This is a genomic window from Olivibacter sp. XZL3, from assembly GCF_004368405.1.
GTDB lineage: Bacteria > Bacteroidota > Bacteroidia > Sphingobacteriales > Sphingobacteriaceae > Olivibacter.
The window spans coordinates 1-57,671 of record NZ_SBJH01000062.1 but is presented as its reverse complement, the minus strand read 5'-3'; the positions used below and the strand labels follow the sequence as shown (position 1 = coordinate 57,671).

Annotated in this window: 38 protein-coding genes (1 of these 38 running past the window's edge); 21 read left to right on the top strand and 17 right to left on the bottom strand. The window is 45.0% G+C overall.

The genetic code is table 11. The annotated features are described in order from the left end of the window. Positions 1 to 2,802 carry the 3' portion of a two-component regulator propeller domain-containing protein gene (locus EPX21_RS13390; RefSeq protein WP_134090203.1) on the top strand. 1,269 nt of this gene lie to the left of the window's left edge, so 2,802 of the gene's 4,071 nt are visible here — the last part of the coding sequence; its start codon lies beyond the left edge, outside the window; it ends in the stop codon at positions 2,800 to 2,802. Here the strand turns inward: EPX21_RS13390 and EPX21_RS13385 are convergent. Then, positions 2,790 to 3,071: a PD-(D/E)XK nuclease family transposase gene (locus EPX21_RS13385; protein ID WP_134090202.1), complete on the bottom strand. Its 282-nt coding sequence runs from the start codon at positions 3,069 to 3,071 to the stop codon at positions 2,790 to 2,792. The genes EPX21_RS13390 and EPX21_RS13385 overlap by 13 nt on opposite strands. Before the next feature lie 307 nt (positions 3,072 to 3,378). Here EPX21_RS13385 and EPX21_RS13380 point away from each other — a divergent pair, with 307 nt between their 5' ends. The 8 genes from EPX21_RS13380 (at position 3,379) to EPX21_RS13345 (ending at position 18,268) form a co-directional block, all read left to right on the top strand. Next, positions 3,379 to 6,555 carry a TonB-dependent receptor gene (locus EPX21_RS13380; protein WP_206106071.1) on the top strand — a complete coding sequence of 1,059 codons (3,177 nt, stop codon included), beginning with the start codon at positions 3,379 to 3,381 and terminating at the stop codon, positions 6,553 to 6,555. Between the two features lie 12 nt (positions 6,556 to 6,567). Then, positions 6,568 to 8,562 carry a RagB/SusD family nutrient uptake outer membrane protein gene (locus tag EPX21_RS13375; RefSeq protein WP_134090200.1) on the top strand — a complete coding sequence of 665 codons (1,995 nt, stop codon included), beginning with the start codon at positions 6,568 to 6,570 and terminating at the stop codon, positions 8,560 to 8,562. A gap of 77 nt (positions 8,563 to 8,639) precedes the next feature. After that, positions 8,640 to 9,506, top strand: coding sequence for a family 16 glycosylhydrolase (locus EPX21_RS13370; RefSeq protein WP_134090199.1), 867 nt, complete (start codon positions 8,640 to 8,642; stop codon positions 9,504 to 9,506). A gap of 151 nt (positions 9,507 to 9,657) precedes the next feature. After that, positions 9,658 to 10,257, top strand: coding sequence for an RNA polymerase sigma factor (locus EPX21_RS13365; RefSeq protein WP_134090198.1), 600 nt, complete (start codon positions 9,658 to 9,660; stop codon positions 10,255 to 10,257). 71 nt (positions 10,258 to 10,328) lie between these two features. Then, on the top strand, positions 10,329 to 11,315 hold the full coding sequence (locus EPX21_RS13360) for a FecR family protein (RefSeq protein WP_134090197.1): 987 nt from the start codon (positions 10,329 to 10,331) through the stop codon (positions 11,313 to 11,315). Positions 11,316 to 11,386: 71 nt separating this feature from the next. Next, positions 11,387 to 14,875, top strand: coding sequence for a SusC/RagA family TonB-linked outer membrane protein (locus EPX21_RS13355; protein WP_134090196.1), 3,489 nt, complete (start codon positions 11,387 to 11,389; stop codon positions 14,873 to 14,875). 16 nt (positions 14,876 to 14,891) lie between these two features. Then, positions 14,892 to 16,430 (top strand): SusD/RagB family nutrient-binding outer membrane lipoprotein, encoded by a 1,539-nt coding sequence (locus EPX21_RS13350; RefSeq protein WP_134090195.1) that lies wholly within the window; start codon positions 14,892 to 14,894, stop codon positions 16,428 to 16,430. Between the two features lie 5 nt (positions 16,431 to 16,435). After that, positions 16,436 to 18,268, top strand: a complete 1,833-nt coding sequence (locus EPX21_RS13345) for an alkaline phosphatase (protein WP_134090194.1) — start codon at positions 16,436 to 16,438, stop codon at positions 18,266 to 18,268. A 62-nt stretch (positions 18,269 to 18,330) separates the two neighbouring features. Here EPX21_RS13345 and EPX21_RS13340 read toward each other — a convergent pair whose 3' ends face one another. Together EPX21_RS13340 and EPX21_RS13335 are read right to left on the bottom strand one after the other, a co-directional pair. Continuing rightward, entirely contained in the window at positions 18,331 to 19,059 is a 729-nt protein-coding gene (locus tag EPX21_RS13340) for a hypothetical protein (RefSeq protein ID WP_134090193.1), read from the bottom strand. 188 nt (positions 19,060 to 19,247) lie between these two features. Beyond that, positions 19,248 to 19,514 (bottom strand): PLDc N-terminal domain-containing protein, encoded by a 267-nt coding sequence (locus tag EPX21_RS13335; RefSeq protein ID WP_134090192.1) that lies wholly within the window; start codon positions 19,512 to 19,514, stop codon positions 19,248 to 19,250. A gap of 530 nt (positions 19,515 to 20,044) precedes the next feature. Between EPX21_RS13335 and EPX21_RS13330 the strand changes: the two genes are divergently transcribed. Next, the gene (locus EPX21_RS13330; RefSeq protein ID WP_134090191.1) at positions 20,045 to 21,169 is read left to right on the top strand and encodes a DUF748 domain-containing protein; all 1,125 of its coding nucleotides are present in this window, start codon (positions 20,045 to 20,047) and stop codon (positions 21,167 to 21,169) included. 325 nt (positions 21,170 to 21,494) lie between these two features. Continuing rightward, complete coding sequence (locus EPX21_RS13325) at positions 21,495 to 21,872, top strand: helix-turn-helix domain-containing protein (protein ID WP_134090190.1); 378 nt, start codon at positions 21,495 to 21,497, stop codon at positions 21,870 to 21,872. Positions 21,873 to 21,983: 111 nt separating this feature from the next. Here the strand turns inward: EPX21_RS13325 and EPX21_RS13320 are convergent, their stop codons facing one another. Further along, complete coding sequence (locus EPX21_RS13320) at positions 21,984 to 22,412, bottom strand: hypothetical protein (protein ID WP_134090189.1); 429 nt, start codon at positions 22,410 to 22,412, stop codon at positions 21,984 to 21,986. Continuing rightward, positions 22,409 to 22,978 (bottom strand): RNA polymerase sigma factor, encoded by a 570-nt coding sequence (locus EPX21_RS13315; protein ID WP_166670763.1) that lies wholly within the window; start codon positions 22,976 to 22,978, stop codon positions 22,409 to 22,411. Before EPX21_RS13315 ends, EPX21_RS13320 begins: the two co-directional genes overlap by 4 nt. A gap of 120 nt (positions 22,979 to 23,098) precedes the next feature. On the opposite strand from EPX21_RS13315, the gene EPX21_RS13310 reads away from it, so the two are divergent. After that, positions 23,099 to 23,446 carry a DUF6249 domain-containing protein gene (locus tag EPX21_RS13310; RefSeq protein ID WP_134090187.1) on the top strand — a complete coding sequence of 116 codons (348 nt, stop codon included), beginning with the start codon at positions 23,099 to 23,101 and terminating at the stop codon, positions 23,444 to 23,446. Positions 23,447 to 23,485: 39 nt separating this feature from the next. Here EPX21_RS13310 and EPX21_RS13305 read toward each other — a convergent pair whose 3' ends face one another. Next, a complete protein-coding gene (locus EPX21_RS13305) occupies positions 23,486 to 25,093 on the bottom strand; it encodes a TonB-dependent receptor (RefSeq protein WP_134090186.1) in 1,608 nt (535 codons plus the stop codon). 516 nt (positions 25,094 to 25,609) lie between these two features. On the opposite strand from EPX21_RS13305, the gene EPX21_RS13300 reads away from it, so the two are divergent. Then, positions 25,610 to 26,611: an energy transducer TonB gene (locus tag EPX21_RS13300; RefSeq protein WP_134090185.1), complete on the top strand. Its 1,002-nt coding sequence runs from the start codon at positions 25,610 to 25,612 to the stop codon at positions 26,609 to 26,611. A gap of 96 nt (positions 26,612 to 26,707) precedes the next feature. Beyond that, the gene (locus EPX21_RS13295; protein WP_134090184.1) at positions 26,708 to 27,226 is read left to right on the top strand and encodes a GNAT family N-acetyltransferase; all 519 of its coding nucleotides are present in this window, start codon (positions 26,708 to 26,710) and stop codon (positions 27,224 to 27,226) included. Between the two features lie 171 nt (positions 27,227 to 27,397). On the opposite strand, the gene EPX21_RS13290 is transcribed toward EPX21_RS13295, so the two are convergent. From EPX21_RS13290 to EPX21_RS13240, 11 genes are all read right to left on the bottom strand, one after another. Further along, on the bottom strand, positions 27,398 to 28,465 hold the full coding sequence (locus EPX21_RS13290) for a phosphatidylinositol-specific phospholipase C1-like protein (RefSeq protein ID WP_134090183.1): 1,068 nt from the start codon (positions 28,463 to 28,465) through the stop codon (positions 27,398 to 27,400). Between the two features lie 18 nt (positions 28,466 to 28,483). Further along, positions 28,484 to 29,689 (bottom strand): CehA/McbA family metallohydrolase, encoded by a 1,206-nt coding sequence (locus EPX21_RS13285; RefSeq protein ID WP_134090182.1) that lies wholly within the window; start codon positions 29,687 to 29,689, stop codon positions 28,484 to 28,486. A gap of 44 nt (positions 29,690 to 29,733) precedes the next feature. Next, entirely contained in the window at positions 29,734 to 31,281 is a 1,548-nt protein-coding gene (locus EPX21_RS13280; RefSeq protein ID WP_134090181.1) for a RagB/SusD family nutrient uptake outer membrane protein, read from the bottom strand. A gap of 38 nt (positions 31,282 to 31,319) precedes the next feature. Continuing rightward, entirely contained in the window at positions 31,320 to 34,571 is a 3,252-nt protein-coding gene (locus tag EPX21_RS13275) for a SusC/RagA family TonB-linked outer membrane protein (RefSeq protein ID WP_166670762.1), read from the bottom strand. Positions 34,572 to 34,758: 187 nt separating this feature from the next. Then, positions 34,759 to 35,718 carry a FecR family protein gene (locus EPX21_RS13270; RefSeq protein ID WP_134090179.1) on the bottom strand — a complete coding sequence of 320 codons (960 nt, stop codon included), beginning with the start codon at positions 35,716 to 35,718 and terminating at the stop codon, positions 34,759 to 34,761. A gap of 171 nt (positions 35,719 to 35,889) precedes the next feature. Continuing rightward, positions 35,890 to 36,504 (bottom strand): RNA polymerase sigma factor, encoded by a 615-nt coding sequence (locus EPX21_RS13265; RefSeq protein WP_166670761.1) that lies wholly within the window; start codon positions 36,502 to 36,504, stop codon positions 35,890 to 35,892. A gap of 266 nt (positions 36,505 to 36,770) precedes the next feature. Continuing rightward, positions 36,771 to 38,549: a metallophosphoesterase gene (locus EPX21_RS13260; RefSeq protein ID WP_134090177.1), complete on the bottom strand. Its 1,779-nt coding sequence runs from the start codon at positions 38,547 to 38,549 to the stop codon at positions 36,771 to 36,773. A gap of 11 nt (positions 38,550 to 38,560) precedes the next feature. After that, positions 38,561 to 40,111, bottom strand: a complete 1,551-nt coding sequence (locus EPX21_RS13255) for a RagB/SusD family nutrient uptake outer membrane protein (protein ID WP_134090176.1) — start codon at positions 40,109 to 40,111, stop codon at positions 38,561 to 38,563. Between the two features lie 22 nt (positions 40,112 to 40,133). After that, a complete protein-coding gene (locus tag EPX21_RS13250) occupies positions 40,134 to 43,478 on the bottom strand; it encodes a TonB-dependent receptor (RefSeq protein ID WP_134090175.1) in 3,345 nt (1,114 codons plus the stop codon). A gap of 91 nt (positions 43,479 to 43,569) precedes the next feature. Next, on the bottom strand, positions 43,570 to 44,541 hold the full coding sequence (locus EPX21_RS13245; protein ID WP_134090174.1) for a FecR family protein: 972 nt from the start codon (positions 44,539 to 44,541) through the stop codon (positions 43,570 to 43,572). A gap of 104 nt (positions 44,542 to 44,645) precedes the next feature. Further along, the gene (locus EPX21_RS13240) at positions 44,646 to 45,212 is read right to left on the bottom strand and encodes an RNA polymerase sigma factor (RefSeq protein WP_134090173.1); all 567 of its coding nucleotides are present in this window, start codon (positions 45,210 to 45,212) and stop codon (positions 44,646 to 44,648) included. Between the two features lie 286 nt (positions 45,213 to 45,498). Between EPX21_RS13240 and EPX21_RS13235 the strand changes: the two genes are divergently transcribed. From EPX21_RS13235 to EPX21_RS22720, 7 genes are all read left to right on the top strand, one after another. Further along, positions 45,499 to 46,089: an RNA polymerase sigma-70 factor gene (locus tag EPX21_RS13235; RefSeq protein ID WP_134090172.1), complete on the top strand. Its 591-nt coding sequence runs from the start codon at positions 45,499 to 45,501 to the stop codon at positions 46,087 to 46,089. 124 nt (positions 46,090 to 46,213) lie between these two features. Beyond that, positions 46,214 to 47,203, top strand: a complete 990-nt coding sequence (locus EPX21_RS13230) for a FecR family protein (protein ID WP_134090171.1) — start codon at positions 46,214 to 46,216, stop codon at positions 47,201 to 47,203. 93 nt (positions 47,204 to 47,296) lie between these two features. After that, positions 47,297 to 50,812 carry a SusC/RagA family TonB-linked outer membrane protein gene (locus EPX21_RS13225; RefSeq protein WP_134090170.1) on the top strand — a complete coding sequence of 1,172 codons (3,516 nt, stop codon included), beginning with the start codon at positions 47,297 to 47,299 and terminating at the stop codon, positions 50,810 to 50,812. A gap of 100 nt (positions 50,813 to 50,912) precedes the next feature. Then, a complete protein-coding gene (locus EPX21_RS13220; RefSeq protein ID WP_134090169.1) occupies positions 50,913 to 52,679 on the top strand; it encodes a RagB/SusD family nutrient uptake outer membrane protein in 1,767 nt (588 codons plus the stop codon). A 101-nt stretch (positions 52,680 to 52,780) separates the two neighbouring features. Then, complete coding sequence (locus tag EPX21_RS13215; RefSeq protein WP_134090168.1) at positions 52,781 to 53,629, top strand: endonuclease/exonuclease/phosphatase family protein; 849 nt, start codon at positions 52,781 to 52,783, stop codon at positions 53,627 to 53,629. A 158-nt stretch (positions 53,630 to 53,787) separates the two neighbouring features. Further along, positions 53,788 to 54,879: an acyltransferase gene (locus EPX21_RS13210; RefSeq protein ID WP_134090167.1), complete on the top strand. Its 1,092-nt coding sequence runs from the start codon at positions 53,788 to 53,790 to the stop codon at positions 54,877 to 54,879. A 547-nt stretch (positions 54,880 to 55,426) separates the two neighbouring features. Further along, entirely contained in the window at positions 55,427 to 56,170 is a 744-nt protein-coding gene (locus tag EPX21_RS22720; protein ID WP_166670760.1) for a hypothetical protein, read from the top strand. Positions 56,171 to 57,671 lie beyond the last annotated feature (1,501 nt).

Sequence of the window (57,671 nt, the reverse complement as noted above, 5' to 3'; positions counted from 1 at the left end):
TGGGCGGCTACTTATGGAGGGGGGATTAACAAGCTTGATCGTTCTTCAAACCAGTTTAAACGATATACCTGCTTTAACAGCGAATATAATTATGAAGAAGTAAACACATGGTCTCTTTATAAAGACCGCGAGGGAAGTATTTGGGCCAGCGCCCTTTCGGACGGCGGCCTCTATCGTTTTAACCGCAAAGAGGATATATTCGAACTGGTAGATCACCAGCTTACCAATATACTGACGCTCGCTGAAGATGAAGAAGGGCAGTTATGGGGGGGTAATTTCAATAGTTTAATAAAGATCGATCGGGTGGGTAAGCAGCACGAATGGTTTGGCATGGGCAGCGCGGTACGTGATATTAAGCCAGGTGGCGATGGGAAGCTATGGGTGGCAACTGAGGGCCAGGGCCTCAAACTTTTTGATAAAGCAAAGGGAGACTTTAAAACCTATGCGGATCTGGATGGTTTGCCGGAAAACTCAGTGCTGAATATAGTGATAGACAAACGACACCACCTGTGGTTAAGTACCTTCAACGGCTTGTCGGAATTTTCGCCGGAAAGTAAAAGTTTTCGGAATTTTTTCGCTGCCGATGGTTTGCAAAGCAACCAGTTCAACTATAATGCGGCCTTGAAGTTGTCAACGGGTGAGCTGCTTTTTGGGGGTATTGAAGGATTCAATATCTTTCGTCCGGAAAACATTAAATCGGTCTCCTGCAATACGCCGTTACATATTACAGCTATCCGAATAAATAACAAGCCGATACAGACTCTTGACTTAAATGTCAATGCGAAGGAGTTAAGTGAGATTCTCGAACTGGAGCTGCCGCACGATCGTGCTGTTTTATCGGTGGATTTTGCCGCCCTCGATTACAGCTTTCAGGATAAGATAAACTATGCCTTTTATCTCGAAGGCTGGGAAGAGAATTGGAATTATGTAGGGCACAGCCGTAGCGCTAATTATGGAAAATTACCGCCCGGTAAATATGTTCTGCATATTAAGGCTTCCGATGCTGATGGTGAGTGGACTAAGGCGGAAAGGCTACTGTATGTGCGCGTATTGCCCCCGTGGTGGGCCACTAGATGGGCTTACGGGCTGTATGTCCTTACAGTGGGCGCGTTGCTTTTTTCCTATCGCTGTTACCGAAGAAACAGTTTACAATTGCGGTACGAGGTGGCTCGGGCCAAATTGGAAAAAGAAAAGGAACACGAGCTGAACGAAAAGAAAATGGCCTTTTTTACCCATGTTTCGCATGAGATCCGCACGCCTCTAACGCTCATTATTAATCCGCTCAGAGCCCTACTGAGAAATAATCCAGCGGATCAGTCGACGTTGCAGGGAATATACCGAAATAGCAAGCGTTTGTTGAGCATGGTGGATCAATTGCTGCTGTTTAAAAAAGCGGAGAGTGAATTGGATCGCTTAAAGCCTGTTTCGCTAAACCTCGGCGAGCTTTGTCAGGAAATCTATCAATGTTATGAGCAGCAGGCCTTGCTAGAGCAGATCGATTTTTATTTGGAATTGCCCGAATCGGCCGAACCTATATATGCCGATCGCGAAAAAATAGAAATCATCCTATTTAATCTGCTGACCAATGCTTTCAAGTTTACTCCCAAAGGAGGCTTCGTAAGATTACAGCTACGTTATTCCGCGCAGGAAGTCCAGGTAAGAGTAGAAGACAGTGGCTGTGGGATTGCAAAAGAGCAGCAGAAAGATCTCTTCCAAAAATTTGCAAGGCACGCACAGACGCAGCAGAGTGGATTTGGAATCGGTTTATATTTGTCTAAGAAGTTTGCCGAAGACCATCAAGGCAGTTTGCAGTATTTGGATATGCAGCACAAAGGGGCTACGTTTGTACTATCGTTGCCTAGAGGACGGAGTCATATCGCAGACCATCTTATTTACGAAGATATCGGGCATAAATCGACTTTTCTTGAGGAACTCCTCGAAGAGCCCATAATGTCTCTGTATTCAGACGAATCGATTTATGACGAGCGCAACACAGTGGAACCGGCCGCTCTCGTCAATACGAAACCCCTAATGATGATCATTGATGACAATAAGGAAGTTATCAATTACCTTTATCTTTTCTTTGAAATGGACTTTTCAATCATTGCTTTTTGCGATGCAGAAGAAGCACTTCTTAGCTTAGCGAATAAAATTCCGGATATGGTGTTATGCGATGTGATGATGCCCCGAACGGGTGGACTCGACTTTGTTGAGAAAATGAAGGCCAGTAAACGATGGCGGCAAATTCCAATAATTTTGCTGACCGCCAGCACCTCAGAGGAAAACAAGCTTAAAGGCATAGAACTGGGTGCTGACGACTATATTAGCAAGCCCTTTAATGAGGATCACCTGCAGGCGCGGGTACAGGCTCTTCTAAGACAGCGGCAGACGATGGAGGAGAACTTCTTTGAAGAGATTACTCTGTCGAAGCAGGAAAGTATATCAGAAGAAGAGGTGGCCTTTCTGCAACGCTGCGAAAACATTATTCTGGATCACCTACATCAGGAGTTTACTATTAAGGAGTTTGCAACGGAAATCGGCATGAGCCATTCGGCACTTTATAAAAAAATAAAGAGGCTGTCGGGACGTACAGCTAATGAATTTATGCGTTTCGTTAAACTGCGGAAGGCGGCACAAACGCTTTTAAAGGAGGATGTCAATATCAGCGAAGTGACCATTATTGCGGGCTTTAACGATCTGAAGTATTTTCGTGAGCAGTTCCAAAAGGAATTTGGCATGAAACCCTCTGAGTACGTTCGTAAATATAGAAACGCATTTCAAAAGAAGTATCAGTTAAGCTGATTAAATAGGAAGTTAAGGTCTATTTGCTGCGGGTCAATTGCTTGCCAAATCATATAAGAATAGTAAATCAGGCAGTATAAGATTTCACCTTCATCTCCGTCATGCTCTGTAGGACCAAATTCAAGGGAGATAATTCGTTTTTCTCCCTCAAAAAGATCGTTCAGAAAGGCCATCAAAATTTCTTTGTTCGGTTCACCAAAATAATAACGGAATCCCCAGTCATTCAATGGGTCTATATATTTTTCCGGCTTAGGTTGAAAGTTGCTCACCGTATATCGCGTTTAGATTAGGGTAAAGGTATGTATCTGGCATTCGTCGTAAGAACCAGAGAGCAAAATGAACAAAGTGAACGAAAAAGGGAAAATATAGAAATACGATTATCCCCCCTAAAATTACCTAATTATCCCCCCTGCTGTTTTTAAAAAAACCTTCAAAATTGCGGTGTAATAGCCTGAAAGGTATAAACCTATCACCGTTCGGCCATAAAAGAAACCAACCAAGAATATTATGAGATGTTTTTATGAAACGAAGCGAAAGCCAAAGGCGTTCTGCCTTCGAAACAGGAAACTGTTGTTAATGGCTTTATTACTTTTAAATGTAACGCTCGCAGCAGCACAAAGTATACGCGTTAGTGGTATCGTAAAAGACGCGCAAGGGCCACTACCCGGCGTTTCGATCCGTGCAAAAGGAACGAATCAATCGCTTGCCCAAACTACTGATCAGGGCGTGTTTAAATTGGATGCTGAACCTGGAACTGTTTTGGTGTTTTCCTACATTGGATACACCACAAAAGAGGTAGACCTTTCCGCAGAACAAGCCGATGAGCAAGGGAATTATTTGTTGAATGTAATCCTCGGCCAAGGAGAAGGAAATAACCTGGAAGAGGTTGTTGTAGTAGGCTTTGGTACGCAGAAGAAATTGAATTTAACGGGAGCGGTAGGGACGGTCGACTCGAAAGCCTTGGCCAACAGACCGGTAAGGAACGTGTCACAAGCGCTTCAGGGACTTGTGGCCGGATTAAATATTTCACAAAGCAATGGGTCGCTGGAAAGTAATCCCAGCATCAATATACGCGGTGCGGGTACCTTGGGCTCCTCCAACTCAAACGCAAGTCCGCTGGTACTCATCGATGGAATGGAAGGGTCTATAAACCTGTTGAACCCGCAAGATATTGAAAATGTCTCGATCCTTAAAGACGCATCTGCTTCTTCAATTTATGGTTCAAGAGCGGCCTTTGGCGTCATCCTCATCACCACAAAGAAAGGGAAAGCAGGTAAGACGCAGATCAACTACAATAATAATTTCCGGTATAGCAGTCCGGTATTATTACCTAAAATGATGGACTCCTATACCTTTGCACTCTATTTTAATGATGCGGGGATCAATGGTAACAGCACGCCACATTTTAGTGAAGAGCATCTGCAGCGTATTCGTGATTACCAAGCAGGTGTTATTACAGCATCTACCATTCCGAACCCAAACAATCCACAGTATTGGGGTGAGGGATATGCTTACGGGAATGACAATATCGATTGGTACCAAGCCATGTACAGAGACTATAGCTTTTCCCATGAACATAACCTCAGTTTAAATGGGGGTAACGAAAAGACGACCTATTATCTGTCGGGAAACTTCATGGACCAGAACGGCTTGATGCGGTTCAATCAGGATTTCTATAATCGTTATACGCTTACGGCGAAGATAAATTCAAAAATTTCCGATCAGGTTTCGGTCAACTATAGCGGGCGCTTTTTACGCGATGAATATCAGCGCCCAGCAAGTTTAACCGATGGGTTCTATAATGACCTGGGCCGACAGGGTTGGCCGACATTACCCTTGTACGATCCGAATGGATATCTTTTTAGCTCTCCTTCTCCGGCCTTGCTAATGCAAGACGGGGGTATTGACGAAACTGTGAAAGACTATTTGTACCAGCAACTTCAGATTGTGCTGGAACCCATCAAAGGCTGGCGCACATTTGGTGAATTTAATTATAGAATTCGGAACGACTTTCGGCACTGGGATTCGCAACAGGCCTATAACCATGATGTTAATGGGGCTCCCTACCTCTATAAATATACATCGAATGTTTATGAATATGGCTTTAAAGAAAACTACCTGAATACCAACATTTACTCTGAATATGCTAGAAGCTTTGCTGAAAAGCATCATATGAAAATGATGCTTGGATTTCAGGCTGAGCAAACGAAATACAGAGATTTAAGTGTGCAACGGAACGGAATCATTGTTCCTTCGCTGCCGACGATTAATACGACTTCAGGTATTGATACAGAAGGAAATGTCGTAGCTCCGGCTGTTTCGGGGCAATATCAAAACTGGGCTACTGCAGGCTTTTTTGGACGTTTAAATTACGATTTTGATGGCAAGTATCTAGTGGAGGCGAATCTGAGGTACGATGGCTCATCGCGCTTCCGTTCCGATACGCGATGGGGTTGGTTTCCGTCGGTTTCTGCCGGATGGAATGTTGCACGAGAAGGCTTCTGGGAAGATAATCTTGGCGTGATCAACAATTTTAAGCTTAGAGGCTCTTATGGCGAACTCGGTAATCAGGATACAAAAGTTTGGTATCCCACTTACGTTACCATGCCCGTCGGCTCGGCCAATGGGAGCTGGCTAATCAATAATGCCCAACCTAATACGGCAGGTGCACCGGGATTGGTCAGCTCAACACTTACCTGGGAATCGGTGAATAGTGTGAATGTTGGAGTCGACTGGGGTGCCTTCAATAATCGATTGACGGGATCTTTTGATTGGTATACAAGAAAAACAATAGGTGTTGTGCAGCCCGGGGTCGAACTGCCAGCTGTTTTGGGGACAGGCGTGCCCCCAACCAATAATACAGATATGAAGACGGTTGGATTTGAATTCGAGATTACCTGGGCAGATCGTTTAAAGAATGGCTTGGGTTATAGCGCTCGTTTCTTACTTTCCGACAACCAAAGTACGATTTTAAAGTATGCGAATGCTACAGGGTCGTTCGACTACAATCGACAGGGGCAGAAACTTAATGAAATTTGGGGTTATGAGACCATTGGCATAGCCAAAACACAAGCAGAAATGGATGCACATTTGGCAAGCTTGCCTAACGGAGGACAAGATGCGCTGGGGGCCCAATGGGGTGCAGGAGATATCATGTATAGAGATCTGAACGGGGATGGGGTAATCAATTGGGGTAGCTGGACGGAAGGTGATCCGGGGGATCGTAAATTGATTGGAAATAGTACGCCACGTTATAGTGTGGGATTCGATTTAAATCTGGATTATAAAGGCTTCGATCTTCGCGCCTTTTTCCAAGGAGTTTTGAAAAGAGATTATTTTCAGGATAGCTATTTTTTCTGGGGTGCAACGAACGATATCTGGTGGTCAACCGGCTTTGTAGACCATGTCGACTATTTCCGGGACGATGAAAGCCATCCGCTCGGAGCGAACCTCGATGCTTATTATCCGCGGCCGACCTTTGGTTCATCGCGAAACCGTGAGACCCAAACGGCGTACTTACAAGACGCTTCCTATATTCGTTTGAAGAATCTCCAGCTTGGCTATACCTTTCCACAAAGCTGGGTAAGTCGCTTTGCTTGTCAGTCGCTTCGCGTATATGCCTCCGGAGAAAATCTGTTTACCAAATCGAAGGTCGCCGGTATGTTTGATCCGGAAACGATCGATGGAGGGGATAACGGGAGTCTTTACCCCTTACAAAGGGTAATCTCTTTTGGTTTAAGTGTTACTTTTTAATCAATAAAGAAGATGATTAACGTAAATAAAAAGAATTTAGCGCTCAGCCTATGTCTGTTGCTTACAATCGGCAGTCTTTTTTCCTGTAAAAAATTTCTGGATCAGGAACCACTGTCTGATATTACACCGGAGAACTATCTATGGGAAGAATCACAATTGGGCGCCTATGCAATTGACCGTTATGGCATTCTGCCATCGCATGGCAATTATTCTTTCGGGACTTTCGGTACGGATGGAAACACCGATAATATGATTACCCCAAGTCTGGACAATAAATATATTCCGGGGCAATGGCGAGTGGATGCTACCGGTGGTGCTTGGGATTTTTCAAATATTTATCAGATGAACTACTTTCTGGAAACGGTAATTCCAAGGTGGCAAGCCGGAACCATAACCGGAACTGCCGAGAACATCAATCATTTTATCGGCGAAATATACTTTTTAAGGGCATTTGAATATTTTAACAAATTGCAGGAACTGGGTGATTTTCCAATCGTAAAGACTACATTTCCGGATAATAGTGAAGTCCTTGTCGAGGCCAGTAAACGAATGCCACGCACAGAAGTCGCACGCTTCATATTGTCGGATCTGGATTCCGCGATCACGTTATTAAAGGTTACCGCGCCCGACGGGAGGAAAAACAGAATTTCTAAACCGGTGGCTCAATTAATGAAGTCGCGCGTAGCATTGTTTGAAGGGACATGGCTCAAATATTTTAAGGGTACAGCATTTGTTCCCGGAGGGCCGGAATGGCCCGGTGCTTCACAAGCGGATAATGCTAATTACCAGTTTCCGGCGGGAAGCATCGATGAAGAGATCGACTACCTTCTAGGGCAGGCAATGGATGCTGCGCGGGAAGTTGCGAGCAGTGTTCAACTCGTGGAGAATACGAGAATTATCGAGTCATTGAATAATGAGAATCCGTATTTCAGTATGTTCAGTGCACAGGATATGTCGGGTTACAGCGAGGTGTTGCTTTGGCGCGAGTATAATCGTTCCCTGGTAACGCATAATGTTCCGGTAATGGCGCAGGCTGGCAACTACGCCGTGGGTTTAACCCGCGGAATGGTGGAGAGCTTCTTGATGGCCAATGGCTTACCTATTTATGCCGCAGGGAGTGGTTATGCCGGGGACGACTACCTTGCCGATGTTCGCGCCAATAGGGATGGAAGACTACACCTTTTTCTGAAAGAGCCCGGTCAACGAAATGTTTTGGCCAATTTGTCTATGGGTACGCATGCTACCGAAATTGAACCTATCCCGCGCATATGGGAGTCTGGCTGGGAACAAAAATATACCACTGGTTATACTATCAGGAAAGGTCTAAATTACGATGCGATTTACTGCAATAACGGACAAGGGTATACAGGAAGCATTACATTCAGGGCAGTGGAAGCTTACTTGAATTACATAGAAGCGTGTTATGAGCGTACAGGAAGTTTAGATGGGAATGCCCGGACTTATTGGCAGCAAATCCGCGAAAGGGCGGGCGTCGATGCGGATATCGATAAAACAATTGCAGCGACCAGCGTTGCCATGGAGACGAGAGACTGGGGAGCGTATTCTGCGGGTCAACTAGTTGACGCTACCTTATACAATATTCGGAGGGAACGCAAGAATGAGCTCATGGCCGAAGGATTACGCTTTATGGATCTGAAACGCTGGCGCGCGATGGATCAGCTAATCAACAATCCTTACCATGCGGAAGGCTTTAAATTATGGGGGCCGATGCAGTCGTGGTATAATGCTAACCAGCTTGTCTATGGCGCCGCTAACAACAATGCGATTGTATCTGATCCGCAAAGGAGTGAGTATCTTTTGCCCTTGGAAATCAGAAGTAATACCTTGTCTTATGAAGGGTTGAGATGGGCAATGGCGCACTATCTGAGCCCAATAGCCGTACAGCATCTTCTTATTACCACTGCGGATGGAAGTCCTGCATCGTCCATTATATATCAAAATCCTGGATGGCCTACCACAGGAGGGAGTCCCGCAATTGGTTATTAAAAATACGTTTTTGATGGCTGATCATTTTTTTATTTCATTATATTACCTTTAAAAACTAACTCATAAACTTAATACTGATGAATACCTTTATTGTACCGTTGATTTTGCTTTTTACATCTCACTTTTTAACCGCTTTTTCCCAAGACAAAGACCGTTTTGCAGCAACGAAATATGAAAATGAAGGTTATCATTTAGTGTGGGCAGATGAGTTTAATGATATTGGATCACCTAAAGCAGCCAATTGGAAATTTGAAGAAGGCTTTGTTCGCAATAAGGAAGAGCAATGGTATCAGAAAGAGAATGCCTGGTGTGAAGGCGGCTTGCTTATTATCGAAGCTCGCAAAGAGGACAAGCCTAATCCAAATTACGTGGAGGGAAGCGAAAAGTGGAATGAAAATAGACCGACCATTACCCATACGTCTTCTTCCATCAATACCCGCGACTTGCATAGCTGGCAATATGGTAGATTTGAAATGCGGGGACGCATCAATATCAGCGCCGGACTTTGGCCGGCATTCTGGACTTTGGGGATTGCTAAACAATGGCCTTCAAACGGTGAAATAGATATTATGGAATATTACAAAGGCAATATTCTCGCCAATATAGCTTGTGGGACAGAGAAACCCTACCAGGCCAAATGGTACAGCAAAACCAAGCCGGTAAAAGAGCTGGGCGGTGAGCAGTGGGCGGCCGATTTTCATACCTGGCGAATGGATTGGGATGAGGAAGCCATTGCTTTATATGTAGACGACATGTTGTTAAATAAGGTTGCGCTGGAAGAATTGGTTAACCGAGACGGCACGGGTTTTAATCCTTTTAAACAGCCGCACTATATCCTTTTAAACCTCGCGATGGGCGGAATTAATGGGGGTGAATTAGGTGATACCGAATTTCCCAATCGTTTTGAAGTGGATTATGTAAGGGTCTATCAGAAAAGGCAATAGTCTGCCTTGATTCACATTCACTCGTTCTCAGGTACTTTTACGTCTGTTGGGTAATCGACCTGACAGGCGATTTTTTATTTATGGGCTTATAAAAAAGATTTAACGTTGCCATAATATAGCCTATCTATCTTTGCTGTAAGACTAATACAAAATGCAAGCTATCTCCAAAATAGGTGAGAAGACCTTAATAGAAAGCATGCGGAATGACAATGCCGCGGCTTTTGAACAGCTCTTTGAATTCCATTGGGAGGAGCTTTATAAACGCGCTTATTACCGCCTTCGAAACCGCGAGTTAGCGGAAGATATGGTTCAAGATGTGTTTGCCGACCTATGGACGCAGCGGCGTGGACTGCACGTTCAGCATGACCTTGCCAATTACCTGGGCGCTATGCTCAAATATAAAATCATTTACTGGGCAAGTCAACAGGCGAGGGAAGAGGAACTACAAATACATCTATTTCACCAGATGGAGAAAGTGGAAGATACTATTTTGGGTGTAATGGAAGTGACAGCCCTGCAACAAACGATTGCAGAAGTAGTCAGCGCCTTCCCCGAAAACATGCGCAAGATTTTTTTGTTGCGCATGCAAGATTACAGTGTTGCTGAAATAGCGGAGGCCTTACAATTGGCCGATCAAACCGTGCGTAACAATCATACAGAAGCTTTACGGCGTTTAAAAGGCAAGCTTACCGAGACCTATCCCGATCTGCCTCTCTATGCTTTACTCGCTGTCCTGTTTACAAAAAGTTAACAATTTAACCATCTTTTCTTGAAGTATAGACTGGCCGTTTTGCACACTATAAGGGTACAAAAGCAAAAGGTGTGAAATTTAGCGTCTATAAAAGTTTACTAAAAAGGTATCACGCAGGTGAAGGTTCTGATGTCGAAAAGCGGCTGGTGGAGGTTTGGTACGACTCGTTCGAAAATACGGTACCTGAGGAAGAAGCCCTACCTACCGAGGAGGGAAAAAGGCGCGTTAAGGCTCGATTGAGCGAGCATTTAACAGGTTCTTGTTCGGAAAGGCCCACCCTGAAAAAGGATTGGTCGCGACGCTTCCGCCCTTGGTTGGAGGTGGCCGCCGCTATTGTTTTACTGCTCGGTGGCGCTTGGTGGTTACTAGACAGGCCGGCGGAGAAGGGAACGGTTCATGCCGCTAACGTTGTATGGAGCGTCTCCACACGCTTCACTACCGGGCCAGGAGAGCAACGGAGCTGTAAGTTGCCGGACGGCTCGACCGTGACCTTAAACGCTAACTCCGCGTTGGATGTAAGGAAGGAATATGGCCGTGAACAGCGAACGGTTTTTTTGCAGGGAGAAGCCTTCTTCGATGTTAAGCCGCAAACACAGAGTCCCTTTTTCGTACGAACAGACGATCTGTTGGTACAGGTTCTGGGCACGTCGTTTAACGTAAAAGCCTATAATCACCGACAGAAGGTGGAGGTCGCTGTTAGCACGGGAAAAGTCCAAATCAGCGACAAAGCGAAAGGGCAAACGTTTTTGCTGCGTAAAGACGAGGGTTACAGTTACGATCTGCCAAGTAAGCAGTTTACAAAGCTAGTAGGTAATTCGAATGCTGCTTGGCGCGAGGGAACCGTGGCTTTAGAGCAAGTCTCTTTTTCAGAGCTTGCGCTTGCTTTTCGTGATGTCTATGGCGTATCGTTACAAAGCAACGATTCAATAGTACGTAACAATCACTACACCTTGAAGCTAAAATACAATCGCAATGCTTCGCAAACAATAAGAATCATCTGTCATATGTTGAACAAACAGTATAGAAAGGAGGCCAATGGTGACTTGAGCATCTTCTAAATGTGTAGGTCTATTATCTAACCTGAAAAAGAAAACAAACAATTTTTTAATAATCTCAACCATTAACGCAAATGAAATTAAAACGTTGGCGCTTTAAGCAGCGATGTGTTCAATCGCTTGTTCTGCTGGTTAATCTATGTGCGGCATCTACCGCTACGTTCGCAGAAACACCGGGACAAGGGTTGGAGAAACGGATTCAGCTCTCTTTTAACAAAGTAAATGCATCTACCTTATTGAAGGAAATAGAACGGAAAGCGGCGGTAGATTTTGCATTTACCGAAGATATACGATTGGAAAACTTGGTTTTACAGAACGTACATTACCAAAACAGCAAACTTTCGGATATTCTAACGGATTTATTTAAACCAGCACAGATTGCCTTTGAAGAAGAAGGGGGGACCATATCCCTTCATCGTGCCAATCAAACGCTAACCGTAAGGGGGCAAGTACGCGACGCACCCACAAACACGCCCATAGCGGGGGCAAATGTGCTGGTCAAGGGGACGGCACAGCGGACGGTAACAGATCATAACGGACATTATCAAATAACCGTGCCGGGGCCGCAAAGTGTATTGGTTTTTAGCTACATCGGTTATCGTCCCCATGAGGCTACGATAGCGGGCCAAACACAAATCGATATCACGCTGCAAGAGGATAATAACCCACTAAATGAGGTAGTCGTTACCGCTTTAGGTATATCGAGGGACGCGAAGTCCATCGGCTTTTCGCAACAAAAAGTAGAAGGTCAAACTATTCAGGAGTCGCATGAAACGAATCTGCTTAATACCTTAAATGGCCGCGTGGCGGGGGTTCGGATTACCAATTCCAACGGTGGCATCGGTTCATCGGCCAATATACAAATCCGTGGTCAAAACTTCGTGAGCGGTTATAATTATAACAACTCGCCTTTGTTTGTGGTAGACGGTGTGCCTATTAGTAACAACAATGAGCAATCTACACGGGCTTATACCGGACGACAAGACTTTAACAATCCGAATTTCACAGCGGGCGAAGGGGAAGTCGATTATGGAAATGCTGCCGGGGAACTTGACCCGAACGATATCGAAAGTATAACCGTATTGAAAGGGCCGAATGCAGCGGCTTTGTATGGTTCGCGCGCGGCAAACGGCGTAGTCTTAATTACTACAAAGTCGGGCAAGGGAACCAAAGGTGTTGGTGTTAGCTTCAATTCGCAGGCCAGCGCCGAATCGCCGCTTAAGCTGCCCGACTATCAATATGAATATGGGCAGGGGCGCGATGGGCAATACAGTTATCTCGATGGGATGGGGGGAGGATTGAATGATAACGTGATGGAGAATTGGGGCCCACGACTTGGGGGCCAGTTAATACCCCAATTCGATTCGCCGATTGACCCGAATACGGGTGAACGTATCGCCACACCGTTTGTTGCTTATCCTAACCAGCTGAAGGACTTTTTTGAGACCGGAAAAACTTTTACAAACAACCTCGCCATTGCCGGAAGCAATGAACAGCTGAATTTCCGCTTTTCTTATACCAATACATCGCAACGCGGAATCGTGCCAAATACTGATTTGACGCGCAATGCCATTGGTTTGAATGCCGGTTACGCCATTACGCCGAAGTTGAAGGTAGATGTGAATATGAATTATGTAAACTCGGGCAGTGATAACAGGGCTAGTTATGGCGCCAAAAACGACGATGCGATCATGAAAATATTTCTGTTTATGCCCCGGAATGTTGATGTAAACAGTTTGCGTGACTATTGGTCTGATGGCCCGCTTCGTACCCGGCAACTTTCGCCCATTTGGGGACTGAACAGCAGTCGGCTAAACAATCCTTATTTCGTTGCTTATGAAAATCTAAATGGTAATAACCGCGATCGGGTGTATGGAAATGTGAAGTTTAGCTATAATTTCTTGCCGAATTTAAGTCTTATGCTACGGTCTGGTCGCGATTTTTATAACGATAAGCGCACCATGCGCCATGCGGTGTCTTCGGCGCAGTATGTTAATGGCTATTATCAGGAAGACGATGTTTATTTTCTGGAAACGAATCACGACGCCCTGCTTTCTTACAATACGAAAATCAATGACGACTTTAGCGTAAACGCTTCCTTGGGAGGGAATTTAATGAACCAAGAGTCTAAAAGGCTGGGAGCCATTGTAGATCGCCTTTCCATACCCAATGTGTACAATCTAACGAATAACGCATCACCTATTGTTGCCGGTAACATCCGTCAGCAGAAAAAGATCAACTCGGTGTACGGAACTGCCCAAATTGGCTACAAGGACGCTCTCTTTTTAGACCTCACCGGCCGGAACGATTGGTCAAGTGCCCTGCCGAAAAAAAACAGGTCCTATTTCTATCCGTCGGCCTCGCTCAGTATGGTAGCTACGGAACTTTTCGGCTGGCGAAGCGACGCGTTGAGTTACCTAAAATTACGAAGCAGTATCTCTTCGGTACGCCGCGATTTAGAGCCTTATCAAACGCTTCCCAACTTCCAGGTTACACAAGGATGGAATGGGGAAACAGTAGCTGTGCATAATAACAACTATCCCAATCCGGACATTAAGCCCGAGAAGGTCAGTTCTTATGAATTTGGTTTTGATTCGCGCTTCTTCAACAATCGGGTAGGGATCGACTTTACCTATTACAGGAGTACCACTACCGACCTAATTATCCCCGTTACGTTGAACCCTTCTGCTGGCTACGATACCAAGCTGATGAACGTAGGAAAAATGAAAAACGAGGGGATCGAATTGATGGTCGATGTAACGCCCATAAAAGCAAATCAATTTAGCTGGAATGTTAATGTGAATTTTGGATTGAACAGAAACCGTGTGCTCTATTTAGCCGAAGATCTGGGTATTTCACGCATTCGACAGCTTGAACGTTGGGCGTCTTTAGAGATGCGCACAGAAAATACCAAAGGCGATGGCTCTTTTGGTTCGCTGTACGGCGATTACCTGATTTATCAGAATGGCAGCCTCACGCATCGCAATGGCCTGCCGCAGGAAGAGAATGGCGACTGGGGCTATTTGGGAAATATAAACCCCGATTATACCGGCGGTATCACCAACCAGTTCTCCTATCGTAACATTGATTTCAGTTTTCTGTTCGGCTTTCAGAAAGGCGGAGTGGTGCATTCACGAACCTATATTGAAGGTATAAACAGTGGTTCTTTGGTCGAATCGCTGGCGAATAGGGATGAAAATGGTGGCGGAACGATGGTTGGAGAAGGAATCGACCTGGATACCGGTGAACCCAATACCACCGAGGTGACGGTGCGGGATTATTGGCGAGCCTATTACAATAACGATCGGATTGCCACTTTTGATGCTTCTTATCTAAAGTTAAGGGAAGTAAAAATCACGTATCGCCTACCCGAAAAATTGTTGAAGCGGACGCCTGTAAGGCAAGCCAGTTTCTCGCTTGTTGGCCGTAACCTGCTCTTATGGTCGGACGTACCCCATATCGACCCTGAAGTATCTGGGTATGACGGGCAGTTTCAGGGATTAGAAGCCTTTTCGCTTCCCTCATTGCGTAGCTTTGGCGCTGCGTTAAATATTAACTTTTAGAGAAAAAGCTACTGTTATGAAGACGTTTATCTACTTTTCCTTTGCGGTCCTCTTGCTTACACTCGGATCGTGTAAAGACTTTGAAGAAATAAATATCAATCCCAATAATCCCGATGTCGTACCACCGGAAATGCTGCTGCCGCCAATCATCAGCGGGGCCGTGAACACCATGACCGCTAGCGGCGGAAGTAGGGCCGGGCAGTTTGTCCAGCATATAGCCTATTTGGGCGGCACAAGTGAGGAAGACGGGCGCTACAATCTAACCGGCGCTTCCTTTCGTGAAGAGTGGAATGGCGCCATGAGGCTGATAAAAGACGTTAACCAATTGCGTCTGCTCGCTCAGGAAAATCAACAAGTTCATTACGAAGCAGTTGCCTTAATTTGCAAGGTCTATATCCTGTCGGTCATGAGCGATGCCTACGGAGATATTCCGTATAATGAGGCAGGAAAAGGTGATGTAGCAGGAATGGAGTTTCCCCATTATCAGGCACAGCAAGAAGTTTACGCGTTAATGCTTGCGGATCTCGAACAGGCCAATCAACTTTTAAAGAATGCCAACCCTTCGCTCTCAATCAGTCGCGATATTCTGTACAACGGTGATCTACGGGCGTGGCGAAAATTTGCAAATGCTTTAAAGCTTCGGATATTGATGCGTGAGTCGCAAAAAGTGGACGTTTCCGCTGCGGTAAGCGCTATTTTTAATAATCCTGCCGAATATCCCGTGTTTGAGCGTGTGGAAGATCAGGCAACCCTGGTATATAATAATAATGCTGATTTGTACCGTTGGTTTATTCTGAATCCGCCGGCAGATGGCAGCGGTGTCAATTTTGACGGCAATGATCGCGTGAGCGAAACCATGGTGGACATGCTGCAACGCGTGGAAGATCCGCGGCTAAAGATCTATGTAGCTCCTACCAAAAATTCGTATAACGCACACCGTGCCAACCCCGCCCAGCCATATGTGTACCGAGGGCAGCAAGTGGGTTTGAGCGTGTTGGAACAAAACGCCCTATATCAGCAAACCGGGTTAAATAAGGACGACTTTTGTGTTCTTGGAAAACGAATCCGAAAGGAAAATAGGGCTTTTCTTTTCACCTATAGTGAGCTATTGTTGCTGAAGGCTGAAGCTATTGTCCGTAATTTCGGCGTACAGGGAGACGCTGCTGCGGTTTATCAGGAAGCACTTGCTGCTTCGCTGGCAAAGTGGCCACAGGTAGGGCAGGCATCTGATGAAGAAACGCCCTATATTAGCCAAGTGGAAGCAAGTAACTTCTTGGCTCGTACCGATATCGCACTTCGCGAAGAAACGGCCTTACAACAGATAGCCGAACAACAGTGGGTCGACGCCTTTTTGAATGGTTATGAAGCTTGGGCCTCTTGGCGGCGTACCGGTTTTCCGCAGTTAAAGCCCGGGCCGTCGGTGCTTGCTCCTATCCCGGTTCGGTATGTGTATTCGGATAATGAACAGAATAACCCTAATTTGATTAAATGGGTAAATGAAACAATGGAAGGCAACATGCCGACCCATAATACAAAAGTTTGGTTTCAACCATAAAAAAGATGAAGATACAAAAATGGATATGCCTGTGCAGCTTGGTAGGTTCTGGGCTGCTCGCGCAAGCGCAACAGTATTCGGTGAATAAGCATGCGCATGCTCATAACGACTACCTGCAGGTGCAGCCCTTTTATACTGCCTACGCTAATCGGTTTGCCTCTATCGAGATCGACGTGTTTTTAAAAAACGACTCACTTTATGTAGCGCACGAAGAAAAGGAGATCAAGCCGGGACACACCATTCAAAACCTCTATTTAAAACCGTTGTTACAGCAAATGGCCCTGCAAAACGACAAGGTATACCCTGATGGCGGTGGATTGCAGTTTCTGATCGATCTGAAAACCGAAGGGGAACCTACTCTGAAAGCTTTGGAGCAACAGCTTGCACCGATAAGAAAGTATTTCGATGGGAGTCAGCGTCCAGATGCCGTACGTTTGGTAATTAGTGGTAATATGCCCGCACCCGATCGTTTTCGCCATTTCGACCCTATATTTTTTTTCGACGGACGCGCTCAAACGAAGTATAGTGATGATGAACTTAAAAGAATAGCGTGCTATAGTGCGCCTTTTCAGGCTTTTAGCGTATGGAATGGATTGGGCCGAATGGTGGAGCCGGAGAGAAAGAAGGTAAAGCACTTTATCGATTCGATACATGCCCTTGGTAAGCCAGTTCGCTTCTGGGCTTGCCCTGATACCAAAACTGCTTGGCAAGCTTTTATAAAGCTCGGTGTCGATTACCTCAATACCGATTCGCCCAATGCTTTGGCTTCTTTTTTAAACAAATATGAGGTGAATAGTTATACCCGTAAAAACGAACACGAGGTGTATCAGCCAAGCTATAAGCATGACGGTGCTGAAGGCCCCGTGAAGAAAGTGATTCTGCTTATTAGTGATGGGGCGGGGTTCAGTCAGCAATGGGCAGCAGCTACGACAAACGGTGGACAGCTCAACATGACGCAGTTTAGGCATATCGGTTTTCAGAATACGGCGCCAAGTGACGATTACAACACAGATTCGGCGGCCGGAGCGACGGCTTTCGCAACTGGCGAGAAAACACGGAATCGTTATATTGGCAACGATAGTACAGGCAATGCCCTGCCGAATTTGCCTGAAAAGCTAAGCGCGTTCGGCATACCAAGCGCTATTCTTACTAACGATCGGCTTACTGGGGCTACGCCTTCTGCGTTCTTTGCACATCAAAGCGAACGGGACCACTCAGCGGCGATCGCTTACGACATGCTAAAAAGTCCAGTAAAACTTTTTATCGGAGGAAGCCACCCGAGCCTCGCCGCGGATAGCGCAAAATTAAAACAGCAGTTGACAGCAAAGGGGGTAATCATTCGTTCCGACCTACGCGAAATTGAGCGTGTTCCGCTGGATAAATCGCTTATCTGCTTCGCACAGGATGATCCTGCAACGAACTACCATATGTTGGAAGAAGCGTTCGACCTAGCTCTACGCCGGATGGAGAAGCAAGATGATCGCTTCTTTATGATGGTAGAAGGAGCTAAGATTGATGGCGGTGGACATAGCAACAGAATTGCACAATGTATCGAAGAATATTTAAGTTTTGATACCTTGTTGGGTCGGGCCCTGCAATATGCAGATGAGCATGAAGGTACGCTGGTAATCGTGACTTCCGATCATGAAACGGGTGGACTCGTTTTGGTTGATGGCGACTATAAGAAAGGTTTTGTGCTTGGTGAGTTTATCACCAATGATCATACAGGTGCCCCAATTCCGGTGTACAGTTACGGAGCAGGCGCCTCCAACTTTACGGGCTTTATGCAAAATAGTGATATTGGAAAACGCATCTCCGCGTTAATGTCGGTTAAGTAATTATTTTCCTTGGGGGTGTCTCCTACATTTGCTTGCAACAAACATAGGAGACACTCTCTACCTTATTTTTCTTTTTTAAATAGCTCATACGATTGTTTGATATACTCGAGTAGTTCGTAGCTCGACCAGTTTCTCAGCTTTTCTAATTCCGGTTTATAGGCTAGTTTAAAACGGTCTGCTTCCTCATCGCTTATAGTGGGAATCACTTGCCTTATGGCCTCTGTGTTAAATTTGGCCTCCACTTCATTGATTTCTAATTGTTGGTGGATAATACGGTTGAATTTTCTTACCCGCTTTCCGTCTTTGCTGATCAATTCGCGCAGAAAGGTAATCGGGCTTCCGTCGAAAGGCGACAACAAAGTTATCGGTGGTTTCCCATTGAAATAGATGCTGTTTTGCTTACTATATTTCTCCGCAACTTCTATAAGATCGACGGTTTTATCAAGCTGCGCACTTACGTTAACCTCATCTAAAAGAATGGTACTGTCCAAATACACCGTCAGATGTTCGTAACCTTTAACGATGCTGCATTTCTTTGGCAGGCCTTCCACATAGAAGGCTAATGAGTCGCCTATTTGTACCCTTATAGAAAAATTGCCAAGATTGTCTGGCTTTGTAGTCCTATGTGCCGTTAAATTTTCTACCCGCACATCACTGACCTTCCATCGTTGCTGTGTGTCGATTTGGTTGAGCACTACGGTGCCTACCACCGATTTTTCCGACTGCGCACGTAAATTGTTAGCCGCAGAAAAGAAAATTGCGTTTATGAAAACAAGCACGTAAGGTTTCATAATCTGAAATTAAGAATAAAGATACTTATAATCAGTTATTTAACACAATTTAACGAAAACGAAGCACAGAGCCGCTGGGCTCGCAGGTATTTTCAAAGAGGAATCTGACGGGAAAGTTGCTTATTGGTTGTATTTATAGGAATGTGATTTTCTTATTTATTTTTTCTATAGTGACGTTGCTCTGATTCTCAGTTAGGCCCGAACAGTCGTTCCTTCCGGTGTTCGGGGCGAATTTTAACCGCTTTTCGTCCTTTCCCGTAAGCAACTAAATAGGCTAATGCACCAAAAAATGGCGCTAAACAAATTGCCAAAACCCATACGGCTTTTTCTGTAGGTGTAAAAAAGTTGTTGGTTACACATCTGACAAACGAAACGGCGAATAGCACCATCCAAAGGGACAGGGAAATCAAAATAGATATTTCGGGCATGCCGAGGTTTAGAAAGTTCACCATCATCTTATGGAGCTTTGGATAATTAATATAAGTTTAATCTTATTTTATAAAAATTCTATTGTAATCGTTGACTCGTAAACAGCAAAGATATCGCAAGGTTAGTGGCCGAGCAATAGCCATTATCAGTCAATCTGAAGCTCGCTGCTTTGTATAGGATCGAGACACAGCGTGTTTTTGCCGCTCCTTACTACTATTTTAACGATCAATCTAAAAGAACAGGTGGTTTAGTGATCACATAGGATCCTTGTCTCAAATTTATACTTAAAAACCCTATCGGCAAAACTATTTTGCTCATTTTTTCGCGCTTTTAATCGGGTAGTAGGTTGTAGGTGTGGTATGTCCGGTCTTGCGAAAACAATTCGCCTAATATACCGCATGAATAAAGCCGCCCGCTCGCCTGGTATGCAGACAATGGCTGGCCTTTGTCTGATAGCGACAGAAACATACTAGATCGGGATTTGTTATAGTTAAAAATAATTGGCACCACAGACGGGTATTGCTTTTTAGGTGTTAGTATAAGTTGTTTAGAAAAGATGGCCTCATTCAAAAAAAGGAAAACGCTGATCATTGTTGGAAGTGTTGTGGTCTTACTGATCATCCTCCGATTATTATTGCCTTATATTGTGTTGCGATATGCGAACCGTACGTTACAAGACATGAACGGTTATACAGGGCATGTCAAAGATATCGATATCTCTTTATATCGAGGGGCTTATCAGATAGATAGTATCTATATACGCAAAGTCGATTCGACGACAGGCAAGCAAACACCTTTTTTCAGCGCGAAGAAAATCGACCTTTCTGTCGAATGGCCTTCGCTGTTCAAAGGGAGGATTGTGGGTGAGCTAGGATTGCTTTCGCCTGAACTGCGCTTCACCAAGGGGCAAGCCGAACCGGGGCAAGTGGCGAAGGATACCAATGATTTCAGACAGGTACTCCGTGATTTCATGCCGCTGCAAGTAAACCGTTTCGAAGTCCAGGATGGGCGTATTCGCTATCTCGATAGTACGGCGGCGCCTAAAGTCGATATTTCTTTAACGGATACTTATATCCTGGCAAATAATCTAAAGAATACTTCTAAATCTAATGTAAAGCTGCCTTCATCGGTTGTGGCGAGTGCCAAGGCTTATGGAGGAACTTTTACATTAGATATGAAATTAGATGCCTTGGCTAAGCAGCCTACTTTTGATTTGACCGCCGAAATCAAGCAGGCCAATCTCGTTAAGCTAAATGATTTCTTTATCGCGTATGCTAAGTTTGATATCAGTCGCGGCACCTTTAGTCTGTATTCAGAATTTGCGGCAGATCAAGGACGATTTAAGGGATATGTAAAGCCTATTGTGAAAGAACTTGAAGTAAAAGGAGCGGAAGACAAGAAGGACGGTTTCTTTCAAAAGGTAAAAGAAACGGTTATTGACGTGGTTGGGGATATTTTAGAAAATCCCAAAAAGGATCAGATCGCCACTAAGATTCCGGTTCAGGGAAGCTTTGGCGAATCGTCCGTAGGCGTATGGCAGGCAGTATGGGAGGTGTTGAAAAATGCCTTTATTGAGGCTCTTTTGCCCAGTATTGATAACGAGATCGATATATCATCGCCTGATGGAACTAAAGTAGGCCTGGAAAAGTATAAGACTTCTGACGATATGCAGGGGAAATAGAAAATCACCGCTTTTTTGCTGCCGATATACCAATTTGTATGTCGAATCGTTAATATATAAATAAATATAATATGTACTTAAAAGGAGCCCGGCGTTTTTGGCATGGGCTTCTTTTTTATGCCGTTCTCATTGGTGTTTACAGTTTTACCTGCCATTATTAGGGTATATCGAGGCCTAACGTTGCGGATTTGTACATATTTGCATAAATGCGTTGCGTTTTTTCTAAAAACAGGATTTTTCCTGTCTCACTTTCAGTATAACTCCCGCAAATCCTTTCTCCAATTTTCACAAACTTTGCATCGCAAAAGAAAAACAAATAAGACCTATGGACAAGCACTATGGTGAAATTATCGAAATGACCATTCGAAGAAACGGATACAGCATCAGTGAATTGAGTCGGATGCTGAAAGTGAACAGAAGATCAATCTATAACTGGTTTGCACAAGCGCGGTTTAAACCAGAGATTATCTTCAAAATTGGTGTTGCTATTCGCTATGACTTTTCTAAAGAGTTTCCCGAGTTGTTTACTTCGGAGGATTTTCAGCGTGAAATCGAAAAGAATAAGCAAAACTTTTCTGCTGCTATTCAGTATGTGGAAGAGACGTCTTATTGGAAAGACAAATATATTACGCTGCTTGAAGAATACAATAGCGTCCTAGCACAACAAGCACAGCGACTCGGCAGGACACCTGCAATGGCTTAACCAACATCAAATAGAAAAGAAGGTGGAATCAACACTGCGTACCCATTTGCGCGGTGTTGATCCTTCTTCGAGTATTCCTTTATCTTCGGGGCCGGATTTATGTTAAATGCTTTAGCGTGTTGATGTGTGATGGTTATTTTGTCTGCGAACAAGCCTTTTATCTGCCCATTGTATCAATACGACGGTAGCCAATGAGAACAACAAAATGGATGCATGTACCGTTATCCAATTTAGTAAAGCCTGTAATAGCGGACGGTCAATGAAAAAATAGGATATGGCAATGGCTAAAACACCTATAAACAGGCCTAAGCCGACATTAATGGCGTCTCTACGCTTATCCTTTTGCTCTTCCAAGAAGACAATATGGGCCATTGTCTCTTCCACAATACTTTGCTGTTCTGCAATCTGTCGGCTATGCGCTTTTTCTGCCTCGAGCAAATCAAACAAAGTCTGGTAGGCCGTTATTTCCTGTTCGTTAAGATGTTCTTTCTCTTGACGGATTTGTTCCAATAGCAGTTTGCTGTATCGCTCGTCTTTCATATCTTGGTTCCTCGATTTTGTGGCCGCAATGCCATCAACTTATCTTTCAATAGTTTCCGCGCTCTGAAAAGGTGACTTTTGATCGTGCCTTCCGACAGCCCGGTAATCTGTCCTATTTCCTGGTAGCTGTATTCTTCTATATGAAAAAGGTTAACCACCAACTTGTAAGCCGGAGGGAGCATATCAATCGTCTTGAGCACAAAGGTACGCATTTCTTTACTGTTTAATTCTTGCTCGGGCCCTCCCTCTGCTACTAAGCAATGTTCATTGAGTCGTGTTTCATCCGTCAAATCCTGTTGTTTCTTTGTCTTCTTTAAGAAATCCAAACTTGTGGTATATGCGATCTGCGCAATCCATGTGGAAAGTTTTGATTCCTGCTTAAAATATTTCAGATTTTTGTATACCTTAATGAATACGTCCTGACATACATCTTTTTGATCATCTTCATCTTTTACTATTTGCCTTACCATCCCTTGTACCAGTCTTTCATGCATACTTACCAATAGTCGGAAAGCGTGGAGGTTTCCCGCGTTAATCTTGGCTATCAATTCATGATCTGGATACATATTTCCCCCGTTAGACGATGGCGCTGCCATTTAGGTTTCAGAAAAAATAAAATAGTTTTTTTGCAACTTTTTGTTTTGTCAAACCGTCAGATGGACAAATTGACATTAATAAAATTAGATATGAATCATTTGGAACCTGTATTGGTAGTCGGAACCGTTTTCTTCACGATCGCCTACGTCATTGAGACTATTTTGAAGTACCGTCTTCGCTCGCGTATTGTATCATCCGGCTTGACGGATGAAAAGCTCATCAAAGGACTTTTTACCAGCAAGGTAGATAACAAATACAGTTCGCTCAAATGGGGGCTTATTCTGCTCTTCGCCGGGATCGGACTGATCGTATTGGAGTTTGTACAGTATGATTATGAGTCGCCATTGCCTTATGGTGTGGAGGGGGCTTTTATAGCGGTTGGTTTTCTTGTTTATTTCTTTTTCGTAAACAGTCGTACGGAGAGAGGAGAGTCCTAATTGATGATTAGGGTATGAATGCTGCAACGCGCTTAAAATTCAATTAAATGAAAGACAAGCAACTCGGAACGACGAACAGAAAAAGTACCGGCCGTTTACCTCACTTCCATAGAGCGAACTAGCGTGGGTATACATCACATCGGTGCCGAAAGTGTAATTTATTTTATCGGTGTTAAGATAGATGTTATTTACCAATTGTAAGACGTGGTTCTTAAAGCGTTCTTGCGCAAAGCGATGCCCGCCCAATTGGATGTTGGTAGTCCGTGTAGTACCATCGATGGTTGATGCCACATTTTCGACGATTGCGCGGGGAATATTGGCGACAGGTAATTCGCTGCCTGGACTACTGTTCTGGTAAGTATAAAGGTGCTGTACCTTTAGCTCGTTGGTAAGTTGAGGTGAGATAGAAGTCCGCAAGGTAGCCAAGAAGCTGTTATCGATATTTTTGTCGTCACCATATGATTCGTACAGGTTGATGGACGTATTATCCGCGAGGCCAAGTGCATTCCGGTCGTTGGTGTAATTGTCGCGGATTGTTAGCAGGTTTTTTTCATTAATCTGCCAATCGATCCGGGCGAAGGCGGCATCTGAACCTCTGGTTTTGTCGAAGGAGCCATATTGAGCGCCATTTCCTAATCCATATCGGGTGCGGCCTATGTTAACGAACTGATCTAGTGTTGACTGGGTCACATTGAAACGGCTTTCGTCGGTCGGCGATTGGATGTCGGCAATGATAAGCGGTCGGGCATCGCGCTGGTGATCCCATGCTACAAAAAAATGGAGCTTGTCCTTGATTATCGGTCCGCCAAGTGTAAAGCCATATTGATAGGTGGAAAACTCGTTATCGCGCTTGTTTCCACGGATGTCGTATGGACTGGACAGCCAGTCGGCCCGTGCATAGGTCCAAGCGCTGCCGTTTACCGTGTTGGTACCTGCCTTCGTTACGGCGCTGACCGTACCCCCGCCGCTTCGTCCATAAGTGACATCATACTGGTTGGTTACCACTTTGAATTCCCGAACGGCTTCGATGGAGATCGAGTAAGGAGCACCGCTTCGACTAGTCGTAGAACCGGCGGAAGTTGGGTTTTTGGCCGTCATCCCGTCGATTGTAAAGTTGGTTCCCGAGCTAAGTTGTCCCGATAAGCCGGTGCCGTTACTTAAAGGCGAAAGCTCCATGAGGTTGGTGAAGTTACGGCCGTTTACGGGAAGCTTGGTAACATCCTTCGCAGTAATAGCGGTGGCCGCACCGATATTCTCGAGCTTGTTTTTTAGGCCGTCGCCAACCACCTCTACTACCTCGAGGTCCTGCGCGGATTCAGCCATCGGAATATCTACCCGCACCACATCCCCTTGGTTGAGGTTGTAGCCGGTACGGATTTGTTCACCATAGCCCATATAGAGCGCTTTCACGGTGTAAGGCCCGCCCAAGGGAAGTTCTTTAAAAGTGTAGTCGCCGTTGGTGTTGGTAGAAGTACGCGTGCTGAATCCTGTTGATTCGTTACGGATTTGCACTGTCGCTCCCGGAATGCCTTTTTGTTTTTCATCGATGATTTTTCCGGAAATAGAAGCTTGCGTCGTTTGTGCGAAAGAGAGATAAGGATGTGCCATGCAAAGCAAAGTGATGGCAAGAAGTAATGTTTTTCTCATAAATACTATCTTAAATGCTTCGGCCAAACTAGTCGCGGAATGTTAAAAAATCGACGATTTTATATTATATTAAAAAGAAAATATCTTGATACACCCATGCTCCCACGATCTGATCCGAGTGTGAGGAGTAATTATGTCGGAAACGCTTCTTACGTTTTGCTTAATGAGCCAAAACCGGATTCTTGAACGGAATCGATAGGAAATTAAAAAATAAATCTACTAGTTGATCCTTGTAATGGCTAGTTTGATTATATGTTTGATGGCTATAGGTAAGGTTCGCTAAGACGGTTCCTGCGCGTTTTCAGCAAGGCAGGCTCTCGGATAGCATCAAAATGAGAAAATGTAAAACTTATATGTTAGAAATTTATTTTAATTATTATATTTATCGGATATTAGAAAAAGACGCCTTCTAGAGGTCGTCATTTTACCGCAGTAGGTGGGCGGACAACCTATTAGTAGCAAGGTGTTTGGGATAGCTTCTTATGTTAAACTGTTTCTTAACCTTAATATAACTATATGATTACTTTTTTCTATCGTAGCATTGCATTTGCAACCGTATTGTCTTTTATTACCCTTTTTTATTTGCCTGCTTTCGGCCAAAATCAAACATTTGTCTATCTCAATAAGAAAAGATATCCTGTTGCCGAAAAAGATAGTGCGGAATATATACGCATTTTGACACCGGGCGAAACGTCAGAAGCGCCCTATAAATTTGTAGAACTATATAAAACCGGCGAGGTGTACTGTACCGGAGAAGCGTTTTTCAACGGTGACCGGATTAGTTTGATAGGCCTGATAACAACTTTTCAGAAAGACGGTAAAAAGGTAAGTGAAGAGCACTACAAAGAAGGTGTGCAAGAGGGCATATGTCGATATTACTATAATAACGGAAATCTGAAGAAGGAAATCATTGCCCCTGGACGAACGGGCGAAGGAAAGGAAAACTCAACAATGGAACTCTCACCGAAGAAATTGGTGGCATTTTATGATTCGCTTGGCATCCAACTGGTAAAGGACGGAAACGGGCATGTGGCGGAGGTTGACGAAGAGGGAGATACAGAAGAAGGGGATTATAAAGATGGTTACAAAGACGGTCGTTGGACCGGGACTTTCCTAAAGAGAAGATACAGCTATACGGAACATTATGATCAGGGTAAGTTGTTAGAAGGTACGAGTGTCGATTCAACCGGGAGTGAAGTGCAATACACAAAAGTGGAAGAGATGCCGACATATCCCGGTGGGTTGCAGGCTTTGTACAGATTCATCGCAACCAACTATAAATATCCGCGACAAGCCTATCAGCGGGGCCTTGCCGGAGCCGTTATCCTCTCCTTTGTGATAGATGCACAGGGCAAAGTGGGAGAAATAAAGGTGATGAAGGACTTAGGTATGGGAACTGGGCAGGAAGGAGTGCGGGTGTTGCAAAATAGTGGGGCCTGGGTGCCGGGAAGGATGCGGGGAATTCCGGTTAGGGTGTCGTATTCGATTCCGATCCAACTGAACCTACAGCGGGGCTAAGGCGTTTCTTCTGAGCTTGTGTCCGCTTTATGAGGCCCGTTTTGAAAATGGCGTATTATATGCCGTGAAAAACAGTATTTTTACGCTTTCAAAAATATGACACGGGAATTTACTTTACGAAAAGCTACGAACGAAGATAAGGATAGAATCTGGGAAATACTTCAACAGGCTATTGCATTAAGGAAGCAGGACGGAAGCCAACAATGGCAAGACGGCTATCCGAATCCGTCAGTGATCCAAAAGGATATTGACGAGGGATATGGATACGTGTTCGTTTCAGATGGGTATATAGTGGCTTATATGGCGGTTATTTTTGATGGTGAGCCTGCCTATAATGCCCTCGAGGGGCAATGGCTTAGCAATCAGGATTATGTTGTTGTACATCGTGTAGCCGTGGCGCAGGATATTAAAACAAAAGGGACAGCTACGCTGCTGATGAAGGAATTGGAAGCACTCGCATTGGCCCGGGATGTTTTTAGCATTAAGGTAGATACCAACTTTGATAACAAAGCGATGCTTCGGGTTCTAGAGAAATTAGGCTATCAATATTGCGGAGAGGTATACCTTCGGGGTGCTGCCCGTATGGCTTTTGAAAAGTTGTTAAAGAAAGATTAAGGAACTCACGCGTCGATGGTGTTGCCGGCTATTGCAGGCGGTTGTTAGGAAACGATACGTGAAAGATGGACAACAAGCTTTCAGGACAACTATTGAAAAGAGGCCATTTTATAAATAAAACGACCTCTTTTCTTTGAAAAAACATGTTAGAGAATCGATTAAGCGATCAAACTATTTATCTGCTACGAATACCGGATTCACCCTAATGTATTTCTCGCCCTCAAAATGCACGCGGTAGTCCGAATCGAAGTGTGTACTTTTTAGGTAGTAGTCGGTGGTAATGATCTGCGCACCCGCATTACATGCGGCTTCGAAATTGGACCGGTCGTTTGCACGTGCTTCCTTCGTGTCGGAATCTGCCCGCGTGCGGATGATATAGCCCTGCTGTACAAGGGTTTTGATTTCCGGCAGCTTGGCGTTATTCCTTATGAGTATGGCAGCTTCCGGTGTTCCCGGATCAGCATTGACAAACAGTATGCGGCCTTTCAGAGAAGGGCGACCTTCCATGTACGTAGCCCGCTTGCGATCCTTATCATCTAAAACAAAGAGATATTTTCCCTTGGCTTCTTGTACCTTGGGCCAGTTACCGGCCAACACCGCTTCTTCCAAAGTTGAATAATGACCACGGACGTCATCCGGAGTAATCAGGTGCTCCCTTCCCAGATACTCTTCAATACATCGGTCCAGTTCATCGAAGGCCTGCACCGTCAACGCTTCAGTAGCCGCCATTCCGGGCCCGCTTGAATCACCGCCTTTTGCTTCCAAGGTGATAAATACGGGATAATGGTCGGGATGTTCTTCTGACCACACTCTTAACTTTTTTAGTAAGCTTTCTAAAGTATACGAATCGGTACGGAAATCGTAATCCGGTACATGCAGCACTTTGTAGCCAGATCTGAGCATCTCACCATCCGGATCGTAAGGTTCTTGATTTGGCGCCAAGTCCAATCCTTTGGGATGTGCGTATCTTCCTCCTTTTTCATCCCGATAGACATCGATTTCGAGATTGCCTAAGCCCATTTCCAGCTGGTCTATGATGGGAATGTGGCTGTAATCCAGCCCTTTCATCCGATCAGCGCCATGTTGTTCTAATACTTTAAACAGTGCGGGATCAATGGCTCTTTTATAGCTGTTGTGCGAACCGATGACCTGTATTTTGTTAATCGGCAAGCTGTCTGGGATTTCCCTGCGTCCACTCAACGTGGCTAATATTATGGCAAAACAAACGAACGCCTTCATTAGATAATTGTTTTATAGTTAAAAGTTCGGATCGAAGTTAAAGTAAATCGGATTGGAGAGCCCAACCATGTTACCACTCATTTCCGTTGATTTGGGTACCTCCGGGTAAGGGGTAGACGGACCTTCCACGGTTACACGATAATAGGTCCTACCACTTGTAGCGGGCATATCTGTAAATTCCACCATTGGGTTATCACCTTTCATTTTGAAAGTTTGGAATTCGCTTCCGTTCTTGATCACTTTGACGGTATAGGGTTCCGTCGGCACTGTCTTGCCCGTCAGCTGGACACGAAACGCGACTACTTCTCCGGTCGATCGGATATTGTCCCCCATCATCATGTCCATCGTACCATCTCTGTCGAGATCGGCATAAAACTCAACACGTGGAGCATAAGGGTTTTGACTGACTGAGACCCGCCCATCGGTAAGGGCATCAACAACAGCTTGGGGTGTTCTCGACTTCGCATATACCCAGGTCGTGGGCGTTCCGACATAATTATATTGGGCTTGTTTACTGTTCGGCGTTTCCTGCTCCGTTCCTGTAGGCACGCCATGATGGGTATCGCTACCGCCCCTACCGGTCAGCTTGCGACCAGAAGAAAGCATGTCGTCCCAAATCAGGATTGAATTGGCGTTTTTCGGCCATACTACAGAATTCCAAACTTCCATGGATTCGACGATATCATAGGAGTACCCGAAATGATCCTTTGGTCCGGCGGGATGATTGGCCGACAGGTGAATACCAAGTCCTTTCTTTACAGCTCCTATCACTACATCGCGCTGATCACGGACATCGTATAATCGTTGATGGTCATATGGAATTGCCGAAATTGAATTGCCATGCCCACGAACGGTTGTCCATTCTGCGCCATAGAGCAATATGACGGAGTCCGATTTAAATTCCGGATCTACCCATGTATTGTTTGCCACGTCGCCCAGCACGTGGTTGTCGTGGTCGGTAATGGCCAGGTAGTCGATACCTACAGTCTTAGAAAAATGGAGGATCTTTGCTATGGGATTATTGCTGGATTCCTTGCTGTGCCGGGAATGCACATGTAAATCACCTTTTAACCATACGCCACTATCGAGCGAAGCAATCGGAGGAATCACACTGATTTCGGCAGGCTCCCAGGGATTACTGTGCTTTGATGACTGTCCTAAGGCTGCAGTCCAGCAGCAAAGCACTATTGCCGCGCTGACGATGCTACCGAATTTTATCTTCATTTGATTATGTTTGATGCTCTTTTCCATATTGTTTGTCTTGTCGCCTAATAACCTGGATTTTGTACTAATTCGGCGTTCTTGTCAATTTCCGTTTGTGGAATAGGGAAGAGGCGATAAGCTGGATCAGTGTTTTTTCTGAGCGTACTGAAGCTCATGAATTCATCTTCGTACTTGCCGAAACGGATCAGGTCGTTGCGCCGCCAAGCTTCGTAGCAAAGCTCCCGACCGCGTTCATCGAGCAGGCTATTCAGGTCGACCGATGCCCAAGGGGTACAGCCCGCTCTTTCGCGAACACGATTGACAAGGCTAACCGGTGTATCGCCATTTGTTGGCCCTGCACCACGTAGGATCGCTTCGGCTTTCATTAATAACACATCTGCATAGCGGAACACAGGCAAGTCGTTACTATGGCTGGTGGTGGGCTGGGATTTGCTAACCGTGAACTTGTTGCTACGATAACCTTTATAGAAATCCGCATCGGTGTCGCCCACATCGAAGGTTGCTTCGTTGACAAAAGTAATCTCCTTGGGGTGGTACAACAAATTACCTTGAAATTGCAATGGCGTAACGCCATCCTCTCTATACAACTGTTCCTTCATAAAGGTCTGCTCGCGCACATCATTCGGATCTTCGGTAAACAGGTCGTAATAGGCCGGATTAACTCGCAAGCAACTGCTTGCTCCGAATTGATAGCCTCCCAAAGCCTGAAGGGTATAACGACCTAGAAAAAAACGCGAAGGGGTAAAGCCTGTGAGGTTATTTTCATCGTATGGAACCGCAAAGATAAACTCCTTGATTGCTGGTCCGTTGTCGTAGTGGAACATACTCAAATAATCTCCGTGCAGCGCCACGGTATTATCCGCTTCGAAGGCCATCACCTTATCGCACATCTGTAGTGCCTCGTTCCACCTCGGTGTACCCGTGTACACTTGGGCATTGAGATATAACTTGGCCAGTAAGGTATAAGCGGTCGCCTGATTAGGACGGCCATAGGTGTTAATATCATTTCCGGCATTTAATAAGGGTGCGCATTCCAATACTTCACGCTCTACAAAGTCGAACAGTTCTTGGCGACTATTGCGGATTTTTATTGCGTCACCGAACTTCGTAACAAGGGGCGCGCCGCCGTAAATGTCCATTAGATAGAAATAACACAAGGCGCGCATCACGCGCAGCTCTGCTATAGAGGTCTCTTTCCCCTCTGATTCGTCCGCTACTGCCAACAACTCGTACACACTGTTGCAGGTATTAATTGTGTTGTAAAGCCACGCCCATTGACCACCGGGTCGACCTCCTGTGAGCGGAGTCCATGAGTGGAGTGCGCATTGCATATACATACCACCATCATACCAGTTTCCGCCGTTGGCCGGCAGTATAGCTGCATCACTTGAAATTTCACTCGTTAACCACCATGAACCACCATAGTTGGATGCAAAAGCGGTATAAATTGCGCCCGAAGCGGCCTTAAGCTGCTCTTCGGTTTTCGGGAAATTGTCGGGCGTGATATCCGACAGCACATCTACGTCCAAATCGCTACAGCCTATCATCAGCATGCCGACGAGCGCTATAGATGAAAACAATCTTTTTATCATGAATCAAATCTTTTAATTGTTTAACTTTTTATAACACATTAGAAACCAAACTTCGCTCCAAACTGGAAAGCCCTCGGTAAGGGGTAAAAATTGTTGTTATCGACCCCCGGATCGATGCCTCCCATATTCACCTCAGGATCGATACCGCGGTATTTAGTAATCACAAAAGCGTTATTGACGTTTGCATAGACCGAAATGTTCTTCACACTGGCCTCCGGCTTAAATCTGAATGTATAAGCCAGCGAAGCGTTTTGCAATCTGAGGTGATCCGCTTTCTCAATATAACGATCTGACATAAATTGCGAGCGGGTATCGCCAAACGGTTGTCCAGACTCAAGAACATATTTGGGTTGATTGAAGTGGGTAGCACGCGATACGTAGGTAAGCTCGGCCAAGGTCGCATTGAGCACCTTGCGTCCTAATACACCGGTAAACATTAAATCGAGCGACCAGTTTTTATAGTTTAAGGTATGATTCCAGCCGAAAGTCAGTTTGGGTTGTGTATTGCCCAAAAAATGATAATCGGTAACGTCCGTAGGAGTAGCCGTGATATTACCGTCTTTATCATAAAAGAGGGAATGACCTATGGCAGTACTCCCTTCTTCGTACTCGAAACCTGCAAACCGATGGGTGAAGAGCGTACCCAAAGCATAACCTTCCCGAATGATCAGCGAGGAACCACCGGACTGACCGGCGCCTGCCGGGCCACGGCGAATGTCATTATCCAGCGCAAACTTATCATTTGACAGCGACACTACCTTATTGCGGTTATGGGATAGATTGAGGCTCGTGCTCCATTGGAAATTCTTTATTGACACCGGTGTTGCATTGAGCGACAACTCCACTCCGTCGTTTCGGATTTTGCCCACATTGGCCGTCATGCTGCTGTATAGATACTCGGTAAGTGGAACGGAATAGTCCCAAATCAGGTCGCTGGTAAGTTTATTGTAATACTCCATGCCGACGGTTAGCCGCGAATTGAAAAAGGCCATGTCCAATCCCACATTAACCATCGAAGTCTTTTCCCATTTCAGGTCGGGATTCTCATTTTGAACGGGGACAATGCCCGTCTGAAAGCTGCCCGCATCGAAGTACTTTCCGGAAGCGCCGTAGCGCAGACGCGAAATCATTGGGTCGAAGCCCAAACTATTACCACTGATACCCCAACCCACCTTCAGCTTGAGATCGTCGAAAACCGATTGGTCTTTCATAAAAGGCTCCGAGATAATGCGCCAGGCACCCGAAGCAGAAGGGAAGAAACCCCATTGATTGTCGGTACCAAAGGCCGATGAACCATCACGCCGGAGTGAAGCCTGCAAAATGTAACGCTGGTCGAAATTATAATTCGCCCGACCATAGAACGAGATCATTCGAAGCGTCTTGATGGCATAGTTGCCATAGTCGACTAAGTAGCCGGCGGGGGGAGCACCAAGATTCATATTGTAATATCCCGTCGCGTCGCTCACAAAGTTTACGTTGGTAGTCTGAAAACCATCACCCGTATTATCCTCTTGCCAAGAATAACCCGCCATTGCACCGATACCGTGGCGATTGATCTGCGTATTGTACGAAAAGTAGTTCTCAAACACCAGGCTATTCATAGTAGAGGTGTTACGCGTAGCCTCTCCGTTCCGAGTGTACTCCGGCAAATAATCCTTCATCGCGTAGGAACCATAATTGTTACGTGAAGTCTGATAGCTCAGATATAGATTATAGTCCAGTCCTTTGATAATAGAAGCCTTTGCACGAAGATTTCCAAATAGCTTTTCATCTCTGCTGTCGATATTGACCTGATCTATCATGGCCATGGGATTAAAATCACGGCGAGAGGGGTCTTGCATATACACCCCGTTCTCATCGGTGGCATTTACCGTAGGGACAAAAGTGAGCATACTCTTCAGAAAGGCCCCCTGATTATATATAGGGTCGCTATCGGCTATGGAGCCGCTCAGCGTAAATCCCAAAGAGACGCGCTCTTTCAAGATCGACTGATCAACACTGACGCGGCCATTGATTCGCTCCATACCACTAGTCTTGATCAATCCTTTCTGCGAGAGGTAGTTCAAACTGGCATCGTACTTCGTGCTGCCCGAGTTACCTCCCAAATTGAGGTATTGGTTATGCGAAAGCGCTGTTTGCATTACTTCTTTCTGCCAGTCGGTATTCACACCCTGATCCCAACCATCAACGATCTCGGCACCGGCGTCTTGCATATACCTGCGGTACTCATTCGCATTCATCATCTCATAGCGTTTGGCCACCGTCTCTATGTTCACCCAACTGTCCACATTGACGTATTTACCTTCACTTTTTGTCCCTTGACGAGTTGTTATGAGTATTACCCCGTTTGCCGCCTTTGAGCCATAAATGGCTGCGGCCGACGCATCTTTCAGGATATCGATAGTGAGAATGTCATTAGGCGCAGGCAATATGGCTCCCTGTTGCATTGGAACACCATCCACCACATACAGTACATCCATACCTCCGGTACGAAGCGTTGATGTACCACGGATGGTAATGGATGGTGACCCGCTGGGGTTACCGTCCCTCGTTATTACGACGCCTGCCGCGCGGCCTTGCAATAGCTGGCCGATCGAGGTTACAGGCCCTTTATTGATCTTATCTGCTGAGAGCGAGGCAATGGAACCCGAGATTTCTTTGCTGGAGGCGCTGCCGTATCCAACAACGACTACTTCGTCCAATGCTTTCGCTTCCTCTACCAGTTCGAAATACAAGGATGTGGTTTTACCCGCTTCTACATGAACATTTTCTGTCTGTTGACTAAGATAGGAGAGGTAGCTGACTTCTACCGTATAGCTAGCCGGCTGTACATTGATGGAGAAATTACCGTTGCCGTCTGTACTGACCATGCGGTCGATTTCCACGATACGTACGCTGACACCGGGAAGCGGAATGCCATCTGCATCGGTAACCCGTCCGCTGATACGGCTCGGTTGCTGCGTACGTGCCTTAGTCACGGCGATAATATTTTTGTTTTGCGTGACTTTCAAGTTAAAGCTGTTGGAGATAGTTACCAGCAACTCATATAGGCTGGCCTTTTCCGCATCTGAGAATCCATCGGCAGGTATTTCCCCAACGGCTTTGTCATAATAGAAACGAAAACCTGACTGTTGTTCCAGTTTCTGAAAGAGGTGACCAAGGTTGTCGCTATCATCGAGCGCCAGCATCACGTTGATCTTGCGGAGATCCTGCGACATCGCATCCGATGCCAAAATGACGCCCGTGGCTGTACAGGATATAACCACAAGCAGAAACAGTAATCGCGACATAGCACAAATTATTTTTATTGCATTTTTATTTATAGAATTGTTCATTGTTTTAATTATTCATTCCGTAAAACGAAGCTTCCGCCCTATTTTATTCTCATGTGAAATAGATGTAAATAGTTTTTATGTACTTCTACAATTGCATCATATACCTCCTTTCTTTAAAAAATAGTAATGGTCGCAAACGGGCTTATTTGCAAATCGTCACGCGGCTGCCGCGTATTTCTACCCGGAAGTCTCCTGCAAGCGAAAGCATCTTAAGCACTCGTTGCAGGGGTTCATCCTTTATTGATAGCGACAATTGCTTATTAGCAATGGAGGGGGATGTTATTTCAATGCTTACTCCATACCACCTCTCGAGTTGTTCGGCTATCTCCTCCAAGGGCTCATTCCTGAAAATAAGCACCCCGTTTTTCCAGCTCAAGGCTACCGATAAATCGGCCATTTGCTTGATGCCTGTCTTATCTGCTGAATGATAAATCACTTGCTCGCCTTTTTCGAGCATCCATTCCTGCCCATCTTGTGCGGGGTTTACTGATACCTTACCTGTGGCGACGGTGACTGTTTGCATCGTTTCATCGCCGTAACTTTTCACATTGAACGAGGTTCCTAATACTTTGATGTCCAACCCATTTGCGTGTACCCAAAACGGTTTGTTTTTATCGGGCTTTACCTCAAAAAAAGCTTGTCCTTCAAGAAATAATTCGCGTTTTCCATGCTGAAAATCTTTTGGATACCGAATGCTACTGGCATTGCCGAGCCATACGCGCGAACCGTCTGCCAATGTCAATAGCTTACGTTGTCCGCCGATTGTGCTATGCGTGGCGTAAATCACTTCCGGTGCCACCGCTGGTTCGCCAGGTTTATGGGGCGAAGCCAACCACCATGTAAGGAAGCACAGCAGTACCGCTGCCGCACTTGACGTCCAGATCAATCTGCTTGTTCGGGACCGAGCAGCTACCGGAGGTGTGATTGCCTTTCGGAGGTCAGCCATGGAGCGTCCTTGCCATTCGTCAACGGTCTGTTCATCCATTTCATCATCTATCTTTAACTGGTCAAGCCACCGTGCCACCAATGCCTCTTCGTCGGGTGATGCCGTTCCTTCCATCACCTTTTGATATAATTCCCTTAGTTTGTTATCGTCTTTCATTACTTATTTCCTTCGCTCGCCAAGGTAGCTACCAGCTACTCCAGGCGCTGTTCACTTTATTGTGATTATGCGCTAGGTCCCTGAAACTATTATAGTAAAGCACCAAAAGCCAAAACATACTAGTGTTTGGGTAATAAGTTTATATGAATAATGATTAATGATTTGTTAACACTAACCCGATATGATCCACCAAAGTAGGGCTATGCTCGGTGTGGAAAGGTTTTGCGCTTCGAGGGATTTTCGAAGGCGTTTTGTAGCAGCATGGAGGTGGTTGCGCACCGTATTGGGAGAAAGGCTCAGGCGATCGGCTATTTCGTTGATGGTAAAATGCTGTTCGCGGTTAAGCCGGAAAACTTCCTGCATCCTATCCGGCATTTGCGCAACGGTAAGGGCAATGGCGTCCATGATGGTTTCAAACTGGCTCTCAACAAGCTGATCTATTGATTCATTTTGTTGGATCACGGGTTGTTCGCAGGCCATCAATATGCTGAAATTTTCCAAATGGCGTTGGCGAAATCCCTGTGTTCGGAAATAGGTGATCAATTTATACCACAACCTCTTTTTAAGCCAAGGGAACGATAATTGGTGTAAAGGAAAGACATCCCGTTTATTCCAGAGCTCCAAAAACAACTCCTGCAGCAGATCATAAGCCTCATCTCGATCACCCAATTTCTTACAGGCGAGGCGGAACAGCATCGGCCAGAACGTTTCATGTAACTGCTCAAAAAGTTGTTCGTCAGAAGTAAGTGCATCGATTTGTATACTCCCTTGCTTTGCTGTCTTCATGCCAGCAAAGTATAGCATTGTATATTTACTAAAAGCGAAACTAAAAAGAATAAATTATTAAAAGCGATGGTGTGTTTGTGGACTGGACGTTGACATTTTTGTTTGAAGATAGCCCATATTCAGGACAAGAATAAAGGGAGTGTATCCTACATTTGCTTGCAACAAACATAGGATACACCCCTTCGTTGTTTTAATGTTGATCTACTTGGTATCGCGTACTTGTTTATTCACCAAGGTGCTTTTAGCTCTGCTAATAATGCCTTCGATCATGAAGCTTTTAATAGATCAATATAATATTGTTTAATAGCAAAAGGCAAGTTGACAATCTCAGCCAAGTCAGCTTCAAAAGGGATACTGTGGCCATCGGCGAAGCGTATGACTTTGGCTGTCGGATCAAACACGGCCGCTTGCGCTTTGCCGGATCCGTCGTAATCCCCCGGAATGGGCAGATCCCCTTTTTTACCTAGTTTAATAACCTCTTCGGCTCCGTATACTAACCACTCACCGCTGCTGGGGCGCCATACAGCGATGTCCACCTTGCCATCACCATTGTAGTCGGCCGGAACGGGTACATCACCCTTTTCGCCGAAAGGCACATTTCCGAGTGTAGCGATGTACCAAGTTTTGTTAGACAATCGCCAAACTGCAATTTCAGCCGCACCGTCGCCGTCATAATCGGCAGGCACAGGCACGGAAGCCGCCCAGCCATGTTTAATGGGCTCTTTTCCCACCATCCGCCATTCGGCGGTTTCCGGATTCCAAACAGCTAAATCGGTAATGCCGTCGCCATCGTAGTCGGCCGGTACCGGAGTGTCGCCCACCTCGCCCAGCGGAACGGCGCGCCAGTCGGCTATATAAAAGGAAGCTTTGGACGGTCTGTAAACGGCAGGACTGCTTTTTCCGTAGCTGGTATAGGGCGCTGGCACGGGGATGTCTCCCTTATTGCCGAGCGATGCCTTGATGTCTTTCAGGTCATACCAGTTACCGTCCTTAAAACGGTAGAGGTCTGTCTTGCCATCTAAGTCGAAGTCGAAGATTCTGCTAGCTGATGCTTCGCGGAAGAGGGGTAGCGTAAAAAAGCTATCTTCGTCTTTTTCTTCCAATCGATGGTAAGGCGATAACGTGCGCACACGCAATTGATCCTTTTCTAAATCAAAGCTAAGCAAACGCATGATGCCGTTGCCGCCCATAGGCCTACTCTGGTAATCAGAAAGCATGGTCTTGATGGTATGCCCGGCGTAGCTATCTTGTCGATATCCCTCGCCATTATCACCTACGTGACCACAAAGCATCAGGAATACATTCGGCTGTGTTTTAATGCGATCGTACAAACGTTGTCCTTGCTTTCCAAAGGATGCTTGACCTGCTACATTACTTCCCGCTACCGGATTATAACCTAGAATGTAATGACTTACGATGATGGCTTTCCGGTCTTTATATTGCTGAAGTAAGCCGACGGCCCAGTCGTTCATCGCATCTTGCTGTTCGTCAAACGCATCAAATTCAAGGTAGATAACAATCAAATCCAATCCACCTGCCGAAATCAAATCATAGTGGCTGTCGTTATCTTGGCCAAAATGTCCGCCATAATATGCTCGTCCTTTAAAATGGTCAATACCGAAATATTGGTTATAGTACTGGGTAGCACCGCTAACGGCGAACTGGCTAGGGAGTTGGTCGTGATTGCCTACGGCCAGTCCGTAAGGTATGCCATGAGGTAAGCCCGGCAACGGCTTTTCTAGCGGATAGATCGCTTTCGCCGCATTAGCCCATTGTTCGGGTTTGCGGTCGCCTTTGTCGGTAATGTCACCTAAATGGGCAACATATACAATGTTCTCCTCTTCCCGATTAGCTTGTATCCAGTCGATCATCGCCGTAAACAGCTCGTTATTGCCGCCTTGGCTTTCTTCCGTGTTGTACTGTGTATCGGGGATAACGGCAATGGAGAATGTCTTCTTCGCTTTGTCGTTTCTTTTTTGTGCTTGTGCGCCGAAAGGAAATAGAAGCGCAATAAAACAAGTGACTTTTAAGAGTTTATTATACATGTTATTTAATGTTAATAACCAGGATTTTGAATTAATTCGGGATTGACCCCCACCTCGGCAAAAGGCAGTGGATACAGCAACTTATTCTCATCCACTTGATAAGCCGAAGGCACTAAGTAGTTATGTGTTTTCTTCAATCCGGCACCATAGGCATTCATTGTTTCAAGCGCTTTACCGGCACGGAGTAGGTCGAACCAGCGATGGTTTTCAAAGGCCAGTTCTACACGGCGTTCGTGGAGAATCAGGTCACGCGCTTCTTGCTGTGAACTAGCGGTCAAGGGCGCAGCCTGTTGCAGTGCTCGGCTTCGCACACGGTTGAGATGTACCATGGCCTCTTGTGTTTTGCCTTGTTCATTCTGTGCTTCGGCCAACAGCAAAAGAGCATCCGCAAAGCGGTACACAGGCCAATTATCATCGGTATTGTTTTTGTCGTTATGAGGATTGAGGTATTTTTTGATAAAGGGAACGCCGGTTTTTCCTTCCGGAGCTTGGTAGTTTACCACGCTCTTTTGCGCTGTTAGGGTGAAATAGTAGCTTCCATCATACGTTCCTTCGGCAATGCCAATAGAAGCCTCTAAACGGGCATCTCCAGGTTCATAAGCTTGGATGATATCTTGTGTTGGGATGTTCCAACCTCCGCCGCCGTCTGTGGCTGTGTTTTGCGTAGCCACCCCATACGTAATGAGCGCAGTGTTGTAGCATTTGGGTAGAAAAATGTAGATGAAGTTACTCTGCATGCCTGTTTCCAGACCTTGCATAAATTGAACTTCAAAGATAGATTCCCGGCTGTTTTTATTCGCAGTAGAAAAGACGTCTGCATAATTGGGCAGTAAGGCGTAGCCCATCGTTTCTAAGCTTAGCAAGAGGCGCTCTGCTTGTGCGTATTCTTTTCGTGTTGCATACACGTCGGCCAGTAGCATGGTGGCTGCTCCTTTGCTGGCATAGCCTGATTGAGGAAAGTTATTGGGCACAGGTAAGAGCGAAATGGCCTCCGTGGCATCGGCAATGACCTGGGCATACACCTCTTCGGCCGAGGCGCGTGGTAGAAAAGCATCGGTTTCATTTCTTACCTCGGTAAGGTATAGGGGTACCCCGCCGAAATAGCGCACAAGCTTAAAGTAATAAAAAGCGCGGAGGAATAAAGCCTGCCCCTTGAAGTTGTTCTTCGTCTCGTCGCTGAGATCTGCCTCGTCAATCCGGGCCAGCACAATATTCACTCGCGAGATGCCTTTATAGCTATCATAGTAAATGTGGCTGGAGTAGTTATTGGAGGCATCGTTGGTGAAATTGGCAATATCGGCGCGCATGGTAACCGCCGTGCCCTGAATAGCCGGGTTATGCTCGTAATGCGTGTTATCAGACCGCATTTCGCCAGTATAATAATCGGCGCCCACGGTACGAAGCGGATTGTAAGCGGCGTTGATAGCCTGTGTAAAGTCGGCCTCCGTTTTAAAGAAGTTGGCCTCAGAGACTTGGTCTTTTGGCGAAAGTTCCAAGGCATTCTTACATCCTTGCAGGAGAAAAGTAAGCAGGATGAATAGGATCGGAATATATCTTTTCATATTTTCTGTTTTTATGTTGCGTTTATTGGAATAAGACATTTAAGCCGAAGGAGACAGTACGAGGAACGGGATAGGCGTTCTCGTCAATGCCAATGCTGGCACCATCCAGTCCGTTCAAGCTGATTTCGGGATTCATACCGGAATAGTTTGTTATGAAAAATACGTTCTGTATGGACGTATAAACCCTTATTTGTTTAATAGGACCAAGGCGCTTAACAGGATATCGGTAGCCGAGCGTGATATTCTTCATGGCTAGATATGAACCATCTTCCACCCATTGTGAATTGACTTGTCGACCGATACCTGTCGAACCCGTCTTGGTACGCGGAAATTTGCCCGATCCTGGATCTTCAGGCGAACGCCAACGATCGGCTGCTTCTGCCAATAGGTTACGCGCGCCATCCATATTGGTAAGGTAGGCCCACTTGGCCGGGAGAATAATATCGCCTCCCACTGCACCGGCCATTGAAATGCCTAGATCGAATTGTTTGTAGGTGAAGTTGTTGGTGAATCCAAAGAGGAAGTTGGGATTGGGATCACCGATAAAAGTGCGATCGTTTTCATTGATGATGCCATCATCATTCATGTCGCGCATTTTAATAGTGCCTACATCGGAGTTCGCTTCTTTGGCTGAATTAGCAAGGTCTTCGGCGTCTTTATAAAGGCCTTCGAAGATGTAACCGTAGAACATGCCAAGTGGGTACCCTTCCTGGTTGCGATAATAGTCGGCACTTGTTGTGTTATTTCTGCGGAAATAACCCGGACTTACAAGTGATTCGATACGGTTTCGGTTAAAGGATATATTGAAGGCGGTGTTCCAGCTGAGCTTTCCAAAATCCAACTGACCACCTAAGGTCACTTCGTGGCCCCAGAATTTAATCTCGCCGACATTGGAAGTGATGTTGCTGTAGCCCGAACCTTGCGGTATTGGGCGCGCTTGAATGAGACCGTCCGACAACTTGTGATAGTAATCGTAAGTAAAGAAAAGCTTATCATCAAAGAAAGAGGCATCCACGCCGAGATCGAATTGCTTGCTGCGTTCCCAAGCAAGATTGGTATTGCCTAAGGTGGTGATGGTGGTGCCCGGTGCAAGTCCTCCGTTAACCACATAGTTGGAAGTACCTAACTGGGCAATGTGAGTATAATTTCCAATGTTATTATTACCTGTAATACCGTAGCTACTGCGCAGCTTGAGCAGGCTAAGCGTTCCGCTCCAAGCTTGCATAAAGGTTTCATCGCTCAAGATCCAACCAAGGGAAAAAGAAGGGAAGGACCCATATTTTTGATCGCGACCGAAACGGCTCGAACCGTCGCGGCGCATAGACGCACTTAATAGATAGCGATTTTTGAAGCTGTAATTGACGCGACCTAAATAGGAAACCAAACCGTAGTCGGTTGCGTTACTGGAGCCTCCGGTAATGTTGGCCGCAACGTTCAGGTAAGGCACCTCGTCGCTTGCAAAATTTCTTCCCGTAACCGTATTGCTTTTTTGTTCGAATGATTGATATGAATAGCCGGCCAATACGTCGATTGAATGTGCTTTCCAACGCTTATTGTAATTGAGGTTGGCTTCGGCCGTATAGCTGTAGTTCGTTACTGAACTGCTGGTGCCGGTAGAGATGTCGTCTCCATTAATCAGTGCAGGCGAAAAGAACTGCCGCATTTCGTCGCCTTTATCTACACCTAACAAACCTTTTAAGCTGAGCCCATCCCAGATCTGATAGTTAAGGTGTGCATTACCCAAAATGCGTGTGGTAGTGTAGTCGTCTATCACTTCAGAATAGCGGGCCAAAGGGTTGATATAGCTTACCATACCGGGCGAATGGGCGTGTTTAACAAGATTGCCGTTTTCATCATAGGGGCTGATCAGCGGGCTGGCTTCAGAGGTCTTCTGTACAATCCCCTGGATACCATCTTCCAAACGATTATTATGGTCTAATCGGTAGCTGGGAGCTAGATTAAATCCGACTTTCAACTTATCGTCAAAGAGGTTATAGTCTTGGTTGATGCGAATCGAATAAAGTTGGGTTCCGCTATTGATGACCACCCCTTGTTGGTTTTGGTAACCTGCAATAACAGAGGAGGTCGAATGCTTCCCTGCGCTGGTGAAACTCACATCGTACTGTTGTATAGGCGCCGTACGCGTAAGCAGGTCAAACCAATCGGTGCCTTCGCCATACTGTTCCGGATTTTGATAAACCTCCGGAATTTCACCTGTATAGCCTTCATAGCGAATCATATCCTGATACCGCTCGTTCATGAAAGTTGCATATTGGCGGGCATTCATCATAACCGGTACGCCACGGCTCGGAATGGTTTGTATACCGTAATTACTGTTAAGCTCCACCTTCGTTTGGTCGCCCGGTTTTGCGTGTTTGGTAGTGATGAGAATGACACCATTGGAAGCTCTTGATCCGTATAAAGCGGTAGCCGAGGCATCTTTCAAAACGGTAAAGGATTCAATTTCTGCGGGATTGATGTTGTTGATACTTCCGGTGATGGGCATGCCGTCTATAACGAAAAGGGGCGAATTACCCGAAGATAAAGAAGCTGCGTTGCGAATACGCCACGACATTCCGCGGCCCGGCTGTCCCGAAGTTTGGTAAATCTGAACGCCGGCTAATTTTCCCTGTAGTTGCTGTGCAAATTGATTGACGGGCATGTCTTGCAGGTTCTCGGTGCTGAGCTCTTGCAAAGCTCCTGTAATTTCGCGCCGGCGCTGCGTACCGTAACTAACTACCACCTCTTGCAACTGGCCCGTACCTCGAAGGCTTACCTGTAATTGCGTTTCCTTGTTCTCTAAGATGTTTACGCCTCTTTGCTCATAAGGTTCATAGCCAATGTAACTCACGCGCAAGGTGTAGGTGCCGGGACTGGCTTGCAGCGTAAAGCTGCCGTCTTCTTTGGTCATGGTTCCGGCGTTAGTACCCACTAAGCTCACGCTTGCGCCGATAAGGGGGTTACCTTCGGTATCTTTAACGACACCAACAAGCCTGCCAGGCTGTTGCTTTCGGTTGATATAGATATTACCCTTGTTTACTTCAGGTACCACGGCGGCATTTTCGGCTAAATGTGCTAACAGTTCATCCAAGGAAGTACGCTGATTAGGGAGACTAACGAGAGCTCGACCGTTGATTTGGGTGGGACTGTATATAAGATTGAAATCCGATTGCGCCTGGATCGTTTGCAGCACTTCCTCTAAGGAAAGTTTTTTTGATTTAAAATGGATAATTGTGCTGCTCGTTTGTTGCGCCTCGCTTTTATGTGCTAACAGGGTGCCAGCCATTGATAGCAAGGTAAGGAGAGTAATGCATGATAACTTCATAAATGAAATGAAATAAATGACCAGTATTCGTGTTTTTGGCATATCTTTATTTGTTTTTGATTTGTTTTTGGAAGAACGATTGAAAATGGATTGACCGAAACTGCTGTCAACAGTTTCGGTTTTTTGTTCGGCGTTAGTTTGAAATATGAACCTCCTTTTTGTTGATGGTGTAGCGGAATCGATTAATTTTCTGAAGCGCTTTCAACACCGACTCCAGTGTCGGATCTTCAAAGCGTGCGGTAAATGTTTCATGTCGCCCTTTTTGTAGGTTTAAATGAATGCGGATGCCGTACCAGGTTTCCAGTTGTGCAACGACCTTTTTCCAGGAGGCGTTTTGGAATACGAGTTCATTATAGATCCAAGCATGTTCGTTGCCAGGTTGAATTGGCTGAATTTTATAGGTATCCTTGTTATAATGATAGCTGAATTCCTGACCGGCTGAAAGCAAGGTGTTCGGAAGTTTGTGCTGGCTGTGGATGAGATTTACTTTTCCAGTATTGATACTTAAAATGTACTGATTTCGGTGATCCTTTACCTGGATATTAAAAGAGGTGCCTAGCACCTGTGTTTGTAGCTCGGCCGTATGGACAATAAAAGGTTTCCGTGGATGAGGGTGTACCTCAAAAAATGCCTCGCCACTATCGAGGTAGATGGCCCGCGTAGCTCCGGTGAATTTTTGATCATAGCGGATAGCCGTATTGCCGTTTAGCCACACAATACTGCTGTCGGGTAACCGGAGCTTGGCCTTTTGTCCAGGTTCGGTATGAAAAGTGAACAGCTTGGCTGTCGGCTGTTTGTCCTGTTCCCTATTGCGATGGTGCATGGTAAAGAAAATCAATCCGCCTAGGAGTAATAGGATGGAGGCAGCGATGCCAGTACTAAACCACAGGGATCGCCGTCTGTTTCGTTGGCCGGTCGGCAAGGAAAGGCGATTTTTAACATGGGTGAGAATCTCCTCTTCGAGTTCCATGGCTTTCCCCTTCGTTAAGACACGATCACGATGGCGGTCGGATTCAAACCAAGCGTCGATCGATTCTTTTTCTTGTTGGCTACAAGTGCCGTTTAAGTATTTTTCTAATAAACTGTGTATCTTCTCTTGATCCATGTATGCGCGCGTTTATCTCTATGAGTATAAATGCGAGGTGCGGTACCAATGAGGTGGGGTTATTAAATTGTTAAGAGATTATGTGTTTTGTGTGAAGGGGGGGGTTAAAAAAAGAGTATGGCCGACAGCATATATTCTTTGAGTGCTAAGCGTATTTTACGTTTGGCGTGTACCAGTTGATTTTTGACGGTTTGTTCGGCAAGTCCCAGCTCCCGTGCGATCTCTTGGGTACTGCGGTTATCCTCTTGATGCAGGCGGTAAATGTGTTGTTGCTTGGTGGGTAGAGCGTCCACCTCCTTGTTAAGCTGTTTTTCGAGCTCGTTGGCAAACACGTGCTGGTCACTTGGAAGGGAAAAATCGTCAATAAGCTGACGGTAGTCAAATCGACGGGCTTCGTCCTTTAGGGAGCTTTGTATTCTTTTTACAATTTCATATTTCGTCATGCTGTAGAGGTAAGCCTCTACCGAACCGCGGATATCAATGCTTTCCTTTTTCTGCCATAACTGTATGTAGATCTCTTGCACAATATCTTTTGCCTCTTCGTCAGATTGAGTTTTACGCAAGGCTAACTGATAGAGCTTTTGCCAGGTATGTCTGTACAATGCCGTAAACGCGACGGAATCGCCGGCTTTGGTGCGTTGGAAAAGTTCTTCTAAGGTGGAACCAAACATAAGGCTAGACGTGTTCGGGTGCAAAGCTAGAGACCGCGCTTTAATTTCTTGTTAAGGGGTTGTTATGTTGATGTTATGGTTTGTTTATTTGCTGTAGCGGTGTCCAAACGGAAGGTTTTTTTGTTACTTTTAATATATGTTCTTTTCCTTGGATGAAAAAAGTAGTTGGCGGTGTCGCTGCCATTAAGCGACAAATTATACCTTCCTTTCTATACAATTCCCCAACATAACATTAAGATAATATTGCATGCTTACTTTTGCCCCATAATCTGAAAAAGGGTGTCTTATGAATCAACCAGTCATATCTCGGCAGCAAGAAAAACAACTAATGTCGGAGATTAAGCAGGGCAATGTATATGCATTAGAAAGCTTAATGATGCGCTATGGAGAAAGAGTGTTCCAATTTATCCTTCGCTTGGTAAATGTTACGGAGCTGGCAGAAGAGATCACGCAGGATGTTTTTGTTAAGATTTGGGAAGGGAGGGATAGTCTGGGAGAAATTGATTCGATAGCCGCTTGGATGTATACCTTGGGAAGAAACAAAGCCATCAATTTATTGAAGGAATTAAATGCAAGGGCCGCGCGCGAAGCCCACTATGCGCGTGAAAGGGACTGGTTAATAGAAGCTGAGACAAGCGATAGTATCGAACTTTATCGCTGGGTGGACGAAGCGGTAGCACAAATGCCTGAAAAATGCCAACAAATATTTATTTCGAAGCGCGACGAGGGCTTGAGTAATGAGGAAATCGCCAACCGTTATAACCTTTCCATCCATACGGTAAAGAATCAATTGAAGAAATCCTATTCAATTCTACGCAAGTCCCTCGCTGAGCAAACGCTTTTTCTTGTTCTTTATTCCTTTTGGACTAACAAATAAATCTATTATCCTGGTCTATGCTTTCGGCTAGTTTGCGCCTCTTTACATTCTCTTAACAAATATTTAAATAAAGCTTAATTGTTGAGCGTAGCTCTTTTAAGGGGGCGCTCTGTCATCTTAATAGATGAATGAAACTTTATTACAAGAACTGTTTAGGAAGTATAGAAATCAATCCTTAAATAGTCAGGAGGAGGCGCTGTTTTTTAGCCTGCTACAGGACCCTGAGTATAAGGATCACGTGGAAGCACTATTGCGCGAACTATGGGCTGAAACAGAGTGTTTTGAGTATGCGCCATTAACACCCGCGGGAAAAAGGCGGATTGCTTCAGTAATGGGCAAAGTCGTGATACCTGAAAGGCCGACAAAGCGGAGGGTTGCTCCTTTCTGGGCCGCAGCAGCAAGCATTGTGGTGTTAATTGGGTTGGCTTTGTTTTACCGCTCGTCCCAACAGGTGAAGTTTGCGCCGGCGGAAGCATCCCATATTGCTGAGATTAAAACGAACTACGGCGAAAAGAAGAAAGCCACGTTGCCGGACGGCACGCAGATTCACTTGAACGCAGGGAGCGTCTTGCGCTACGATAATACGTATAACAAGGATAAACGGGAAATCGAATTGATCGGGGAAGCGTTTTTTGAGGTAGCGCCCGACGAGTTAAGGCCCTTTATCGTCCGCAGTCAGCAGTTGAAAACGTACGTATTGGGCACTTCATTCAATGTGCGAGCCTTTGAAGAAGATGAAAATCTTTTTGTAGCCTTAATAACGGGTTCAGTGCGCATTGACGACGGATCCTCTTCGTCGCTTTTGAAACCGGGAGAAAAAATCAATTACAATAAAAGGACAGCGACAAGCGAAGTTTCGGCAATCCAGGAAAAGGATTATTGGGGGCTTTGGCGTAAAGAAGTGTTGGCTTTTAATGAGCAGCGTTTTGAAGAGGTAGCCGCTTTGTTGGAAAAATGGTATGGCGTACATATTCACATTCACAACAAAGCCTTGTTAAAGCGCCGCTTTACGGGCGAGTTTAAGGGCTTAGCCATCAATAAAGTGCTGGATATGCTGAGCAAAAGTAGTCCATTTACTTATAACATCGAAAACGACCAGGTTTACATTAAGTGAATCGTGGAAGACAATAGCTTTAATGCATACAATTGAGAATAACACATTTATAAGTAATGCCTAAAAACGAACGATACATTAATAATTATTTCAATGAAAAAGAGCGTACCTAACTATCTAATTTTTATGCTGAAAGCGATTGGCGCCTGCTGCTTTGCTATGTTGGTTGTGCTGTGGAGCTATGGTCTTGTTTGTGCCAATACAGCGAAAGCGCAAGAGCTGTCAAAGACAAACGTCAAACTACATGTCCGTAACAAATCACTTAAAGAAGTGTTGCAACAGCTCGAACAGGAAAGTGATTTCCGTTTTGTATATAGCGATGGTGCTATTCCTAAAAATCAACCCCTTTCTCTAGAAGTGGAGGGAACCTTGGCAGAAGCGTTGAAAAAAATATCGGCACAGACACATACCCGTTATGAGCAACAAGGGAACAATTTGGTGGTTACCTATAACCCGCCAAGACAAATGATGCCACTCTCGGGAAAAATCGTGGACGAGCAGGGCATGGCCTTGCCCGGAGCGAGTGTCCGTATCCGCGAACTAAATAGAAGCACTGTTGCAAACGAGGAGGGAAATTATTTAATATCTATACCGGCAGGCACCTATACCCTGGAAGTGTCTTACGTTTCCTTTGAAACGCTGATACGTGATGGTGTAGTAGTGGGAGAAGGAAAACCTACTGTTGCAGATTTTCAACTGAAAGCCAAGGGCGGAGAACTGAATGAAGTGGTGGTCGTGGGATACGGTACTCAAAAGAAAGTGAACTTGACAGGTGCGGTCGATCAGGTAGGAAGCGAAGTGTTTGAAGGCCGGGTAGCAGCCAACGCCACCCAAATGTTAGCGGGGGCGATACCTAACCTAAACATCAACTTGCAGGACGGAAAGCCCACCCGTTCGCCCAGCTATAATGTGCGCGGGACCACCTCCATCGGACAGGGAGGAAGTGCATTAATCTTGATTGATGGTGTAGAGGGCGATCCTTCTACTTTGAATCCCAACGATATCGAATCGGTGTCCGTACTGAAAGACGCTTCTTCAGCTGCGGTATATGGGTCGCGAGGTACTTTCGGAGTCGTGCTGATCACCACTAAAAAAGCAGCTTTGGGAAAGACCTCATTCACTTATAGTGGTAACACCTCTTTACAAGATTTGACAACACGGCCGGATTTTGTCACAGATGGCTATACCTATGCTTCGCATTTCTTTGAGGCTTATAATGCTTGGAATAACTACTCATCAGTACCTAGTAAGTTGAACAAAACCCAAATCTTTACCCTTGATTGGCTGGAAGAGTTCAGGCGACGTAAAGAGCAGGGGATTACGGAAGAGGTGACGGTTAATGAAAATGGCGAGTATGTATACTATGGCAATGAAGATTATTATGGCACCCTGTTAAAAGACAAAACATGGGCCCACGACCACAATATATCGGTCTCTGGTACAACTGAAAAGGCCGACTTTTATCTCTCTGGACGGCTATATGATTATAACGGTATTTATCGCTATAATACCGACAATTATAACAGTTATAACCTGCGTGCAAAGGGTGGCTTGCAGGTAACCGACTGGTTGCGGATCAGCAATAATATGGATTATAACTTGTCAAAGTACCATGATCCACAAACAGCTGGCGAAGGGGGTAATATCTGGCGCAATATTGATGATGAAGGGCATCCGACATCGCCGATTTTCAACCCAGATGGCACGCTTTCTTACTCAGCGGCTTATACGGTAGGCGATTTTATTTACGGCAAAAATGGGGTGGATACGCAAAATGATAATTTGCGAAATACAACCTCTTTTGAAACGAAATTTTTCGATAACAGTTTCCACGTCCGTGGTGATTTCACATTCCGTAACCGCGATTACAGCTCAACCCGGATAAGGGTACCGGTGCCTTATAGCGTAAAAGAAGGAGAAACGTTGCTCTTACAGACTTCGTTCAATGATAATATCTATCAGATTTCGGAAAAGGACCGCTACATGTTTACCAATCTATACGCGGATTATGAGAAAACGTGGGGCGACCATTATTTTAAAGGTCTGGTAGGTTATAATTATGAGCAACGAACGTACGACGCTACCTATATTACGAAAAATGGCTTGCTTACAGAAAATACAGAGAATATCAATCTCGCTTTGGGCGAATCGGTAACCGCTACGGCGGCCTACAATAAATACCGGATTGCGGGCGTGTTTTTTAGAGCAAATTATATTTATAAGGACAAATACCTGTTCGAAGTGAATGGACGTTACGACGGCTCGTCGAAATTTCCAACTGATGAACAATGGGCCTTCTTCCCTTCTGCGTCGGTGGGTTGGCGCCTCTCTCAAGAGTCTTTCTGGAACGTCAACCCAAGGGCAATTTCCGATGTGAAAGTGCGCGCTTCTTATGGATCGTTAGGAAATGGAAATATCGATCCTTATACCTTCTTGAACACCTATAATATTAATACGCAGGGCTTAGTCCTGAATGGTGCCAAGAACCCAGTTACAAGAGTGCCTACGGTATTGCCAGACAATTTAACTTGGGAAACGGCGCGTACGGCTAACTTTGGTTTGGACCTTTCGGCTCTGAATAATAAGCTGACATTCACCGGAGATATCTATACCCGCAAAACGCTAGATATGTACACGGTTGGGCCGACGTTGCCAGACGTTTTTGGCGCAGCCTCACCAAAAGGCAACTATGCCGATCTGACGACCAATGGCTATGAAATAGCTATCGGCTATAGCGATCAGTTTAATATAGCCAGCAAGCCGTTCCATTTCAGTGTGAAAGCAGGTTTGGCAGATTACCGCTCGACGATTGACCGTTACAACAACAGTACAGGGGTCATCGATGACTATTACGCAGGGCAGCGTGTAGGAGATATCTGGGGTTATGTAACGCAAGGGCTTTTCCAGTCGCAGGAAGAAATAGACGCGGCACCGTCACAGACGCTCATCAAATCATCAAATTCAGGGCTTGTGTATCCCGGGGATGTGCGCTTTGCTGACTTAGACGGTAACGGCGTCATTGATTATGGCTCGAACACGCTTGGCGATCATGGCGATAAAACGATTATCGGTAATACCGAGCCCCGTTACATTTACAACTTCAATTTGAACTTGAATTACAGTAATTTTTATTTCTCTGCCTTTTTCCAAGGCGTGGGCAGGCAACATTGGTATCCAAGTAATGAATCAATTTTCTGGGGGCAGTTCAATCGGCCGTACAACGATTTGCCGACATGGCATCTGAATAACTATTGGACAGAAGATAACAGGGGTGCGTACTTGCCACGGTATGCAGGGTATAATACTTCTGTACAGAGTACGGCACAAACACGTTACCTTCAGAATGTCGCTTATCTACGCTTAAGAAATTTACAGATTGGTTACAACTTGCCGAAGGCCTTCATAGAAAAGGCCGGTCTACAGGCTGTACGCGTAGGTCTTTCCGGCGAAAACCTCTTCACTTGGTCGCCGCTTTACAAGCACACCAAAGATATCGACGTAGCGAATATCGGTGAGTCCGATGAGGATGTGAGTGATTCCAATTCAGGCGATGGCTTTAATTACCCAAGTATGCGTAGCGTGAGTTTTAACCTGTTAATTAATTTTTAAGATATAAATAATCATGTGTAAAGAAATTGCTAGCGAAAAACGGAAAAGCTGGTCGCTATTTAGAGCTGATACCGGGAGAAGCAAATTTATATGTAAAAAAATGAAGAAAAAATGGATTTTATTGGCAATGGCAGCAATAGTGTTTTCATCCTGCGAATTGAATGAAACGCCCAAAGCTACCGCGACTGAAGAAGACATCTTTGGCACCGAGAGTGGTTTGGCCACCTATAGTTATTCTTTCTATGAAATGCTGCCAGATGCAGGCAGTGCTTATAATATGGATGCAATGGCCGATTATGGGGCCGTCAATAATCTGAATAGTTTTATCCGTGAGGGCGGTTATTCAGCAGAAACGAGCGATGGATGGAGCTGGGGCAATTTACGTAACATCAACTACTTTATTGAGCATTGTAACGACCCTAATGTGAGTGAAGCGGTTCGAAATAATTACCTCGGGATTGCACGCTTTTTCCGCGCATATTTTTACTTAGATAAGGTTATCCGTTTTGGGGATGTGCCTTGGGTGGATCATGCCTTGGATATCGATGAGGATGCTATTTTATATGGTGCACGCGATTCACGTACCGTGGTTATGAACCATGTAATGGAAGACTTGGATTTTGCCTTTCAAAATATTTCGTCTACCAGCTCGGATGGTACACTCATTACCAAATGGACGGCTTTGGGCTTAAAGACACGCGCCGCTTTATTTGAGGCTTCGTTTCGCAAATATCACCCCGAGTTAGGTTTGCAGGAAAGCGCCAATAACTTCTATCAACATGTAGTTGATGCAGCTACGGAATTAATGGAGCAGGGACCTCATTCTTTATATACGGGTGCAGGGGTAGAGGCTTCACAGCGGACCTTGTTTATTAGCGATGCCCCCGTTACCCAGGAAGTGATGTTAGCCGTGGGTATGAGCAGTAACCTCGCCGTAATGAGCAGTGCGAACTGGTGGTGGACATCAGCGACCTATGGCCCGCGTTATAGTTTGGTGCGTCCATTTATCAACACGATTTTGAATTTAGATGGTACACCTTATACGGATAGGGCAGGCTTTCAGCAAGAAGCGTTCTTCGACGAATGTCAGAACCGCGATTATCGCCTAGCGCAATTGATAAGGACTCCCGGTTATCAGCGGGCGGGTGTAGCCGCACCACCTAACTTCAGTAGTCATACCTATACCGGTTATCAGCCGATTAAGTATACCTTGGATGATCCTTATTATGATAATGGCGCCTACAATATCAATGCCATTCCGCTAATGCGTTATGCAGAGGTTTTATTGAACTTAGCGGAAGCAAAGGCAGAGCTTGGCACGATAACGGATGCAGATTGGGCGCAGACGATCGGTGCTTTGCGTGCAAGAGCAGGCGTTACCGGTGGTCTGAATATCTTGCCCACTGCTGTCGATCGCTATTTGCAGCAAACCTTTTTTCCCGACATTAACAACCCCATTATTTTGGAGATCCGTCGCGAGCGTCAAGTGGAATTGGCCTTAGAGGGCTTTCGCTTTAATGACCTGAAACGGTGGAAGCGTGGCGAGTTAATGGCCAATTTGGAATGGTCGGGCATCTATGTGCCGGCGTTGAATGTGCTGATGGATTTAGATCATAACGGCACTTATGATGTGGTTTTCTATGATGGTAATACCGGTGGGCCTACCGTAACGGTACCCCCAGGTTGCGCACGGGTGGCTATCGGTGGCTCGAGTACAAATTATCAAACTTTAACAACAAATAATCATTTGGAATGGTTTAAGACACAGCCGAGAACCTGGTATGAAGACGGTCGTCAATATTTATACCCGATTCCGGCAACGGCGATTGTCAAAAATGAAAATTTGAGTCAGAATCCCGGATGGTAAAATTATCAGTAATAGGAGATCAGTAATCAGCTAATGGCAAGGGTTAAAGCCGATGTCTGATTTCCGATCACTAAAAACTAAAAACTATTAATTTATATTCAATGAAGCTGTTAAATATTTTATTACTACAAATCGCTTTTGTGCTGATCGGTTTTCAATCAAGAGCTCAACAAATCCGTTTGGCAACCTATAATATCCGATATGACAATCCGGGCGATTCTCTGGATAATTGGAAACACCGAAAGGATCAGTTGTTCAATTTGGTCCGCTTTTATGATTTTGACCTTTTCGGTGTTCAGGAGGCTTTGGTGAACCAGATGAATGATTTGTCTGCTGCTTTGCCTGCATTCGCTTATGTTGGGAAGGGGAGGGATGACGGTGATAAGAAAGGGGAGTTTTCTGCTATCTTTTATAAAAAAGATCGTTTTAAACTCTTAGATGATGGCATGTTCTGGTTGTCAGCAACGGATCAGGATAATCCAAATGTAGGTTGGGATGCTGCTTTACCTCGTATATGTACTTGGGCCAAATTTGAAGATAAGCAAACACATCTGGTTTTTTATCACTTTAATACTCATTTTGATCACAGAGGGAAAGAGGCAAGAAAGGAAAGTGCCAAATTAGTCCTAAGGAAAATAAAAACGATAGCCGGGAACCTACCTGCGGTATTGACGGGCGACCTAAACGTGGATCAACATAATGAAAGTTATCAGGTAATAGCTGAATCAGGGATATTAGGTGATTCTTATCAGCTAGCTAAAATTAAGTTGAGTGATAACGCCACTTTCAATGGTTTCCGTCCGACTTTAATAGATCGGGACTCGCGCATTGATCATATCTTTATAAGCAAAGATTTTGTAGCGGAGCGATATGGAATTTTGACGAACAGCTCTTTGGGGCGATATCCTTCCGACCACTTTCCGGTAATGGTAGATCTGGAAATTAAGTGATATTGTAATATTCCACAAAAATCCCTCCGCGATGGAGGGTTTTTTTGTAACTGCGCTTTGTTTCATGAAAGCAATTTAACTGAATCATATGCCAAAATATTTGAATAGCTTTTGCTCTGAATAGGTTAATTATGTAGCCTTAACCAAACTGCGGCAATATGGTACAAAGTTCCAACGTCAATTCGCTACAAAGTAAACCGCATTACGACTTACTGGATGGCCTGCGGGGTGTAGCGGCAATAAGCGTTGTGGTTTTTCATTTCCTCGAATTTGTATATCCCGATTACAGTAAGAATTTTTTGGGTCATGGTTTTTTGGCGGTTGATTTTTTCTTTTGTTTATCTGGATTCGTGATTGGTTATGCATACGATGAACGGATAAAGCAGCTTGGCCTGTGGCAGTTTTTTAAGGCGAGGCTGATCCGGTTACACCCTCTGGTACTGTTAGGGTCTATTCTCGGACTCATAGGTGTTTGGATGGATCCCTTTTCGGATATTACTTATGGTGTTGGACAACTTTCACTCATCTTCGTTTGCTCCATTTTATTGATTCCTTATCCGGTTATGCCCGACCGCGGTTTTGGGTTGTTTGGGTTGAATACGCCGTCTTGGTCCTTGTTTTTCGAATATCTGGCCAATATTGTCTATGCGTTCTGGCTTTATAAAATAAGTCGCCGCATGTTAATTATATGGTGGGCATTGGCGGCACTTTGGCTTGGCTGGGTGAGCTTTCAGGCAGGTACCTTGATTGGCGGTTGGGATGGCAAAAGCGCGTGGGACGGGGCTGCTCGTATTGCTTACTCTTTTTTAGCCGGTCTTTTAGTGTACCGTTCAGCTTGGGTTATCAAAAATAAACTGAGTTTCCTCGGCCTTTCCATACTACTGTTGCTAGCCTTTTTAATGCCCTACTTCGAATGGAACTGGTTAGTGGAAGCACTGATTATCATTTTTTACTTTCCCCTGTTGATAGTTTTAGGCATAGGGACCAGGCTTTCCGAAGGCATTCGAAAGTGCTGTGTTTTTTTGGGTAAAATATCCTATCCTTTATACATGACACATATTCCCATGATATGGATATTTGGGAATTACTATAGTACGCACCAGGTGACCCGGTCAGAACTGATCCTTATTATGCTGTCGGGAACCGTTTTTTCGCTGGGGCTCGCTTATCTAGCCATGATTTTTTATGATTTGCCGATACGTAATTATTTCAATGCAAAGAGGTGGCGTGCTTGGCTGCGGTCGTCTTGATCTGATTCGCCTTGGATCATGTTCTCACATAGCAAATATTTTATACGCAGACGCGGCCATATTGACGACGCCTAGTATTTCTTCTTCATAATCAAAATCCATCTCTACACCATGTCAGTACCTTTCAGGTACTTTCTTCCGGTTACTACAAATTCTCTTTAAATTGAGTCTAGGATGAGTCCGGGTTTTGACCGCATAAACCTCGACTCACCCCAAAGAAAGTGCCTAGAAAAATCCAAGTTGGTGTTATCTTGCTTCAAAGAAATTGCGAATTTTTAGGATTTTGATCGTGAAAGCGAAGACAAGACAACAATTTAAGAATAAAATCAGATTTTTTTTTAGTACAGCATGCGGGGATGGTTATTTGAAAGTAAAACAAGTTCCTTGTCTAATTCAATTTCGGTTCTCGTTTTAGGAAAGGTTGATTTATTAGTAGATTGCTGTGATTATGAGAAAAAGTGAGAAATATTTCTAATGTTTTTGTATGATTTTGTATATTTGAGAATATAGATAATTTTACTATGGTTGAACAATAATACCAAAAGAAATGAAAAAGAACGGAAGATTAACTATTGATGAGGTTCTATCAGAGATTGAACTAATGGATTATCAACGTACTTCAAAAATTGCTGGAGGTAATGGTGGCGATAATAGTGTACCCATGCCGGAACCTCCGGTTGATGGGGGATGGCTTGATGAAGTTGTGATTGATGCGACCTGGCCGGGAGGTGGATCGGATGGTGGTACAGTAGGGGGAGGAGGCCCTGTTGGAGGAGGGGGTGGAGGTACAGGTGGCTCCGGCGGCGGAAGTGGGTCAGGATCTGGCGGTGCCGGAAATCACGTTGATTGGAGTATTGCCCGAGAGGTTCTTTCGAAAGCAGGATATTGGAGCTGGGTCAATGGAGAATTTGTTTGGACGGTTGATCAAGGAGAGCTTGAGGAGGTCGTTATCACAGTACGTGCCGAATACACGGCGCAGGACGCCCTTGGTCTGATGCTTTCCTCTCTGGGATTGGCTGCAGACCATGCCGCGGTTGCTGCTGCTATCGCGAAGGTAGAGGCAACAAGAGGCTTTAATTTGGCGAGTAGAGCGTTTGGGATATTGGGAGTGGGACAAAATGTATTGGAGATGTTTGAAGCCGGCGAGTGGAATTGGCAAGACACTGGGCAAGCGGCTTTGGGTGGGGTTTTATTAATCCCGGGTTTAAACGGAGTGATTACATTGGGGGGCGGCGCCGTTCTCTTCGGATGGGAACTTTATGAGTTAATGCAGGGGGAACAATATGTTTAAGACTTTGTTGCTAAAATATTATTATGTATGGTTCCAGGGTCATAAGCGTTCGAAATATGCGCACCAGTTTTCACATTATTGGTTGTCGGGGTTTCTTCAAGTGGTGGCAACTCTTATATTTTTTGTATTTACTTTTCTCATTATAGTAGAAAGAACGTTGGGTGTACGTTTGTCTGCCGGACTTAGCAAATGGGAGCTTGTAATATTATTTATTATAATACCGTCTCTTCTATTATACTATTTATTGTTCAACTATTATGGTGTGGACAAGAATAACGACGACCCTAGCGCATTCGGTATTCGCATCACGAAGAGAACCAAGATCATCGCCTGGATTGTATATGTCGGTGCTTTCGTCCTTTTCCTGCTTGTTTTACAGTTTTTTATGAAATGAGTCATGCTTGCTGAGGAAGATCGCTTGACAACAAGTAATTCTCTTTTTGGACTGCCTCCGTACTGAACGGATATTAAGTGGTCTATTTGAAGTACCAATTGAATAGTATTGGTGGATTAACATAAGATTAGAAAAGACGGATGAACGGGTTTTTTAATGTTGTTGTTCCGTTAGATTGATTTACCTATTCCAAGAAAATGAGAACATGTTTAAGACTTTATTGCTGAAATATTATTATGTATGGTTTCAGGGTCATAAGCGGTCGAAATATGCACACCAGTTTTCACATCATTGGGCCCATGGTTTTCTTCAAGTGTCAATAACTTTGTTGTTTGTATTATCCACGCTGTCAATCGTCATAGAAAGAACATTTGGGGTGAGTTTTGTTGGAACATTTAGCAAGTCGGAATTCTCAATATTATTTTTGATAGTACCGTCCCTTCTATTATACTATTTACTGTTCCATTATTATGGTGTGGACATGAATAATGACGACCCTAGCGCGTTCGGTATTCGCATTACGAAGAGGACCAAGATCATTGCCTGGATTGTATATGTCGGTGCTTTCGTTGTTTTCCTGCTCGTTTTACAGTTTTTTATGAAATGAGTAATGCTTGAGGAAGTAGATCGATTCGAAACAAGTGCACTAATAGTAGAAAATCAATATAGTATTAGAAAAGACGGCGGGGCGGTAGATTTTTAATGTTGTAGTCCCGTAAGGTCAATTTTTCTATTCGAAGAAGAACGGATGATATGTTTAAGACTTTATTGCTAAAATATTATTATGTATGGTTTCAGGGGCATAAGCGGTCGAAATATGCCAGTGATTTTTCAGATCACTGGTTGCACGCTTTTTTGCAAGTTTGCCTGAGCGTTTCATTAACGGTGATAATTTTTGCTTTTTTTTTGGAGATTATACTTCATGTAAATTTGTTAAAATTAAATAATCGGATACTTTTTATTGGTATGTATGGAATATGTCCTGCATTGTTAACTTACTATCTTTTATTTGTTTTCTATAAAATCGATTGTACGTCTTCAAACTAAATTAGACACATTAGGATGAAACCTTAAGGAGACTTTCGAGTTATAAATTTATTAATTTTT

Coding starts and splice junctions, on each gene's coding strand:
- EPX21_RS13380 (WP_206106071.1), top strand. CDS start 3,379: ATGGCTTTATTACTTTTAAATGTAACGCTCGCAGCAGCACAAAGTATA.
- EPX21_RS13375 (WP_134090200.1), top strand. CDS start 6,568: ATGATTAACGTAAATAAAAAGAATTTAGCGCTCAGCCTATGTCTGTTG.
- EPX21_RS13370 (WP_134090199.1), top strand. CDS start 8,640: ATGAATACCTTTATTGTACCGTTGATTTTGCTTTTTACATCTCACTTT.
- EPX21_RS13365 (WP_134090198.1), top strand. CDS start 9,658: ATGCAAGCTATCTCCAAAATAGGTGAGAAGACCTTAATAGAAAGCATG.
- EPX21_RS13355 (WP_134090196.1), top strand. CDS start 11,387: ATGAAATTAAAACGTTGGCGCTTTAAGCAGCGATGTGTTCAATCGCTT.
- EPX21_RS13350 (WP_134090195.1), top strand. CDS start 14,892: ATGAAGACGTTTATCTACTTTTCCTTTGCGGTCCTCTTGCTTACACTC.
- EPX21_RS13345 (WP_134090194.1), top strand. CDS start 16,436: ATGAAGATACAAAAATGGATATGCCTGTGCAGCTTGGTAGGTTCTGGG.
- EPX21_RS13340 (WP_134090193.1), bottom strand. CDS start 19,059: ATGAAACCTTACGTGCTTGTTTTCATAAACGCAATTTTCTTTTCTGCG.
- EPX21_RS13335 (WP_134090192.1), bottom strand. CDS start 19,514: ATGATGGTGAACTTTCTAAACCTCGGCATGCCCGAAATATCTATTTTG.
- EPX21_RS13330 (WP_134090191.1), top strand. CDS start 20,045: ATGGCCTCATTCAAAAAAAGGAAAACGCTGATCATTGTTGGAAGTGTT.
- EPX21_RS13325 (WP_134090190.1), top strand. CDS start 21,495: ATGGACAAGCACTATGGTGAAATTATCGAAATGACCATTCGAAGAAAC.
- EPX21_RS13320 (WP_134090189.1), bottom strand. CDS start 22,412: ATGAAAGACGAGCGATACAGCAAACTGCTATTGGAACAAATCCGTCAA.
- EPX21_RS13315 (WP_166670763.1), bottom strand. CDS start 22,978: ATGTATCCAGATCATGAATTGATAGCCAAGATTAACGCGGGAAACCTC.
- EPX21_RS13310 (WP_134090187.1), top strand. CDS start 23,099: ATGAATCATTTGGAACCTGTATTGGTAGTCGGAACCGTTTTCTTCACG.
- EPX21_RS13305 (WP_134090186.1), bottom strand. CDS start 25,093: ATGAGAAAAACATTACTTCTTGCCATCACTTTGCTTTGCATGGCACAT.
- EPX21_RS13300 (WP_134090185.1), top strand. CDS start 25,610: ATGATTACTTTTTTCTATCGTAGCATTGCATTTGCAACCGTATTGTCT.
- EPX21_RS13295 (WP_134090184.1), top strand. CDS start 26,708: ATGACACGGGAATTTACTTTACGAAAAGCTACGAACGAAGATAAGGAT.
- EPX21_RS13290 (WP_134090183.1), bottom strand. CDS start 28,465: ATGAAGGCGTTCGTTTGTTTTGCCATAATATTAGCCACGTTGAGTGGA.
- EPX21_RS13285 (WP_134090182.1), bottom strand. CDS start 29,689: ATGAAGATAAAATTCGGTAGCATCGTCAGCGCGGCAATAGTGCTTTGC.
- EPX21_RS13280 (WP_134090181.1), bottom strand. CDS start 31,281: ATGATAAAAAGATTGTTTTCATCTATAGCGCTCGTCGGCATGCTGATG.
- EPX21_RS13275 (WP_166670762.1), bottom strand. CDS start 34,571: ATGTCGCGATTACTGTTTCTGCTTGTGGTTATATCCTGTACAGCCACG.
- EPX21_RS13270 (WP_134090179.1), bottom strand. CDS start 35,718: ATGAAAGACGATAACAAACTAAGGGAATTATATCAAAAGGTGATGGAA.
- EPX21_RS13265 (WP_166670761.1), bottom strand. CDS start 36,504: ATGAAGACAGCAAAGCAAGGGAGTATACAAATCGATGCACTTACTTCT.
- EPX21_RS13260 (WP_134090177.1), bottom strand. CDS start 38,549: ATGTATAATAAACTCTTAAAAGTCACTTGTTTTATTGCGCTTCTATTT.
- EPX21_RS13255 (WP_134090176.1), bottom strand. CDS start 40,111: ATGAAAAGATATATTCCGATCCTATTCATCCTGCTTACTTTTCTCCTG.
- EPX21_RS13250 (WP_134090175.1), bottom strand. CDS start 43,478: ATGCCAAAAACACGAATACTGGTCATTTATTTCATTTCATTTATGAAG.
- EPX21_RS13245 (WP_134090174.1), bottom strand. CDS start 44,541: ATGGATCAAGAGAAGATACACAGTTTATTAGAAAAATACTTAAACGGC.
- EPX21_RS13240 (WP_134090173.1), bottom strand. CDS start 45,212: ATGTTTGGTTCCACCTTAGAAGAACTTTTCCAACGCACCAAAGCCGGC.
- EPX21_RS13235 (WP_134090172.1), top strand. CDS start 45,499: ATGAATCAACCAGTCATATCTCGGCAGCAAGAAAAACAACTAATGTCG.
- EPX21_RS13230 (WP_134090171.1), top strand. CDS start 46,214: ATGAATGAAACTTTATTACAAGAACTGTTTAGGAAGTATAGAAATCAA.
- EPX21_RS13225 (WP_134090170.1), top strand. CDS start 47,297: ATGAAAAAGAGCGTACCTAACTATCTAATTTTTATGCTGAAAGCGATT.
- EPX21_RS13220 (WP_134090169.1), top strand. CDS start 50,913: ATGAAGAAAAAATGGATTTTATTGGCAATGGCAGCAATAGTGTTTTCA.
- EPX21_RS13215 (WP_134090168.1), top strand. CDS start 52,781: ATGAAGCTGTTAAATATTTTATTACTACAAATCGCTTTTGTGCTGATC.
- EPX21_RS13210 (WP_134090167.1), top strand. CDS start 53,788: ATGGTACAAAGTTCCAACGTCAATTCGCTACAAAGTAAACCGCATTAC.
- EPX21_RS22720 (WP_166670760.1), top strand. CDS start 55,427: ATGAAAAAGAACGGAAGATTAACTATTGATGAGGTTCTATCAGAGATT.